At 32.4% G+C, this 57,671-nt stretch carries 48 protein-coding genes and 2 riboswitches (1 of these 50 running past the window's edge); of the genes, 43 read left to right on the top strand and 5 right to left on the bottom strand.

The features are described 5' to 3' along the window. On the bottom strand, positions 1–159 hold the 5' portion of the coding sequence (locus M2651_RS03475) for a DUF2935 domain-containing protein (RefSeq protein ID WP_252130952.1). It extends 768 nt beyond the left edge of the window; 159 of the gene's 927 nt are visible here — the first part of the coding sequence; it begins with the start codon at positions 157–159; its stop codon lies off the left edge, out of view. 175 nt (positions 160–334) lie between these two features. Between M2651_RS03475 and M2651_RS03470 the strand changes: the two genes are divergently transcribed. From M2651_RS03470 to M2651_RS03455, 4 genes are all read left to right on the top strand, one after another. After that, complete coding sequence (locus M2651_RS03470; protein ID WP_286207924.1) at positions 335–2,488, top strand: heavy metal translocating P-type ATPase; 2,154 nt, start codon at positions 335–337, stop codon at positions 2,486–2,488. Between the two features lie 53 nt (positions 2,489–2,541). Further along, a riboswitch (cobalamin riboswitch) is annotated at positions 2,542–2,745 on the top strand. Positions 2,746–2,906: 161 nt separating this feature from the next. Continuing rightward, positions 2,907–3,854 carry an ABC transporter substrate-binding protein gene (locus tag M2651_RS03465; protein WP_252130951.1) on the top strand — a complete coding sequence of 316 codons (948 nt, stop codon included), beginning with the start codon at positions 2,907–2,909 and terminating at the stop codon, positions 3,852–3,854. A gap of 10 nt (positions 3,855–3,864) precedes the next feature. Then, positions 3,865–4,911, top strand: a complete 1,047-nt coding sequence (locus M2651_RS03460) for a FecCD family ABC transporter permease (protein WP_252130950.1) — start codon at positions 3,865–3,867, stop codon at positions 4,909–4,911. Between the two features lie 4 nt (positions 4,912–4,915). Beyond that, positions 4,916–5,689 (top strand): ABC transporter ATP-binding protein, encoded by a 774-nt coding sequence (locus tag M2651_RS03455; protein ID WP_252130949.1) that lies wholly within the window; start codon positions 4,916–4,918, stop codon positions 5,687–5,689. A gap of 85 nt (positions 5,690–5,774) precedes the next feature. On the opposite strand, the gene M2651_RS03450 is transcribed toward M2651_RS03455, so the two are convergent. Continuing rightward, complete coding sequence (locus M2651_RS03450) at positions 5,775–7,289, bottom strand: YARHG domain-containing protein (protein WP_252130948.1); 1,515 nt, start codon at positions 7,287–7,289, stop codon at positions 5,775–5,777. 139 nt (positions 7,290–7,428) lie between these two features. Here M2651_RS03450 and M2651_RS03445 point away from each other — a divergent pair, with 139 nt between their 5' ends. The 31 genes from M2651_RS03445 (at position 7,429) to M2651_RS03295 (ending at position 40,842) form a co-directional block, all read left to right on the top strand. After that, positions 7,429–8,307, top strand: a complete 879-nt coding sequence (locus M2651_RS03445) for an N-acetylmuramoyl-L-alanine amidase family protein (protein ID WP_252130947.1) — start codon at positions 7,429–7,431, stop codon at positions 8,305–8,307. A gap of 15 nt (positions 8,308–8,322) precedes the next feature. Then, entirely contained in the window at positions 8,323–9,231 is a 909-nt protein-coding gene (locus M2651_RS03440; RefSeq protein ID WP_252130946.1) for a zinc ribbon domain-containing protein, read from the top strand. A 253-nt stretch (positions 9,232–9,484) separates the two neighbouring features. Beyond that, a riboswitch (purine riboswitch) is annotated at positions 9,485–9,586 on the top strand. A 112-nt stretch (positions 9,587–9,698) separates the two neighbouring features. Further along, on the top strand, positions 9,699–13,478 hold the full coding sequence (locus tag M2651_RS03435; RefSeq protein WP_252130945.1) for a phosphoribosylformylglycinamidine synthase: 3,780 nt from the start codon (positions 9,699–9,701) through the stop codon (positions 13,476–13,478). Between the two features lie 15 nt (positions 13,479–13,493). Beyond that, complete coding sequence (gene purC / locus M2651_RS03430; RefSeq protein WP_252130944.1) at positions 13,494–14,207, top strand: phosphoribosylaminoimidazolesuccinocarboxamide synthase; 714 nt, start codon at positions 13,494–13,496, stop codon at positions 14,205–14,207. A 33-nt stretch (positions 14,208–14,240) separates the two neighbouring features. Further along, positions 14,241–15,644, top strand: coding sequence for an amidophosphoribosyltransferase (gene purF, locus M2651_RS03425; RefSeq protein ID WP_252130943.1), 1,404 nt, complete (start codon positions 14,241–14,243; stop codon positions 15,642–15,644). An 89-nt stretch (positions 15,645–15,733) separates the two neighbouring features. After that, positions 15,734–16,729 (top strand): phosphoribosylformylglycinamidine cyclo-ligase, encoded by a 996-nt coding sequence (gene purM, locus M2651_RS03420; RefSeq protein ID WP_252130942.1) that lies wholly within the window; start codon positions 15,734–15,736, stop codon positions 16,727–16,729. Beyond that, positions 16,717–17,325 carry a phosphoribosylglycinamide formyltransferase gene (gene purN / locus M2651_RS03415; RefSeq protein ID WP_252130941.1) on the top strand — a complete coding sequence of 203 codons (609 nt, stop codon included), beginning with the start codon at positions 16,717–16,719 and terminating at the stop codon, positions 17,323–17,325. The genes purM and purN overlap by 13 nt, the downstream gene beginning before the upstream one ends. A 64-nt stretch (positions 17,326–17,389) precedes the next feature. Continuing rightward, positions 17,390–18,889 carry a bifunctional phosphoribosylaminoimidazolecarboxamide formyltransferase/IMP cyclohydrolase gene (purH, locus tag M2651_RS03410; RefSeq protein WP_252130940.1) on the top strand — a complete coding sequence of 500 codons (1,500 nt, stop codon included), beginning with the start codon at positions 17,390–17,392 and terminating at the stop codon, positions 18,887–18,889. Positions 18,890–18,957: 68 nt separating this feature from the next. Beyond that, positions 18,958–20,202 carry a phosphoribosylamine--glycine ligase gene (gene purD / locus M2651_RS03405; protein ID WP_252130939.1) on the top strand — a complete coding sequence of 415 codons (1,245 nt, stop codon included), beginning with the start codon at positions 18,958–18,960 and terminating at the stop codon, positions 20,200–20,202. Positions 20,203–20,255: 53 nt separating this feature from the next. After that, the gene (locus tag M2651_RS03400) at positions 20,256–20,411 is read left to right on the top strand and encodes a hypothetical protein (RefSeq protein WP_252130938.1); all 156 of its coding nucleotides are present in this window, start codon (positions 20,256–20,258) and stop codon (positions 20,409–20,411) included. A gap of 204 nt (positions 20,412–20,615) precedes the next feature. Further along, positions 20,616–21,515: an AraC family transcriptional regulator gene (locus M2651_RS03395; RefSeq protein ID WP_252130937.1), complete on the top strand. Its 900-nt coding sequence runs from the start codon at positions 20,616–20,618 to the stop codon at positions 21,513–21,515. A gap of 138 nt (positions 21,516–21,653) precedes the next feature. After that, positions 21,654–23,006, top strand: a complete 1,353-nt coding sequence (locus tag M2651_RS03390) for an MFS transporter (protein ID WP_252130936.1) — start codon at positions 21,654–21,656, stop codon at positions 23,004–23,006. Between the two features lie 17 nt (positions 23,007–23,023). Further along, positions 23,024–23,911, top strand: coding sequence for an alpha/beta hydrolase (locus M2651_RS03385; RefSeq protein WP_252130935.1), 888 nt, complete (start codon positions 23,024–23,026; stop codon positions 23,909–23,911). Between the two features lie 455 nt (positions 23,912–24,366). Further along, positions 24,367–25,290, top strand: a complete 924-nt coding sequence (gene pyrB / locus M2651_RS03380) for an aspartate carbamoyltransferase (RefSeq protein ID WP_252130934.1) — start codon at positions 24,367–24,369, stop codon at positions 25,288–25,290. A 30-nt stretch (positions 25,291–25,320) separates the two neighbouring features. Next, on the top strand, positions 25,321–25,743 hold the full coding sequence (locus M2651_RS03375) for an aspartate carbamoyltransferase regulatory subunit (RefSeq protein ID WP_252130933.1): 423 nt from the start codon (positions 25,321–25,323) through the stop codon (positions 25,741–25,743). A 15-nt stretch (positions 25,744–25,758) separates the two neighbouring features. Beyond that, complete coding sequence (locus M2651_RS03370) at positions 25,759–26,970, top strand: dihydroorotase (protein WP_286207923.1); 1,212 nt, start codon at positions 25,759–25,761, stop codon at positions 26,968–26,970. An 84-nt stretch (positions 26,971–27,054) separates the two neighbouring features. Then, a complete protein-coding gene (gene pyrF, locus M2651_RS03365; RefSeq protein ID WP_252130932.1) occupies positions 27,055–27,927 on the top strand; it encodes an orotidine-5'-phosphate decarboxylase in 873 nt (290 codons plus the stop codon). Next, entirely contained in the window at positions 27,902–28,642 is a 741-nt protein-coding gene (locus M2651_RS03360) for a dihydroorotate dehydrogenase electron transfer subunit (RefSeq protein WP_252130931.1), read from the top strand. The genes pyrF and M2651_RS03360 overlap by 26 nt, the downstream gene beginning before the upstream one ends. Next, complete coding sequence (locus M2651_RS03355) at positions 28,635–29,531, top strand: dihydroorotate dehydrogenase (protein ID WP_252130930.1); 897 nt, start codon at positions 28,635–28,637, stop codon at positions 29,529–29,531. The genes M2651_RS03360 and M2651_RS03355 overlap by 8 nt, the downstream gene beginning before the upstream one ends. 12 nt (positions 29,532–29,543) lie before the next feature. Then, entirely contained in the window at positions 29,544–30,110 is a 567-nt protein-coding gene (gene pyrE / locus M2651_RS03350; RefSeq protein ID WP_252130929.1) for an orotate phosphoribosyltransferase, read from the top strand. Between the two features lie 109 nt (positions 30,111–30,219). Next, on the top strand, positions 30,220–31,713 hold the full coding sequence (malQ, locus tag M2651_RS03345) for a 4-alpha-glucanotransferase (protein ID WP_252130928.1): 1,494 nt from the start codon (positions 30,220–30,222) through the stop codon (positions 31,711–31,713). Between the two features lie 86 nt (positions 31,714–31,799). Then, positions 31,800–32,432 (top strand): alpha-ribazole phosphatase, encoded by a 633-nt coding sequence (gene cobC, locus M2651_RS03340; RefSeq protein WP_252130927.1) that lies wholly within the window; start codon positions 31,800–31,802, stop codon positions 32,430–32,432. Continuing rightward, positions 32,414–32,968, top strand: coding sequence for a bifunctional adenosylcobinamide kinase/adenosylcobinamide-phosphate guanylyltransferase (gene cobU, locus M2651_RS03335; protein ID WP_252130926.1), 555 nt, complete (start codon positions 32,414–32,416; stop codon positions 32,966–32,968). Before cobC ends, cobU begins: the two co-directional genes overlap by 19 nt. Before the next feature lie 27 nt (positions 32,969–32,995). Beyond that, a complete protein-coding gene (gene cobS, locus M2651_RS03330) occupies positions 32,996–33,760 on the top strand; it encodes an adenosylcobinamide-GDP ribazoletransferase (RefSeq protein WP_252130925.1) in 765 nt (254 codons plus the stop codon). A 103-nt stretch (positions 33,761–33,863) separates the two neighbouring features. Then, the gene (locus tag M2651_RS03325; protein WP_252130924.1) at positions 33,864–34,403 is read left to right on the top strand and encodes a cob(I)yrinic acid a,c-diamide adenosyltransferase; all 540 of its coding nucleotides are present in this window, start codon (positions 33,864–33,866) and stop codon (positions 34,401–34,403) included. 24 nt (positions 34,404–34,427) lie between these two features. Beyond that, positions 34,428–34,931, top strand: coding sequence for an ECF transporter S component (locus M2651_RS03320; protein WP_252130923.1), 504 nt, complete (start codon positions 34,428–34,430; stop codon positions 34,929–34,931). Continuing rightward, complete coding sequence (locus tag M2651_RS03315; RefSeq protein ID WP_252130922.1) at positions 34,904–35,662, top strand: AIR synthase related protein; 759 nt, start codon at positions 34,904–34,906, stop codon at positions 35,660–35,662. The genes M2651_RS03320 and M2651_RS03315 overlap by 28 nt, the downstream gene beginning before the upstream one ends. Before the next feature lie 128 nt (positions 35,663–35,790). After that, entirely contained in the window at positions 35,791–36,468 is a 678-nt protein-coding gene (locus tag M2651_RS03310) for a fructose-6-phosphate aldolase (protein WP_252130921.1), read from the top strand. A 33-nt stretch (positions 36,469–36,501) separates the two neighbouring features. Continuing rightward, a complete protein-coding gene (locus M2651_RS03305) occupies positions 36,502–36,696 on the top strand; it encodes a YfgJ family double zinc ribbon protein (RefSeq protein WP_252130920.1) in 195 nt (64 codons plus the stop codon). A gap of 360 nt (positions 36,697–37,056) precedes the next feature. Beyond that, positions 37,057–38,514 carry an MFS transporter gene (locus M2651_RS03300; protein WP_252130919.1) on the top strand — a complete coding sequence of 486 codons (1,458 nt, stop codon included), beginning with the start codon at positions 37,057–37,059 and terminating at the stop codon, positions 38,512–38,514. Positions 38,515–38,538: 24 nt separating this feature from the next. Beyond that, complete coding sequence (locus M2651_RS03295; protein WP_252130918.1) at positions 38,539–40,842, top strand: glycoside hydrolase family 2 protein; 2,304 nt, start codon at positions 38,539–38,541, stop codon at positions 40,840–40,842. A gap of 42 nt (positions 40,843–40,884) precedes the next feature. On the opposite strand, the gene M2651_RS03290 is transcribed toward M2651_RS03295, so the two are convergent. The 3 genes from M2651_RS03290 to M2651_RS03280 form a co-directional block, all read right to left on the bottom strand. Then, entirely contained in the window at positions 40,885–42,126 is a 1,242-nt protein-coding gene (locus tag M2651_RS03290; protein ID WP_252130917.1) for an AraC family transcriptional regulator, read from the bottom strand. Positions 42,127–42,217: 91 nt separating this feature from the next. Then, on the bottom strand, positions 42,218–43,624 hold the full coding sequence (locus M2651_RS03285) for a sodium-dependent transporter (RefSeq protein ID WP_252130916.1): 1,407 nt from the start codon (positions 43,622–43,624) through the stop codon (positions 42,218–42,220). Positions 43,625–43,806: 182 nt separating this feature from the next. Beyond that, positions 43,807–46,251, bottom strand: coding sequence for a glycoside hydrolase family 2 TIM barrel-domain containing protein (locus M2651_RS03280; RefSeq protein ID WP_252130915.1), 2,445 nt, complete (start codon positions 46,249–46,251; stop codon positions 43,807–43,809). Between the two features lie 220 nt (positions 46,252–46,471). On the opposite strand from M2651_RS03280, the gene M2651_RS03275 reads away from it, so the two are divergent. From M2651_RS03275 to M2651_RS03240, 8 genes are all read left to right on the top strand, one after another. Further along, positions 46,472–47,380, top strand: coding sequence for an AraC family transcriptional regulator (locus M2651_RS03275; protein WP_252130914.1), 909 nt, complete (start codon positions 46,472–46,474; stop codon positions 47,378–47,380). Between the two features lie 118 nt (positions 47,381–47,498). Next, positions 47,499–49,229, top strand: coding sequence for a sensor histidine kinase (locus M2651_RS14410; protein ID WP_252130913.1), 1,731 nt, complete (start codon positions 47,499–47,501; stop codon positions 49,227–49,229). Further along, positions 49,204–50,862, top strand: a complete 1,659-nt coding sequence (locus M2651_RS03265) for a response regulator transcription factor (protein WP_252130912.1) — start codon at positions 49,204–49,206, stop codon at positions 50,860–50,862. Before M2651_RS14410 ends, M2651_RS03265 begins: the two co-directional genes overlap by 26 nt. A gap of 120 nt (positions 50,863–50,982) precedes the next feature. Beyond that, positions 50,983–52,494, top strand: a complete 1,512-nt coding sequence (locus M2651_RS03260; protein WP_252130911.1) for an ABC transporter substrate-binding protein — start codon at positions 50,983–50,985, stop codon at positions 52,492–52,494. A 176-nt stretch (positions 52,495–52,670) separates the two neighbouring features. Next, a complete protein-coding gene (locus M2651_RS03255; protein ID WP_252130910.1) occupies positions 52,671–53,621 on the top strand; it encodes an ABC transporter permease in 951 nt (316 codons plus the stop codon). A 14-nt stretch (positions 53,622–53,635) separates the two neighbouring features. After that, complete coding sequence (locus tag M2651_RS03250) at positions 53,636–54,529, top strand: carbohydrate ABC transporter permease (RefSeq protein ID WP_252130909.1); 894 nt, start codon at positions 53,636–53,638, stop codon at positions 54,527–54,529. 72 nt (positions 54,530–54,601) lie between these two features. Beyond that, positions 54,602–56,275 carry a glycoside hydrolase family 43 protein gene (locus tag M2651_RS03245; RefSeq protein ID WP_252130908.1) on the top strand — a complete coding sequence of 558 codons (1,674 nt, stop codon included), beginning with the start codon at positions 54,602–54,604 and terminating at the stop codon, positions 56,273–56,275. Then, entirely contained in the window at positions 56,272–57,540 is a 1,269-nt protein-coding gene (locus M2651_RS03240) for a glycoside hydrolase family 1 protein (RefSeq protein ID WP_252130907.1), read from the top strand. The genes M2651_RS03245 and M2651_RS03240 overlap by 4 nt, the downstream gene beginning before the upstream one ends. The last annotated feature ends 131 nt before the right edge of the window (positions 57,541–57,671 follow it).

The raw sequence follows: 57,671 nt of genomic DNA, 5'->3' as shown, positions 1-57,671 counted from the left end.
CTCTTCATATTTATTTTTTACACCGAAAAGCTGTCTTGATAATGCTGTATCTTTTGGTGGCAGTGAAGCAATTCCAAAGATAGCATGTTCCTTAGATATTCTTAAGAAAAATAAATCAAACTCAAGAGACATTTTCACAAATTGTTCGTTAGTTAACATTTTATCCCCTTTCAGAAATTGTTATGTATTATCTACATTTATCATAATATGTTAGAAATAAAATGTTGTGATTTTATAGTTTTAAATTATAGTTTTATTGACATTTTAATATAAAAAGCATACAATAAATATATGAATAGTTGTTCATATATTTATATTTTCAGGGGGAATAATTATGAGCAGTCCTATAAAAAAAGAATTTATATTAGAGGGACTTGGCTGTGCAAATTGTGCAGCTAAAATGGAAAGAAAGATAAATGAGCTTGATGAAGTTTCAAAGGCTTCAATTAATTTTGCAACTAAAACCTTAACAATGGAGATTGATGAAGAATTTAATAATAATACATTAATAAATAAAATTGTAAATATTGTAAAAGGTATAGAAGCACATGTTACAGTAAAAGAAAAGCATAAGCATAGTTTTAATGAATATTCTCATCATATTCATGAACATGAGCATACTCATGACCACAGTTATAGTATAAAAGGGCAAGAAAAAGAGCTCATAAAGCTAGGTATAGGAGTAGTTTTATATTTAATTGCGGTAATATTTAAAATATCTTTTTGGGCAGAATTTATTCTTTTCATTGCAAGTTATGTTTTTATAGGCGGGGATGTTTTGTTAAGAGCTTTTAAAAATATTGGAAGAGGTCAGATTTTTGATGAAAATTTTTTAATGAGTATAGCAACAATTGGAGCTTTTGCTATTGGGGAATATCCAGAGGCTGTATCAGTTATGCTTTTTTATAAGATTGGGGAGTTTTTTCAGGATATGGCCGTTAATAAGTCAAGAAAATCAATAGAATCACTTATGGATATAAGACCAGATTATGCAAATTTAAAAATTAATGACAAAACTATAAAGGTATCTCCAGAGGAAGTTAAGGCAGGTGATTTAATTATAGTAAAGCCTGGAGAAAAAATCCCCTTAGACGGTAAAGTTGCAGAAGGATTTTCTATGCTTGATACATCTGCACTTACAGGAGAATCCCTTCCAAGAGAAGTAAAGGCAGGAGACAATGTACTAAGTGGATTTATAAATAAAAATGGACTTTTAACAATTGAAGTTACTAAGGAATTTAGTGAGTCTACCGTTTTTAAGATATTGGATTTAGTTCAAAATGCCGGCAGCAGAAAAGCTCAGACAGAAAATTTTATTACTAAATTTGCAAGATATTACACACCTGCTGTAGTTTTTTCGGCATTAGCTCTTGCTTTTATTCCACCTATACTTATACAAGGTGTAGTTTTTTCACAGTGGATATATAGAGCTTTAGTGTTTTTAGTTGTTTCCTGTCCGTGTGCTTTAGTAATATCTATACCCCTTAGTTTTTTTGGAGGAATAGGTGGAGCTTCTAAAAAAGGAATATTAGTAAAAGGCGGAAACTATTTAGAAGCATTAAATAATGTTGAAACTGTTGTATTTGACAAGACTGGTACTTTGACTAAAGGAGTATTTAAGGTTACTGAAATAAATTCAGTAAATGGGGTAAGTAAAGAAGAGCTATTAGAATATGCTGCTTTTGCTGAAAGCTTTTCTAATCATCCTATTGCAGTATCTATATTGAAAGCATATGGTAGAGCAATAGATAGGGCTGTGATTAAAGATTATAATGAAATAGCTGGGTATGGGATAAGTGTAAGAATTAGAGACAGGGAAGTATTAGCTGGAAACAGTAAATTGATGAAAAATAAAAATATAAAATTTAATGAAGCTGTAAGTATTGGAACTGCAGTACATGTAGTAATAGATAACAGGTATGCAGGATATATAATAATTTCAGATGAAATAAAAGAGGATTCTGCTAAAGCTATAAGTCTGCTGAAATCCCTTGGAGTTAAAAAAACTGTTATGCTTACAGGAGACAATAAGGCAGCAGCAGAGAAAGTAGCAGCAGAGCTTAAAATAGATGAGGTTTATTCAGAACTTCTTCCAGACGGCAAGGTTAGAGAAGTTGAAAGACTGCAGGAAGAAAAATCATCTAAAGGAAAGCTTATATTTGCAGGAGATGGAATTAATGATGCTCCCGTGCTTGCAAGAGCAGATATTGGCATAGCCATGGGTGGAATTGGTTCAGATGCAGCAATTGAGGCAGCAGATGTTGTAATAATGACTGACGAGCCTTCCAAAATAGCTGAAGCTGTAAAGATAGCAAAGAAAACAAGAATAATTGTATTACAAAATATAGTTTTTGCTCTGGCAGTAAAAATATTAATATTAATATTTGGAGCTTTTGGTACAGCTTCAATGTGGGAAGCGGTATTTGCTGATGCAGGAGTAGCATTGATTGCGGTATTAAATTCTATGAGATCATTGAAAGTTCATTAAAACTATAACTTGACAAAAATAATAAAAAATACTATTCTTAAATAAGAAATTAAAACTTAATATTAAATTCAGGTGCTTTTTGTATATTAATAATATTTACAATATGCAGAAAGTGAAAAGGGAATACGGTTAAAATCCGTAACAGCCCCCGCTACTGTAATTGATGACGAGTCTTTATTTATCCACTCTATTTATGGGGAAGGAAAAGATGAGGAAGATTCATAAGTCAGGAGACCTGCCTGGATTTACGTTTTTAATATGCTTTCGGAGGGAAGGCCTATTAGAGTAAACAATGACTATTAATATTAATGGGATAAGTCTGTCATTTTTAGTCGTGAGTTAATTCTAGTGGCATTACGTTTAAAGCGTATTGCCATTTTTATTTTATAAAATTTTAAATAACGGGAGGTAGTATTAAATGAAAAAATCAATGAAAAAATTGATAACAGCAGTTATTGCAATAGTAATGATTTTTACTTTTGCAGCATGTAAAAAAAGTAATATGGAAGGAAGCTCAGCTAAGACTCAGAAAGAAACATTAGCAACTAAATATCCTTATACAGCTAAGGATTCAAAAGGAAAAGAAGTTATTATTGAAAAAGAACCAAAGAAAATTATTTCTCTTGCACCAAGTATTACTGAATTAATTTATGCTTTAGGAAAAGGTGATGAACTTGTTGGAAGAACAGATTATTGCGATTTTCCAGAAGAAGCTGCAAAGGTTCAAAGCATTGGATCATTGACAGAACCAAATGTTGAAAAAATAATTGAATTAAAACCGGATATAGTGGTTGCATCAACGCACTTTAAAGATGATGTGGCTAAAAAATTGGAAGATATAGGTATTAAAGTAGTTGTATTATATGATTCTAATGATTTTAATGGAGTTTATGATATAATAAATACGTTAGGACAGATAGTAAATGCTCAGGATAAAGCAAATGAATTAATTTCATCAATGAAGAAAAAAATTGAAGATGTTAAGGAAAAAGTAAAAGGAAAAGAAACTCCAAAGGTTTATTATGTTGTAGGTTTCGGAAAAAGCGGAGATTATACTGCTACTGGAGATACATTTATAGCTCAGATGATTGCTATGGCTGGTGGAGATAACATAGCAAAAGACGGTACTGGATGGACATACAGTCTTGAAAAAATAATAGAAAAAGATCCAGAATACATAATTGTATCAAAGAATTTTGGAATGAAGGATCAATTTATATCATCTGAAGGGTATAAGGAATTATCAGCAGTAAAAAATAATAAAGTTATAGAAATTGATGATAATCTTTTAAACAGACAGGGACCAAGACTTGCTGAAGGAGTTGAAGCTTTAGCAAAAATACTTCATCCAGACTTATTTAAATAAGGTGTAACTGATGAATAAAATTGTTATAAAGAAAAGAAAAATGGTATTTTTACTGTTATCAGTAATTTATGTTTTATTGGCAGTGTGGGCTGTTTCAATAGGAGCAGCAAATATGACTTTCAATAATGTTTTAACTGTAGTATTAAAATCAGTGCCATTAATAGGAAAATATATAGGAGGAAATGTGCCTGAAACACATTTCCTCATAATATTTAAGGTTAGGATGCCGAGAATAGTTATGTCCAGTCTTGTGGGAATGGGGCTTTCTGTAGTTGGTGCTTCTTTTCAGTCCTTATTTAAAAATCCTATGGCAGATCCGTATGTATTAGGAATATCTTCAGGTGCGGCTTTAGGTGCATCAACTGCTATAGTTTTAAAACTTCAAAGTACAGTTATCTCTTTAAGTGCTGTAACTATAGGTGCATTTTTAGGTGCGGTAGCTGCAGCTGTTTTTGTTTATTATATAGCACAGGTTAAAGGAAGGGTAACAACTGTTAATTTACTTTTGTCAGGAAGTGCAGTTAGTTTTTTTGCATCAGCAATGATTTCAATAATAATGGTTTTTAATCAGCAGGAGGTTCATAAAATAGTATTTTGGATGATGGGAAGTTTTAATGCTTCAAGCTGGAAAAATATTTTCATTACAGCTCCTGTGGTTATTTTTGGCATAGTAATTATATATTTTTTTCATAGAGATTTTAATTTAATGCTCATTGGTGAGAATAACGCTAAAGTATTAGGTGTAGAAACAGAGAAACTTAAAAAGATAATAGTAATTGTTTCGTCTATGATAATGGCTGTTTGCGTTTCATTTTCAGGGATAATAGGTTTTGTTGGATTTATAGTACCTCATATAGTTAGAATTTTATTTGGGCCTGATAATAAGATTTTAATTCCATTTTCAGCATTGATAGGTGCTGTATTTTTACTGTCAGCAGATACTGTAGCAAGAACTATAGCTTCTCCAGCAGAGCTGCCTGTAGGAGCAGTAACAGCGTTAATCGGGTCTCCTTATTTTATATATCTGCTTGTAAAAATGAAAAAAAGGAGCGGATAGTGAATTGAACGAATATATAAATGTAATAAATCTCAGTTTTTCCTACGAAGAAAAAGAAATCTTAAAACATATAAACTTAAACTTTAATAAAGGTAGATTTTATTCTGTTATAGGACCTAATGGTTCAGGTAAATCCACTTTCATTAAAAACTTATCTAAAATAATACAACCAAAACATAAAAGTATATTTATAGATAAAAAAGATATTATAAGTTTTAATAATAAAAATCTGGCTAAGATGATTTCGGTAATACCTCAAGATATATCAATAGATTATGAATTTACAGTTTTAGATATAGTAATGATGGGAAGGAGTCCATATAAAAAAAGGTTTGAAGATTTCAATATGGACGATGAAAAAACAGCAGAAAAATATATGAAACTTACAAACACTTGGCAGTTAAAAGATAAACTTATTACACAGTTAAGCGGCGGGGAAGTTCAACGAGTAATAGCTGCAAGAGCTTTAAGTCAGGAAACGGATATAATTTTGCTTGATGAACCTACTTCACATTTAGATATACAATATCAGATAGAATTTTTAAATATATTTAAGAGCTTAAAAAATAACAAAGTAATTATTGCTGTGCTGCATGATCTAAATCTGGCATCAATTTTCAGCGATGAAATAGTGTTAATTAATAAAGGACAGGTAAAAGCTTTTGGAAAACCTTGGGATGTAATAAATAAAGAAAATATTAAAGATGTTTATAACCTTTCAGTAGAAGTATTTGAAAATCCCATTAGTAAATGTCCTTATGTAATTCCTGTAGTTTAGATTTTTCATGCTTATAGAGGTGTTTTAAAAAGAAGCATACATAGATGTGTTTACACAATTCTATGTATGCTTCTTTAAGATGTTGTTAATTACTTTGACTTGTTTGTTTTGAATTTTCCCATTTTTGAATTAGTTTCAAATTTGCTTTTTCGTATTCATTTAGTGAAGACTCACTGCCGTTATAGTTTGGATCAGGAGTATACCAGGTTTTGCTGCCAAAGTATTGTACATATTTATCAGTTTTAAATACAAATCCGTGTCTTGCAAAAATTTCATTTCTTGCAATTTTAAGATCATCTAAAGATAAAATACTGATTTCAGCGTCAGTTAAATATTTTTTATCACTGTCAGGTAATATAAAATCTTTATTTTCTGAGGCATTATTAATTGCAGATGAATCAGTTGGAGCATCAGGTGAATATTTTTCTTCTTTTACTGCAACAGGATTGTTAGCTCCATCATCTTTAAACTTATACCAGGTTGTAATTTTAGGTGCATCAGCGTAAGAATACATGCCATCAGGATCATCAATAATAGTTGAACTTATTTCATATATTTCATCTTTATCAATATCTTCTATTATAGTAGGATAAAATGCATCTACCGTACCTAAATTTACAAGACTATTATTTTTAACTTTAAAAACTTGTCCAATATGATTGTATTTTCCGTAACCTAAACAAAAGAAAAAGCCTTTTTTATTTTTGTCATATGTATAAATTCCGCAATCGTTCAGTGTTTCTGCCACGTCAGTTGTTTCGGTATATACTTTTTCATATTTATCATTTATAACTTTGTAAAGATTTATAGCATATTTGTTATAGAAAAAACCAGAATTTTGTTCTTTTACTTCAATAATCTCATCGAAAGAATCTTCATCAAGATTATCAAAATAAATGGTTTCTTCGTTATATAGAGCTTCTTTAGTATTATAAACTTTAGTGTTAGTAAGTTTAGAGATAATATTCAGCATTATTACTTCATATTTTTCGTTATCTTTCACATTACCTCCATTTTCCTTAAATTTGATTAGACTTGAAAATGCCTCATCAAAATTATTATTTTGTGCTGAATTTAAAGCCTTTTGGTTATAAAGATTTTTATTTATCTCTTTTAAATCCTCAGGTTTTATAAGGTATTGAAATTTTAATATTTCATTTTCAATTTCGGTGTTATTTTGTTTTATAAGATCTGAAGCGGTTGTTTTAAAAGCATTTATAGTGAAATTTGTCTGCCAGTTTTCTAAGGATTCGCAGGCGTAGTCAAATTTTTTTTCTGCATTTTTCTCTATTTTATACATAAAAAAATAATAACTGCTTTTAATCTGTTTAAAAAATATACCAATTAAAGATATTAAAACGATTGTGGAAATTAAGGCAGTTATCTGCCATTTTTTAAAATGAATATTACTGGGATTGTCTACCTTTACAGTATTGATTGGTTCTTTTAAAACATTGTTATTTTCAGTTTTTAATTCAGCTTTTAATTCAGCACAATTATTGTTTAAAGTTTCCTTTGAATTATGTATGAGAGTTCCGCAAATTGTGCAAAATTTTTGATTTTCATTTAATTTTGTTCCGCAATTAGTGCAGTAAAGCATTTTAAAGCCTCCTTTTATATTATAATTATGAGTTTACTATTAAATTATATAAAAAAATTTAATAATTGTGTATAAAGTGTTAAAATTTTATATACAAAAATGTAACAAATTATGATATGATACAGTGGAGGTGAAAATATTGGCAAAAAAATATTTATTTTTTTCAGCACTGTTTTTATTTATAATATTTATTTGCGGCTGTTCAAATAAAAGTTCAGCAGTAAATAATAATTTTGCAGTTTCTTTAAATGAACAAACACAGCAAATAAAAACAGAGAAAAATTCAAATGAAAATGAAAAAGACACAGAAAATGTTACACATATAGATGAAAGCAGTATAAACAACAATGATAAAAATAAACAAGTTATTGATAATAAAAAAGAAAAAAATATAACTATAGTTATTGATCCTGGACATGGAGGAAAAATTACGTCAGAAAAAGAACCTATTGCACCTGGTTCAAAAATAATGAAAGCTAAAAATGTTTCAGGTGCCTTTGGAATTGTAACTAAAACACCAGAATACAGCATTAATTTGAGTGTATCAATGAAACTTAAAGAATATTTAAATAATGCTGGCTATAAAGTTATTATGACTAGAACATCAAATTCCGAGACTATTGGGAATATACAAAGAGCGGAAATAGGTAATAAAAATAATGCAGATTTAGTTATGAGAATTCATGCAGATTCATCTGCTGATAAATCTGTTAAGGGAGCATCTATGCTGGTTCCAGGTAATGTTGGGTATGCTCAAGATATATATAAAATTAGTAAAAAATATGGGGAAACCATATTAAAAAAATTAATAGATGAAGCAGGTATGAAAAGTAGAGGGGTGATAACAAGGACAGATTTAACAGGTTTTAATTGGTCAAAAGTGCCAGTTGTGCTTATTGAAATGGGTTTTTTATCTAATACTGAAGAGGACAAGCTGTTGTCTTCAGATGATTATCAGCAAAAAATAGCTTTAGGTTTATTTAAAGGTATTGAAGAAATTTTTAATAATGAAAAATAAAAGGAGGAATTTTGAATGTATTGTCAAAAATGTGGAACAAAACTAAATGAAAATGATAAGTTTTGCGGTATGTGTGGTAACCCTGTTAATAACACTTCTCCCCAAATACCTGTTAATATAAACTTATCAAAAGAAACTTATCAAAATGTTGTTAACAATTTAAAGGATGTTACTTACAGCAATAATGGTATTATAAATATTTTTAATACATATATCAAAAAACCTATTACAATTTTCGAAGAGTTTAAGGAAAAAGATACATTTAATGCATCAATAGCTATGTTTATATTGTTTCCGATTATTTATGGATTGTTAAGTATATTATATTCAATAGAATTAGTAAATGGAGTTATAAGTTTTATAAAGAATTTGCCTATGAAAATGGCTAAGTTTGGTATAATGAGTTCTATGGAGGCAGCAGAAACTGTTATAGATATACAGACAGATAAAGAATTTTTGACTTTTGCAGCTAAAGCAAAAACTTTTCTTAATAAAGGAGATATTTTTAAATATTCTGCTTTGTCATTTTTCTTATTAATGTTAATTACTTTTATTGTGGTTTTAGTTATAAATACAGTTATGCTGAATAAAAAAATCAATTTTAAATCAATTTTATTTATAGTAGGTATTTCTTATATTCCATTTATATTAGCTTTTGTAGTACAATTAATTATTGGAGTTATAAGTATAAGTTTTTCTAATACAATGCTTGCGGTTAGTTTCTCTTTAACAACAGTAACATTATATAAAGGTATACATGAATATTCTCAGGTAAGCAAAGATAAAGTTTTTCATAGTACTGCTTTAGTGATTTTTGTAACATCTTTAGTAATAATGATAGTTACAGGGAAGGTTGTTAATCAGTATATAGTAAAATTAGTCAGGGAAAATATGTTAAATCAAATAATGAATTTAATATTTTAAGATAAATTAATGTAATTTTTAACAGGTTGGGGCAAAATGCAAATATCTGCTTCAACCTGTTTTAATATTTAAAAAGAATGTTTATTTTTTGCAATATTAAATTGAATTTTCACATACAATTTTAATAAATGAAATTATACGAATATTATACTGTTATTTTACTTAAAAAGTTTGAATAAATACGAACTATATTTAATAAATTCGCATAAATGTATTGAATATTATATTTTCTAGTGATATTATAGATATATAGTAAAACCGAATAAAAACCATCCATATAATCCCGATAATATGGTTCGGGAGTTTCTACGAGAAAACCGTAAATTTTCTGTCTATGGGTGAGTCCAATGAGTGCTTAATTCACATTATATTTTTGTAATGAGAATTATTTGTCATCTTTAAACTTCACCTGGGCTTACCTATGGCTTTAGGTGGAGTTTTTTATTAAGCAAAAAGGAGAGCTAAGCATGAGTAAAAATGTAGTAAGATTATTTGTTGAAAAAAAGGCTGGCTTTAATGTAGAAGCAGATAGTTTGTTTTACGATTTAAAAGATAATCTTGGCATAAGAGGAATTGAAAAACTTAGAATTTTGAATAGATATGATATTAGCGGCATTTCTATAGATGAATATGAAAAAGCAAGAGATTTAATTTTCTCAGAAGTAACTGTAGATAATGTTTATGAAGAACAATTTCCGATAGAAAAAAACAGTAAAATTTTTGCCATAGAATATCTGCCAGGTCAATACGATCAAAGAGCAGATTCAGCCTGTCAATGCATTCAGCTTCTGACACAAGGAGAGGAAGTTGCAGTAAATACAGCAAAGGTGATAGTACTTCAAGGAGATATTAGTGAAGAAGACTTTGATAAAGTAAAAAAATACTGCATAAATCCTGTAGATTCAAGAGAAGCCTGCCTTGAAAAGTCGATTACCCTAAATAAAGAAATGGATATACCTAAAGATATTGCAGTTTTAGAAGGTTTTATAGATTATTCAGAGAAGCAGCTTGAAGTCTTTTTAAAGGAATATGGTTTAGCCATGAGCTTTGAAGATTTGAAGTTTTGCAGAGAGTATTTTAAAAATACTGAAAAAAGAAATCCTACTTTAACTGAGATAAAGGTTATAGATACTTATTGGTCAGATCACTGCAGACATACTACTTTCCTTACAACTATTGAAGAAGTAAGCATAGAGGAAAGTGAATTTTCAAAGCCTGTTATAAAGGCTCATGAGGAATATTTAAAAGCAAGAGACTATGTTTATGAAGGTAAGGATAAGGAAATCTGTCTTATGGACATTGCTGTAATAGGCATGAAGGAGCTTAGAAAGAGAGGATTTTTAGAGGATTTAGATGTATCAGAGGAAATAAATGCCTGCAGCATAGAAATTAATGTGGATGTAAATGGCAAGGATGAAAAATGGCTTTTGATGTTTAAGAATGAAACTCATAATCATCCTACAGAAATAGAGCCTTTTGGAGGAGCTGCTACATGTTTAGGCGGAGCTATAAGAGATCCTTTATCCGGCAGAGCTTACGTTTATCAGGCAATGCGTGTTACAGGCAGCGGAGATCCTAGAACAAGCATAGAAGATACTTTGCAAGGAAAGCTTCCTCAGAGAAAGATAACTTTAGGTGCAGCACAGGGGTACAGTTCTTACGGAAATCAAATAGGGCTTGCTACTGGGCAGGTTGCTGAAGTTTATGATGAAGGCTTTGTTGCAAAGAGAATGGAGCTTGGAGCAGTTATTGCTGCAGCTTTAAAGGAAAATGTAGTAAGAAAAGAGCCAAAACCAAGTGATGTAGTAGTGTTAATCGGGGGAAGAACAGGAAGAGACGGCTGCGGAGGCGCTACAGGTTCTTCCAAAGAGCATGATGAAACTTCAATTTTAAATTGCGGTGCAGAGGTTCAAAAAGGAAATCCAGTAACAGAAAGAAAAATTCAGAGGCTTTTTAGAAATCCTGAAGTGAGCAAAATGATAAAACGCTGCAATGATTTTGGAGCAGGCGGAGTTTCCGTAGCAATTGGTGAGCTTACAGAGAGCTTAGAGATAAATCTGGATTTAGTACCAAAAAAATATGAAGGCTTAGATGGCACAGAGCTTGCAATTTCAGAGTCTCAAGAACGTATGGCTGTTGTAATAGATGAAAAAGATGTATCTAAGCTTATAAGCTTAGCTCATGAAGAAAATCTGGAAGCTACAGTTGTAGCAAAGGTAACAGATGATAAAAGGCTTAAAATGAGCTGGAGAGATAAATATATAGTTAATTTAAGCAGAGAATTTTTAAATACAAATGGAGTTAGACAAAGCACAAAAGCTATTATTACAGCACCATCTGCTGAAGAGAATTACTTTAACAGCATTCCATTAAAAGTTAAGGAAAATTTGATGGATATAAAGAAAGCATGGCTTTCTAACTTGCAGGATTTGAATATATGTTCACAAAAAGGTCTTGTTGAGAGATTTGACAGTACTATAGGAGCCGGCACAGTGCTTATGCCTTTTGGAGGAAAGTATCAAGCTGCTCCTAGTGAGGGTATGGCAGCAAAAATACCTGTTATTAATGGAGAAACCAAGACAGTTTCCTTAATGACTTATGGTTATAATCCTAAAATAGGAAAATGGAGTCCTTTCCATGGAGCAGTTTATTCAATAGTAGAAGCAGCAGCCAAGTTAGTAGCTATGGGAGGAGATTATAAAAATATCAGATTATCCCTTCAAGAGTATTTTGAAAAGTTAGGTAAAGATCCTGTAAGATGGGGTAAGCCTTTAGCAGCACTGCTTGGAGCACTGCATGTTCAAAGAGAACTTTCTATCGCAGCTATTGGAGGAAAGGACAGTATGTCTGGAAGTTTTAAGGACTTAAATGTTCCTCCAACCTTAGTAGCTTTTGCGGTGGGAACTACTGATATTGATAATGTTATATCTATAGAATTTAAAAGTACAAACAGTCAGGTAGTTTTAATACCTTGTGATAGAGATGAACAGGAGCTTCCAAGGTTTGATATTTTAAAGAGAAACTTCAGTAAAATAACAGAACTTATTAAGAAAGGGAAAATACTTTCTGCCTGCTCAGTAAAGGGCGGAGGAATTAGCGAAGCTGTAAGCAAAATGTGTTTTGGCAATATGATAGGCATGAAATTTATTAAAATGCAGCCTGCTGAAAATTTCTTCAAGCCTGATTACGGTTCATTTATAGTTGAATTGTCAAAAGATGAAGAACTAGACTTAATTTTTGAAGATATTAGGTATGAGCTTTTAGGATATACTCAGGAAAATAATGTTATAGAAATAAACAACGAAAAAATATTGCTTGAGGAAGCTTTTGAAAGCTATGAGAGTACTTTGGAGAGTATTTTTAAAACAAAGACAGATAAGATTAACGAGAATATAGAAAATATAAGTTTCAATAATAAAATTACTAAAACTCCAACTATAAAGCTTGCAAAGCCAAGAGTATTCATTCCTGTTTTTCCAGGAACTAATTGTGAATATGATTCACAGCGTGTTTTTGAAAAAGCTGGTGCGGCAGTTGAAACTCTGATATTTAAAAACCTGTCAGCTGGTGATATAGAAAACTCTATAGAAGAAATGGTTAAAAAAATAAATAATTCACAGATTGTAATGCTTCCAGGAGGTTTTAGCGCAGGAGATGAGCCAGATGGTTCAGGAAAATTTATAGCAGCTGTGTTTAGAAATGAAAGAGTAAAGACTGCGGTAATGAACCTTTTAAATAATAGAGACGGACTGATGCTTGGTATATGCAACGGTTTTCAGGCGCTTATTAAGCTTGGTCTGGTGCCTTATGGAGAAATAAGAGCTTTGGATGAAAATTGCCCTACATTAACCTATAACAGCATAGGAAGACACGTTTCCTGCATGGTACAAACTAAAATTACTTCAAAGCTTTCACCTTGGTTTAATAATGTAAACTTAGGAGATATTCATACAATACCTGTTTCACATGGTGAAGGAAGATTTGTATGCAGTGAAGAAGAAATTAAAAGACTAATTGCAAATGGACAGGTGGCTACCCAATATGTAGATTTTGAAGGTAATGCCACTTATGATATAAAGCATAATCCAAATGGTTCCTTCTATGCAGTGGAAGGCATTACAAGTCCAGATGGAAGAGTACTTGGAAAAATGGGTCATAGTGAAAGAGTCGGATATGGTATTGCTAAAAATATTGCAGGTGAAAAGAATCAGAGAATATTTGAAGCGGGAGTAAATTACTTTAAATAAAGGAGAGAAGTTTTTATGGAAAGATTAGATATGATTTACGAAGGTAAAGCTAAAAAAATATATAAAACTGAAGACAGTGATAAAGTAATCATATATTATAAAGATGATGCTACTGCATTTAATGGTGAGAAAAAAGGACAGATAGAAGATAAGGGAGTTTTAAACAATACTATTGCTTGTGCAATTTTTGAGCTTCTTGAAAGCCGTCAGGTTAAAACTCATTTTATAGAAAAGCTGAGCGAAAGAGAACAGCTTTGCAGAAAGGTAGAAATTATACCGCTGGAAGTTATAGTAAGAAATGTTGCTGCAGGAAGCATGGCAAAAAGACTAGGTCTTGAAGAAGGCTCTAAACTTAATACTACAGTTTTTGAGCTAAGCTATAAAGATGATTCTCTTGGAGATCCTCTTATAAATGATTATCATGCTGTAGCTATTGGTGCTGCTACTTTTGATGAGCTTAGAACTATATACAGTATGGCAGCAGAGATTAATAATATACTAAAGGATTTTTTTATAAAGCAAAACATAAGACTTATAGATTTTAAATTAGAATTTGGAAAGACTAAGGATGGAGAAATAGTGCTTGCAGATGAAATATCACCAGATACTTGCAGGTTCTGGGATGCAAATACTAACGAAAAGCTTGATAAAGACAGATTTAGAAGAGATTTAGGAAATGTTAAAGAGGCTTATGTAGAAATATTAAAGAGAATAAGCAATGGAGCATAAAATTTACAGCTGTTTTTGGAGGGTTATGGTTATATGAATTTTGAAAATGATAAGTTTAAAGAGGAATGTGGAGTTTTTGGTATATTTTCAAATGAACCTATAGACGCAGCCACAATAACCTATTATGGTATATATGCACTTCAGCACAGAGGACAGGAAAGTGCAGGAATAGCAGTTTCAAATGGCAAGGAGCTTAATTGTCATAAAAATATGGGCTTAGTTTCAGAGGTGTTTCGTGAAAATACCTTAAGTTCACTAACAGGAAATTCTGCTATAGGGCATGTAAGATATTCAACTACTGGTTCAAGCAATGTTAACAATGCACAGCCTATATTAGGGAAATACAAACTTGGAACAATTGCTATTGCACATAATGGGAATTTAGTAAATGCAGATATTATAAGAGAGCTTCTAGAGGAGGGCGGCTGCATATTTCAAACCTCTAATGACTCAGAAGTTGTTCTAAACCTTATAGCAAGAGGAGCAAACAGAGGAATAGAAAAAGCGGTAGTTGATGCAATTTCTGCTGTTAAAGGTTCCTATGCTGTAGTTATTTTAACTGAAGATAAGCTTATTGGTGTAAGAGATCAAAACGGAATAAGACCACTTTGCATTGGAAAATTAAATGAGAGTTTTATTCTATGCTCTGAAAGCTGTGCATTAGATGCTGTTGGAGCAGAATTTGTAAGAGATGTAAGACCAGGAGAAATAGTTATTATAGATAAGGATGGACTAAAGTCTATAAACTTTAGTGAGAGAGCGAAACATGAGGTTTGTGCTTTTGAGTATATATATTTTGCAAGACCTGACAGCATTATAGATGGAATAAATGTATATGAAGCAAGAGTTAAGGCAGGAGAACAGCTTTTTAAGGAAAGCCCTGTTGAAGCTGATATTGTAATAGGAGTTCCAGATTCAGGTATAGGTGCTGCTATGGGATATTCTAAAGCTTCAGGCATACCATATGAACTTGGCTTTATAAAAAATAAATATGTAGGAAGAACTTTTATAACCCCTTCCCAAGAACTTAGAGAAAAGGCGGTTTCAGTAAAGTTAAATCCTCTTAAGGTAAATGTTGAGGGTAAAAGAGTGGTGCTTATTGACGATTCCATAGTAAGAGGAACTACAAGCAGAAGATTGGTTGAAGCTCTTAAAAGAGCAGGAGCAAAAGAAGTACATTTTAGAGCAGCTTCCCCTGTTGTAAAGTATCCTTGCTATTTTGGTATTGATACTCCTTACAGAAAAGAACTTATAGGTGCACAGCTTGCTGTAGATAGTATAAAGGATGAACTATGTGCAGACAGCCTGGCTTATTTAAGTTTGGAAGGTTTGATTGAATCTTTAGGCGGCACAAATAAATTTTGTTTAGGCTGCTTTAATGGTATATATCCAGTAGCTGCTCCTATGGAAACAGCTAAAAATCATTTGGAGGGTTAAAGGCCTAAATGGCCTTTACGGGTTACATGCAAGTGGTAACGAGTGCGTTTAGATAGCCCCCATTTTCTACTGAAAGGAGAAAAATAATTATGATAACTTATAAAGACTCAGGAGTTAATATAGAAGAAGGTTATAAATCAGTAAATTTAATTAAAGAGCATGCTAAAAGAACTCTTATACCAGGCGTAATGGGAGGCATCGGCAGCTTTGCAGGCATGTTTGAACTTGGAAGTTACAAAAATCCAGTGCTTGTATCTGGCACAGATGGAGTTGGTACTAAGCTTGATATAGCATTTAGAACTAAAAAGTATGATACTGTTGGAATTGACTGCGTTGCTATGTGTGTAAATGATATTTTATGTCATGGAGCAAAGCCTTTGTTCTTTTTAGATTACTTAGCCTGCGGAAAGCTTGAGGCCGAAGTAGCTGAGCAGCTTGTTAAAGGAGTATCTGATGGGTGCATTGATGCAGGCTGTGCTTTAATCGGAGGAGAAACTGCGGAGATGCCAGGTTTTTATAGAGATGGAGAATATGACATAGCAGGTTTTGCAGTAGGTATAGTTGAAAAAGATAAAATAATTGATGGAAGCGGCATAAAAGAAGGAGATGTACTTATAGGCATTGAGTCCTCTGGAATACACAGCAATGGTTATTCTTTAGTAAGAAAGCTTATACCAGATTTGGATATAGAGTTTCATGGCAAGAAGATAGGAGATGTTTTGTTAACCCCAACAAAAATATATGTAAAGCCGGTATTAAAGCTTTTAGAAAGCTTTGAAGTCAAGGGAATGGCTCATATAACAGGAGGAGGCTTTTTTGAAAATATTCCTAGAATGTTTAAAGAGGATTTTACTGCTGTTATAAACAAAAAAAGCTTTGAAGTTCCTGAAATATTTAAATATCTTATGTCCCTTGGTGTTGAAGAAGAACATATGTTTAACACTTTTAACATGGGAATTGGCTTTGTGCTTTGTGTAGATAAAGAGAACAGCTCAAATGTGATAAAGGTTTTAGAGGAATTAGGACAGAAGGCTTACGAAATAGGATATGTACAAGCTGGAGGTGCTGGAGTTTGCTTAAGATAGCAGTGCTAATCTCTGGTGGAGGCAGCAACCTTCAAGCGATTATAGATAAAATTGAGAGCGGGTATTTAAACTGCAGTATAGAGATGGTTATTAGCGATAGAGAGGGAGCCTATGGAATCGAAAGGGCAAGGAAAAAAGGAATAAAAACTTATGTTTTAGATAGAAAAGTTTACGGTGCAGAGCTTTCGAAAAAGATTTTGAGTTTAACAGAAGAAAAAGTAGATTTAATAGTGCTGGCAGGCTTTTTATCTATACTAGATAAAGAATTGATATGTAGTTTCAGAAATAGAATTATAAATATACACCCCTCTCTTATACCTTCATTTTGCGGACCTAGAATGTATGGAATTAAAGTTCATGAAAAAGCTGTAGAATATGGAGTTAAGTATTCTGGCTGCACTGTGCATTTTGTTGACGAAGGTACAGATACTGGCGCAATCATTTCTCAAAGAATAGTGGAAGTTTATCCGGAAGATACAGCTGAAATTCTTCAAAAAAGAGTGCTTGAGGAGGAACACAAATTGCTGCCGGAAGTAATAAGGCTTATAGCTGAAAAAAGAATAAAAGTAGAAGGAAGAAAAGTGTTTATTCTTTAATTTAATAATTTAATATAGTAAAGTAAATATAGAATATTATTAGTTTTAAAGGAGGCTTTACTTTATGTTAAGAAGAGCGTTAATAAGTGTTTATGATAAGACGGGATTGCTTCCGCTAGCACAGTTTTTGCAGAGCAAAGATGTAGAGATTTTATCTACTGGGGGAACTTTTAAGTATTTAAAGGAAAACGGAATAAAGGTTGTTGAAGTTTCAGAGGTTACTGGTTTTGAAGAGATATTGGATGGAAGAGTGAAAACTCTGCATCCGGTTATACATGGTGGCATACTTGCAATTAGAGATAATAAAGAACACATGGAAACTATAAAAAGAAAAGACATTACTCCTATTGATATGGTAGTAGTAAATCTATATCCATTTTTCCAGAAGGTTGAGGAAGATTTGTCTTTTGACGAGAAGGTTGAGTTTATAGATATCGGCGGTCCAACTATGCTTAGAGCTGCTGCAAAAAACTTTAAGGATGTAATTGTACTTTCTGATGTGAAGGATTATGAAAATGTAATAAAACAGTTAAATGATAACGGACAAGTAGATTTCAGCACAAGAAAATATCTTGCAGGAAAAGTATTTAACCTTATGTCTGCTTATGATGCGGCTATAAGCAATTTCCTTTTAGAAGAGGAATATCCAGAGTATTTAACACTATCTTATAAAAAACATTCAGATTTAAGATATGGCGAAAATCCGCATCAAAGTGCAGCTTACTATATATCTGCTGCAGGCAAAGGAGCTATGAAAAACTTCCAGCAGTTAAATGGTAAGGAGCTTTCTTATAACAACATTAAGGATATGGATATAGCATGGAAAGTAGTTTGTGAATTTGAAGAAACAGTATGCTGTGCTGTAAAGCATAATACTCCTTGCGGAGTCGCTTTAGGAAACAGTGTTTATGAAGCTTATGTAAAGGCTTATGAATGTGACCCTATATCTATATTTGGTGGTATAGTAGCATTTAACAAGAAGGTAGATAAGGCTGCTGCAGAAGAACTTACTAAAATATTTTTAGAAATAGTTATTGCTCCGGATTTTGATGAAGATGCTCTAGAAGTTTTAAAGTCTAAGAAAAATTTGAGAGTTATAAAAGGAGAAGCTGCTCCGCAGGATAATTTAGAGTTTGTTTCTGTAGACGGAGGGGTTCTTGTTCAAAATAGAGATAATAAACTTATGGATGAATTGAACTATGTAACAGAGAAAAGACCTACAGAAAAGGAATTGACAGATTTAATTTTTGGAATGAAGGTAGTTAAATATGTTAAATCTAACGCTATTGTAGTAGTTAAAGATGGTATGGCTAAAGGAATAGGCGGAGGACAGACAAATAGAATCTGGTCTGCTGCACAGGCTTTAGACAGAGCTAAGGATGGAGTTGTATTAGCTTCAGATGCCTTCTTCCCATTTAAAGATGTAGTTGAAGAAGCTGCAAAGTATAATATAAAGGCAATGATACAACCTGGTGGTTCTATAAGAGATGAAGAATCAATAGAAGAATGTAATAAGCAGGGAATAGCAATGGTGTTTACAGGTATAAGACACTTTAAACATTAAGAAGCGGCAGGGGGATGTTTATTTTATTTCCTCTAAATGAGTTAAACAGTAAATTGGTGGTGAAAAAAATGAGGATTTTAGTTGTAGGAAACGGCGGCAGAGAACATGCTATAGCTTGGAAACTGTCACAAAGCCCTTTAGTTGATAAAGTATATTGTGTTCCAGGTAATGGCGGAACAAGACTTGAACATAAATGCGAGAATGTAAGTTTGTTAAAAATCGAAGAGATTTTATGTTTTGCTAAGGAAAATAAAATTGATATTACTGTAGTAGGTCCTGAAGCTCCATTGGTTGAAGGAATTACAGATTTATTCAAAGCTGAAGGCTTAAAAATATTTGGTCCTTCTAAGCAAGGGGCAATGCTTGAAGGAAGTAAAGCATTTGCTAAGGATTTTATGAAAAAGTACAATGTAAAAACTGCTGCATATGAAGTTTTTGAAACAGCAGCAGAAGCAATGAGATATTTAACTGAATGCTCCTACCCAGCAGTTATAAAAGCAGATGGACTGGCGGCAGGCAAAGGTGTTGTTATATGCAGCAGTTTTGAAGAAGCAAAGCAGTGCATAGAAAGCTTTATGATAGATGATATATTCAAAGGAGCAGGAAAAAAGATAGTAATAGAAGAATATTTAGAAGGTGTTGAAGCCTCAATTTTAACTGTTACAGATGGAAAAACTATTATTCCGCTGCTTTCTGCAAAAGACCACAAAACTATATATGAAGATAATAAAGGCCCTAATACAGGAGGTATGGGAGTAGTTTCTCCAAATCCTTACTGCAGTGAAGAAGTTTTGGAAGCTTTTAAAAGAGACATAATGATACCGACTATAGAAGGAATATTAAGTGAAGGCATAGATTATACAGGAGTAATTTTTTTCGGAATTATGATAACTAAAAAAGGAGTATATAATCTGGAGTACAACGTACGAATGGGCGACCCAGAAACTCAAGCAGTACTGCCTCTTATGGAAAGTGATTTTATAGAGCTAATTTTGAAAGCTTTAGATAAAAAACTAGATGAGTATAATATTAAATGGAAAAATAAGCATGCTTGTACTGTGGTAGCGGCTTCAGGTGGTTATCCTGCTGATTATAAAACAGGTTTTATCATTAAGGGACTGGATACTGTGCAGGAAAAAGTATTTATTGCCGGGGCAAAGTATGATGGAAATGAGCTTGTAACTTCAGGCGGCAGAGTGCTTGTGGTTACTTCTTTAGGAGATAGTTTACAAGAAGCAAGAGTTAAAGCTTATAATGAAATTAAAAAAATCAGTTTTGAAGGAATATATTACAGAAAGGATATAGGACAGTAGAATAAAACCATCTGACAAGGGAAAACTAACCTTGGAAAGGTGGTTTGGTACATATGGACAAAAGGAAACCTAAAAAGCATAAAGTGGCAATGGAAGATGCTAAGGAAATGCTTGATAAAGGTATAGGCATGGCTGAAATTTCAAATTCAACGGGACTTGATGACAGAAACATAAATAAAGCTAGAAGAAAGCTTGAAGATAAGGATTAAAATACTAAATATAAAGGTCAGTATACTTTAATACAAGTACACTGACCTTTAATGTGCATTTTAACTTTATTTATTTCAGATTCATGTTTTGGTTGAATAAGTTAAACATAATTAATTTTCATATTTACGTAAAATAAATTTTTAGTTATAATTTGATATAAAAATTAAGTATGAAATATAAAGGGAATAGTTGGGGAGTTTCTTATGAGCGAAGTAATTATAAAAAATCAAATTCTTGAATACAATGAAAGAAGACCATTTCACATACATAATGTATTTGGTACGGAACCGATTGATGAAAGTAGTTTGCTTAATCACTGGCATACGGAACTTGAAATCGTATATGTTTTTAAGGGCTGCAGCACACATTATATTGATGGCAACTGTATTAAGGCAGATGCGGAAAAGCTGCTTGTTATTAATTCACAGAGCATTCACAGTATTATTCCAGATCGCAGCTGTTACGGTAGACCAGGATTAATTGCGGTAATCCTTTTAATATCCCGTTCTTATCTTGAAGAGATAATTCCTAATTTTGACAGTATTCGCTTTGTAATACCAGAGAGAAATAGCCGGGAAGATATCTGGGAACTTATGCATGAGATTTCCAAGTATGGAAACCAGCCAAAACAGGAGGGGGGAGTAAATAATGGGGAAGAAAGTTTATCGGACAATCTTCATATAAAAGGGTTAATTTTATTGCTTATTTCTTATCTGTGTAAGTATGGATTAAGACAAAAAAGTTTGATAATGCCTGCAAATTGTCAAAAAAATGTAGAGAGACTTAGGGAAATTCTTTCATATATTCAAATGCATTATTCTGAGCCAATCAGTCAGGTAGATGTAGCTAGAAAATTTTATTTTTCCAGTGAATATTTTTCAAGATTTTTCAGAAAAAATACAGGATATACCTTTGTGGAGTATGTTACAAGATACCGATTACAAAGGGCAGTACAGGATATTCTATACTCGGATAAAAGCATTTTAACAATTGCGCTTAAAAATGGTTTTTCTGATGCAAGGAGATTTATTAATGCATTTAAAAAGCAGTATGGATTTACGCCGCTGCAGTATAGAAAAGAAAAGATGAAGCAGAATGTCTGATTGGTCTTCAGGTCAAAAAATGGTAATTTTATAGTCAAAAACTGTAAAGAATAAAATTATCCTTCCTTTTATAATGATTTTATAAATAGCAGAATTATTGCTAAAATAAAATCTGCATATTGGAAAGGAGTTTTTATTATGAAGAGCGAAACAAAAAGTTTAACCCTAGGTGAAAAGGTTTCTTATGGACTTGGTGATTGCGGCGCCAATGTTATCGTTGCCATGTGTTCTACGTTTCTGACAGCATATTATACGGATACTGTTGGTCTTGCAGCAGCTGCTGTTGGAACTATGATGTTAGTTGCACGTGTTTTTGACGGAATAACAGATATTATTATGGGAGCTATTGTTGATAAAACAAGAACAAAATGGGGAAAAGCCAGACCATGGTTGTTATGGACAGCACCACTTATGGCATTGTCATTTATATTACTTTTTAATGTGCCTAAAGGACTTAGTACGAATGGTAAACTGATTTATGTATACTTAACTTATATTTTTCAGGCGTGTATCGTTTATACAGCTAACAATCTTCCGTATAATGCATTGCTTTCACGTATGACTTTAAATGTACAAGACAGAGCATCAGCAGCTTCTTTACGTTTTGTTATGACGCAGGTAACAACATTAATTATAAATGCTGTAACTGCTGGACTTATAACAACTGTAGGATGGTTTTGGCTGTCTTCTGTATATGGCATTATTGCAATGGTTATGATTTTTATATGCTTCTTTGGTACTAAAGAACATTTAGGAGAAGATGCTCAGACAGGTACTGTTCATGTAAAAAAGATTCCATTGAAAGAGGCTTTGCCAGCATTATTTAAAAACAGATATTTTTATCTTCAAAGCTTATTATTTATGTTCTTATTTATTGGTGCTGTAAGCACAGGTTCCACTACTTATTATTTTTGTAATATTGTACTTGGAAATATTGGCATCATTACATTAGTATCTATGGCAACAACGATACCTGCAATTATTGTTAATTTAATTATGCCAAAATTAGTACAAGCTTTTGGTAAATGGAAAATGATGATGTTAGGATTTTTATTAATGGTAATTGGAAGTTTGGTAATTGGTGCAGGAGGTTCTAGCATTCCAATAGTAATTTCTGGTCTTTTAATTAAAGGTTTTGGAATGGGGCCTATTATGTCAGGAATTTTTGCTATGACTGCCGATGTTGTTGATTATGGTGAATGGAAAACAGGAATTCGTTCGGAAGGCCTTGTAAACAGTTGCACCTCTTTTGGTATGAAAGTAGGTATCGGACTTGGTGCTGCATTATGTACATGGATTATAGCTTATGGAGGATATGATGGAACCGCTGCGGTACAGTCGGAATCTGCTGTTAATATGATTCGATTTGGATTTGGTTATAATGGAGCTATTATAGGTTTAATATGTTTAGTTTTATGTAGTATGATGAATATTGATAAATACATTAAAAAAATTCAGTATGATTTAGAAAATAAAAGTATGAATATTTAAGAAAGCAGGTAATATATATGTCGGTAACTAGTGATATGCTTCGTAAAATGTTCCATGAAGTAGATGAAAAAAGAGATGCAGGTCTTGTAACACCGCAGGATATTATTCGCTATGATGATATCGTATACGGTGAAAATAGAGATTGGCAGGTTTTAGATGTTTATCGTCCCAAAAATGTCTCAGGTGTTCTTCCTGTAATTGTAAGTGTGCATGGAGGCGGCTGGGTATACGGAGATAAAGAGAGATATCAATTTTACTGTATGAGTTTAGCGCAGCGTGGTTTTGCGGTGGTAAATTATACCTATCGTTTAGCACCGGAATACAAATTTCCTGCCTCTTTAGAGGATACAAACCTTGTGTTTCACTGGGTTTTATCAAATGCAAAACAGTATGAATTTGATACAGATTACATATTTGCAGTAGGCGATTCTGCAGGTGCACACATTCTTGGATTATATACAGCAATCTGCACAAATTCAGCTTATGCAGCAAAATATGATTTTTGTACTCCAAAAGGTTTTGTGCCAAAAGCTTTGGCACTTAATTGCGGAGCTTACGAAATTAAATTTAATGAAAACAGTGATGATCTGACTCAGAGTTTAATGGCAGATTATCTGCCGGAAAAAGGTTCATTAAAAGAATTGGAAATGATTAATGTTATTAATCATGTAACAAAGGATTTTCCTCCAACCTTTTTAATGACATCTAACAGGGACTTTTTAAAGGAACAGCCGCCTGTTATGATTCAAAAGCTTATGGAGGTTGATGTTCCATTTGTATTTAGATTTTATGGAGATAAAGAACATGAACTTGCACATGTATTTCATTTGAATCTTAGATCAAAAGAGGGGCAGTTCTGTAATGATGAAGAATGCGAATTTTTTAGAAAATTTGTACTTAAATAGAAATATAAAAAGTCAGGTTATGTACCTGACTTTTTGCTGTCTAATCACATAATTATCCCGTAAAAAGCTTGAGAAACCTTAAAGATATAGAACTTGAACTTCCTCTAAAGTCAATACATGCTCGCCTTACTGAATGTAGAAAAGAAGCAATTGAAGAAATTATTAATATGACCAAGGAACCTCAAATAAGATTCATGCAGTAGATAATTCAACAAATTCTAACCTCTAATGCAAAAAGTCTTTGATTAAGAGTTATAAAATAAAAAGTTTTTCCATTGACTAGACTGAAAATATGTGGTAATCTTATATCAGAACCTTTAAGAATGGTCCTGTGAGGCCAGGAAGGTATGGATACAAGGGATACTTGCGCCTTCCTACAAAGGAAGGCTTTTTTTATAAAAAAATTAAGACCAACTTTAATTTAGCCCAGTGAGGTTAAGAAGGAGGACATTATTATGTTAAAAGGAAGACATTTAATTGACCCAATGGACTTTTCAATAGACGAGTTCGAAGAAATTTTTAATCTTGCAGAAGAAATCATTTCAAATCCAGAGGAGTACATGCATGTTTGTGAGGGAAAACTTCTCGCAACTTTATTCTATGAACCAAGTACAAGAACAAGATTCAGCTTTGAGGCAGCAATGCTTAGACTTGGCGGAAAAGTACTTGGCTTTTCAGAACCAAATTCAAGCTCAGCGGCTAAAGGAGAAAGCGTAGCAGATACAATCAGAACTGTAGCCTGTTATGCTGATATTGCTGTAATGAGACATCCAAAAGAAGGAGCTCCAAAAGTAGCTTCTATGTATTCTACCATTCCTGTTATTAATGCTGGAGACGGCGGTCATCACCATCCAACTCAAACTTTAACGGATCTTCTTACTATTAAATCTATAAAAAAAGGCCTGGGAAATCATACCATAGGCTTATGCGGAGATTTAAAGTTTGGAAGAACGGTTCATTCTCTTATAAAGGCTCTTTCAAGGTATGAGAATAATAAATTTATTCTAATCTCACCACAAGAATTAAAAATTCCAGATTATATTAAAAAAGAAGTTTTGCAAAAGAATAATATAAGTTTCTTAGAAGTTGAAAGAATGGAAGAGGTCATAGATAAACTTGATATACTTTATATGACCAGAGTACAGAGGGAAAGGTTCTTTAACGAAGAAGATTATATAAGACTTAAGGACAGTTATATTTTAGATGAAGCAAAGTTAAAGAAAGCTAAAGAGGATATGATAGTTCTTCATCCACTTCCTAGAGTAAATGAAATAGCTTATGAGATTGATAAAGATTCAAGAGCTAGGTATTTTGACCAGGCCAAGTATGGAATGTATGTGAGAATGGCGTTAATTGCCAAACTGTTAGGGGTTAAGTAAAGAGGTCGTTAAATACAGGAGGGGATTAGGATGTTAACTATAAATAGTATTAAAAATGGAGTTGTTATAGACCACATAAAAGCAGGACTTGGTGTAAAGATATTTAACTATTTAGGACTTGATAAAGCAAATTTCGCAGTTGCTCTTATTATGAATGCTGAAAGTAAAAAGCTTGGAAGAAAAGATATTATAAAAATAGAAAATGAGATTAATATAGATGTTACTGCGCTAGGGCTTATCTGTCCTAATGTTACTATAAACGTAATCGAAGATGAAGTTATAAAAGAAAAACATAATCTTATGCTTCCTAAGAAAGTTCAAGGAGTGATAAGATGTAAAAATCCAAGATGCATTACCTCCATTGAAAGTAATGTTCCACACAGTTTTTATCTGGTAGATTCGCAAAAAGGCGAATATAGGTGCGAATACTGTGATGAAGTTCATATAGCATAAGGAGAGGCTTAGATTATGGAATTACTTATTAAAAATGCCAGAATAATTGATTCATCTCAAGATTTTAAGGGAGATGTTTATATAAAAAATGGAATAATATATGAGCTTGGAACTTATTTAGATAAGAACTGCGAGGTTTTAGATGCTGAAGGCTTAGTTATTATGCCAGCTTTTATAGACTTGCATACTCACTTCAGAGATCCAGGACAAACTTATAAGGAAGATATTTTATCAGGAAGCCTTGCAGCTGCAGCGGGGGGCTACACAGCAGTAAATCTAATGGCAAATACTGTGCCTGCCTGCAGCAGCATGGAAACTGTAAAATATGTGCTTGATAAATCAAAGGAAATAAATCTTATAGATATACATCAGGCTGTGTCAATAACTAGGGATTTGAAAGGTGAGGATGTAAGCCACTTAGAAAGTTTAGATTATAAAGTAAAGGCAATTTCAGACGACGGAAGAGGAGTTGCAAACAGTAAGGTAATGCTTGATGCAATGGTTAAAGCTAAGGAAAAAGGACTTATGGTTATTAGTCATGCTGAAAGTGAGGAACTTACAGCAGTTGATACCAGACTTGCTGAAAATACTATGACTTGGAGAGACATAACTCTTGCCAAGTTTACAGGCTGTCATCTGCATGTGGCGCATGTAAGCACAAAAGAAGCTATGAAGAGCGTAATAGAAGCTAAACAGGAAGGCATTAAAGTAACCTGTGAGGTAGCACCTCATCATCTGGCATTGACCAGTAAGACAGCTTATAAAGTTAATCCTCCTTTAAGAGAAGAGGAAGATGTAGAGTATCTGATAAAAGCTATAAAGGAAGGTTATGTAGATGCTATAGCTACAGACCATGCACCTCATACTGCTGAAGATAAGCTCAAGGGTGCTAATGGAATATCAGGAATAGAAATAGCTTTTTCAGTATGTTTTACAAAGCTTGTGGATGAAGGATATATAAGCCTTAACAAGCTGTCAGAGCTTATGTCTAAAAATCCTGCAAAGCTTATGAAATTTAATAAAGGTGAAGTAAAAATTGGTTATGAGGCAGATTTAGTGCTTGTAGATATAAATAATAAATTTACAGTTAATTCAGCAGACTTTAAGTCAAAAGGTAAGAACACTCCCTTTGATGGAAAAGAACTTAAAGGAGTAATACTTAAGACAATTAAGAGCGGAAGAGTTATTTATGATAAACAAAATGAAGATGGGAGGCATAAGGATTGATAATCCTTATGTGCTACAAAGGAATACAGGAGGCATAAAGATTAATAATCTTTATGTGCTTTAAAGGAATACAGGAGGGTGAGTATGATTATTGATAGATTATTTGAAAATGTAGAAAAGAAAGGGCCTGTTTGCGTAGGGCTTGATACAGCAGTGGAGTATATTCCGAAAGAATTTTTAAATAAATATACTTCTTTAGAAGAGGCAGTTTTTAGGTTTAATCAAAAGATAATCGACGCTACCTTTGATACAGCAGCTTGTTATAAACCGCAGATAGCTTATTATGAGGCGTTAGGAATTATGGGGCTTCAGGTTTATAAAAAAACTCTTGAGTATATAAAAAGCTTAGGCGGCATTTCAATAGGAGATATTAAAAGAGGAGATATTGCAAAAACCGCTGAAATGTATGCAAAAGCTCATTTTTCAGGGGATTTTGAATGTGATGCAGTAACTTTGAATCCTTACATGGGAATGGACAGTATAGAGCCTTATTTAAAATATGTAAAGACTTGTGAAAAAGGACTGTTCGTTCTTTTGAGAACATCAAATCCTGGAGCAGCAGATATAGAGTATATCGAAGGTGCTGATGGAAAAAGAGTTTATGAAACAGTAGGAGATAAAATAGGGCAGATTGGTAAAGACTATATAGGAAAACATGGATACAGCAGTATAGGAGCAGTAGTTGGCTGCACACATGTAGATGAAGCTAAAAAGCTTAGAGAAAAATTCAGTAATATGTTCTTTTTAATTCCAGGTTACGGAGCACAGGGAGGAACTGCTGAAGATGTAGCACTATATATGAGAAATGGAAATGGAGGCATAGTTAATTCTTCAAGAGGAATTCTCTTAGCATACAAAAACTTTGAAGGAAGAGAAATGGAATTTGACCTTTGCGCAAGAGAGGAAGCTTTAAAAATAAGGAGAGAGATAGATGCAGTTAAACTATGTAACTTGTAAAGTACTCAGTAATGTTGAGGTTATAGAGGGTATATATAAGCTTCATGTAGAAGGAAAGTTTGATGTAAAACCTGGACAGTTTTATATGTTAAATGCCTGGAAAGAGCAAGTGCTTCTTCCTAGGCCTATAAGCATACATGATGTTGATGAAAATGGTATATATTTTTTATACCAGACAAAAGGAAAAGGGACAAATATCTTAAGTAAGCTGACTTCTAAAGACGAAATAAGTATTTTAGGTCCGCTTGGAAATGGCTTTGATATAGAGAAAATAAAAGGAAAGGTTGCTGTTGTAGCTGGAGGAATAGGTATTGCCCCTTTGAATTATGTTATTAAGAAATTAGAAAGCTGTGAAATTGATTTATACTGCGGCTTTAGAGATGAGGTTTACGGAATAGACAGTATAGAAGAAAAGATTAATAAAAAATATATATCTACAGATACCGGAAGGGTTGGGCATAAAGGCTTTGTTACAGACCTTTTTCAGCCAGGTAAATATGATGTAGTGCTTTGCTGCGGTCCAGAGATAATGATGAGCAAGGTTGCAGCTAAATGCAGAGAAGCTAATGTGCCAGTTTATGTATCTATGGAAAAGTTTATGGCTTGCGGCTTAGGAGCCTGCCTTGTATGTACCTGCAAAACTATAAGAGGAAACAAAAGAACTTGTGCAGATGGACCAGTTTTTTTAGGAGAGGAATTGATTTTAGATGCTTAACGTAAACTTTTGCGGAATAGATTTTAAAAACCCTGTAATCGCTGCTTCTGGAACTTTTGGCTTTGGAGAAGAATTTAACAGACTTTATGATGTAGGAATGCTTGGAGGTATAAGTTCAAAGGGTTTAACTCTTAATAAAAGAGAAGGAAACAGCGGAATAAGAGTATATGAAACAAGCTCAGGAATGCTAAACAGCGTAGGACTTCAAAATCCTGGAATAGACAGCTTTATTAAAAATGAACTTCCTAAAATGAAGAAACTAAATACAAAGATAATTGCAAATGTAGGTGGAGCTACTTTAGAGGAATATATTGAAGCTATTTTAAAGCTTAACTGTTCAGATATAGATATGATAGAGCTTAACATATCTTGTCCCAATGTTAAGTGCGGAGGCATGGCTTTTGGAATTAAATCATCAACAGCTTTTGAAGTTGTTAAAGAAATAAAATCTGTCTGTAAAAAGCCTCTTATGGTAAAGCTTTCACCAAATGCGGAAGATATTGTAGACATGGCATATAAATGTACTGAAGCAGGAGCGGATGCTCTGTCTCTTATAAATACACTAAAAGGAATGGCAATAGATATAAATAAAAAGAGGGCTGTATTTGATAATACCTTTGCAGGACTTTCAGGTCCAGCAGTAAAACCTATTGCACTTAGAATGGTGTATGAAGTCTGCAAGGCAGTAGACATTCCTGTAGTTGGTATCGGCGGCATTATGAGTGCAGAAGATGCAATAGAGTTTATAATGGCTGGTGCTTATGCAGTGCAGATAGGAACAGCAAATTTTATAAAACCTGATATAGCCCTAGACATAATTAGAGGACTAGAAAAATTTATGGAAAAAGAAAATATCAAAAAATTAAGCGAGATTAGAGGAATTATATAGGAGGAATTTTAAATGGAAAACAAAGTTTTAAATATATTAAGTGAAGTTGGAGCATTACTTGAGGGACACTTTCTTTTATCTTCTGGAAAGCACAGTAACAGATACTGCCAATGTGCAAAGCTTCTAATGTATCCAGACAAGGCTGAAGAAGTTCTAAAGGTAGTTGCAGACAAGATAAAAGATTTAGACATCGATGTTATTGTTGGACCAGCTATGGGAGGAATAATTGTAGCTTATGAGCTTGGAAGACAGCTTGGTAAGCCTGCTATATTTACTGAAAGAGTTGATGGAACTATGACTTTAAGAAGAGGCTTTGAAATATTGCCTGGGCAAAAGGTGCTTATATCAGAAGACGTTGTTACAACAGCAAAGTCTTCAATGGAAGTTGCAGAAGTATTAAAAGCAGCTGGAGCAGAGATTGTTGGAATAGCCTCCATAGTAGATAGAAGCAGTACTGAAATTCTATATCCACTGTATAGTGCAGTTAAGCTTAAGATAGAAACTTTCGATAAGGAAGAATGCCCGCTTTGTAAGGAAGGTCTTCCTTGTGTAAAGCCTGGCAGCAGGAATATAAAATAACTTGAAGATAACAATTTTATATCTCTGGCATATAATAAAAGGGAGAACCATTCATTTAAGAAAGGGACTTCCTTTTTAATTATGTAAAAATTGTTTAGGAGAAGATGGTATGGAAAAAAAGAGAGAGTGTGGAATTCTACTATCTATTGCCAGTCTGCCTTCAAGGTTTGGAATAGGAGCTTTTTCAAAAAGTGCATATCATTTTGTAGATCAATTAAAAAAAGCAGGACAAAAATATTGGCAGATACTGCCTTTAGGTCCTACTGGCTATGGAGATTCGCCATATCAATCCTTTTCTACCTTTGCAGGTAATCCTTACTTTATTGATTTGGAAGAATTAATCAAAGAAGGTTATATTACTGAAGAAGAATGTAATTCTTATGACTTTGGAAAAAATGAGCGTTATATAGATTATGAAAAAATATATTTGTCTAGATTTAAAGTGCTGAAAACTGCTTATGAAAGAAGCAATATTACTAAAACAGAGGAATTTTACTCATTTGTTAATGAAAACGCATATTGGCTTGAGGATTATGCCTTATATATGGCAGTTAAAAATAGTTTTTCTGGTGTAAGCTGGAGTGAGTGGGAGGAGGACATAAGGCTAAGAAGGCCTTCAGCATTAAAAAAGTATAAAAACAAACTTGCAGATGAGATTGATTTTTATAAGTTTCAGCAATTTGTTTTTGCTAAACAGTGGTTTAAATTAAAAGCCTATGCTAATAAATGCGGCATTAAAATAATAGGAGATATTCCCATTTATGTTGCTTTAGACAGTGCAGACAGCTGGTCTCATCCAGAGTTATTTCAATTTGATGAAAAAAAGAAACCAATTGCTGTAGCAGGATGTCCTCCAGATGCCTTTTCACCAACAGGTCAGTTATGGGGTAATCCTCTTTATAACTGGGAGTATCATAAAAAAACTTCTTATGCCTGGTGGATACAAAGAATTGCTTATTCTTTCAAGCTTTTTGATGTTGTTCGTATAGACCATTTCAGAGGTTTTGACGAATATTATTCTATACCATACGGATTTCCTACAGCAGAAAAGGGCAAATGGGAAAAAGGACCTGGCTATGACTTTTTCGAAAAATTATGTAAGCAGCTTGGAAGGTTAGATATAATTGCGGAAGACTTGGGGTTTCTTACAGACAGTGTTTTAGAACTTGTTAAGAAAACCGGCTATCCAGGTATGAAGGTGTTGGAGTTTGCTTTTGATTCAAGGGAAGAGAGTGATTATCTGCCTCATAATTATACTAATAATTGTGTAGTTTATACCGGCACTCATGATAATGAAACTATTGCGGGCTGGTATAAAAATCTTAACGCTAAGGACAAACAACTTGCAATAGATTATTTAGATATTGGTACTGAGGATGAAGAGCAAATATATTGGAAGTTTATACGATTAGCTCTTTCAAGTGTGGCAAGGTTAGCTGTTATACCTATTCAGGATTATTTAGGGCTTGGAAATGAAGCTAGAATTAATAAGCCTTCAACTGTAGGTAACAATTGGAAGTGGCGGTTGCTTGAAAATGAAATTACTGATGAATTATTAGAAAAAATAAGAAAAATTACAAAAATATATGGAAGATCAAGTTAGGGTATTTAAAGAGGAACCTTTACTAAGGGGTTCCTTTTTAACTATATATTATGTTAAAATTTATAAAAAAACATCAGGAGAAAAATATGAATATTTATTTGTTAAGACATGGAGAAACTGAAGGAAATAAAAATAAATTTTACTATGGAAAGCTTAATATGAGTTTAAATGAAAATGGAAAGACTCAAGCTAAAAACGCAGGAATTTTACTAAAAAATATTAATTTCAAAAATATATACATAAGCGAAAGAAAAAGAACTAGAGAAACTGCAGAAATTGTCTTGGGGAGAACTGAAGGATTTATTATAGATAGTAGGATAAATGAAATAAATTTTGGTGAGTTTGAAGGCAGAAGCTATGAGGAGATTCAAAAAAAATTTCCAATAGAGTATGAAAAGTGGAGTAGCAATTGGAAAGAGTTTGTGCCTCCTGGTGGAGAAAGCTATATACAATTTTACAGCAGAGTCAGGAATTTTATGAAGGAACTTCTTGAGACGGGAGAAGAAGACGTACTGGTTGTAACCCATGGAGGCGTTATAAGGGCTGTTTATTGTTATGTATTAGATAATAATCTGGATTTTTATTGGAAATTCAGTTCTGAAAATGGAGATTTAAGCATTATAAAATATGAATATGGCAATCTTTTTATAGACAGCATAACTCATGCTGGGAAGCTTAAGGAATATATGGAGGGTCAGGTATGGAGGATAGAAAAATAGTTCTAGTAACAGGAGGCTGCAGAAGCGGAAAAAGCAGGTTTGCAGAAAAACTTTTAAAGGACAAAAATGATGTATTGTACATAGCAACAGCTATAGTTACAGATGAGGAGATGGAAAACAGAATAAAAAAACATATTGATAGCAGAAATAAAAATTGGACAACTTATGAAGGATATAAAGATTTGGACATGGTTATAGAAAAAAGTTCTTTAGATTATATTTTGCTTGACTGTGTAACTATTATGATAACAAATCTTATGTTTTTCAAAGAAAGAGATTTTGATAATATGTCTGAGGAAGAAATAGATGAATTGCTTTATGAAATAAAAGAAGAATTTAGAAAACTTATTTTAAAGGTAAAAAAGTTAGATAAAACTATGATAATGGTTACTAATGAAGTCGGTTATGGATTAGTTCCTGAATATAAGCTTGGGAGAATTTTCAGAGACATAGCAGGATTTATTAATCAATTCATAGCTGAATATTGCGATGAAGTTTATCTTTTGGCCTGCGGACTGCCTTTGAAATTAAAGTAGGGTTGAAGGAAAGGAATTGTATAAAATATGTATAAATACACAAATGATTTTTTGCTTATGCTTCAGTTTCTTACTAGAATACCTATAAATATAAATTTAAACTGTGAGAAGGACAATTTTAGAAAAGGAGCTGTATTTCTTCCCATAGTGGGTTTTATTGTTGGCGGACTTCAATGGATTATATATTATCTTTTAAATAAAGTTTTGCCAAATAACATAATAGCTGTAATAATGGTTATAACAGCTGTAATGGTTACTGGAGCACTTCATATAGATGGTTTAGGAGATACCTGTGATGGTTTCTTTGCTTTTAAAGGAAAAGATAGAATTATAGAAATAATGAAAGACAGCAGGATAGGAAGCTTTGGTGCTATTGCTGTATCAGCAGATTTACTTATGAAAGTTATGGCAATTTCCTATATACTTGATAGCAGTTTTGCTGCTGCTGTAATTGCTGCAGCAGTAATGGGAAGATTTTCTATAATATTTATATCTTATATTTCAAAACCTGCAAAGAGCAATGGTTCTGGTAATCTTTTTATTGGAAACATGAACAGAATAATAGTGCTTATTTCAGGTTTACTATCTTTTGGGATAAATATTGTTCTATTAGGATTAAAGATATCACTTATAATTTTTTCAGCAGTTGTAATTTTAACCTTTTTATTTAAAAAATACTGTGAAAATAAAATTGGGGGAGCAACAGGAGATATTTTAGGAGCAAATAATGAATTAGTTGAGATTTTAACTCTTATTATAGTTGTTTCAACAATTCGACATAATTTGTTTTAAGGAGTAAAATAAAATATTTATTATAAAGTACAGAAAATCCAATGAAAAACTTTTAAGTATTTTAAAAGATATTAAAATATAAAAATTAGGAGGAATTACGGATATGACTGCATTTAAAAAAGGCTGCGTTCAGATTTACACAGGAAACGGAAAAGGAAAAACCACCGCAGCAGTAGGTCTGGCGGTAAGAGCAGCAGGAAATGGTTTAAAGGTATACATGGTTCAGTTTTTAAAGTCAGATTTTACAGGAGAAGTAGAAAGTGCAAAAAAATTAGAGCCAAATTTTAAAATATTCAGATTTGAAAAAAGAAGAGGTTTTTTCTGGACTTTAAATGAGGAAGAAAAAAAAGAGTTAAAGGAAGAAATACAGGAAGCTTACAGATTCTGTTTTAAAGTACTTAAAGAAAGACAGTGTGATATTTTAATCATGGATGAAATAATGGGAGCTTTATCTAATGAGCTTGTATCAAAGGAGCAAATGCTGGAATTAATAGATGTTAGACCAGAGGATATGGAATTAATACTAACAGGCAGAAATGTTCCGGAAGAAATATTAGAGAAAGCTGATTTAATAACTGAAATGAAGGATATTAAACATTATTTCAGTGAAGGTATTAAAGCAAGGGAAGGTATAGAATATTAATATGAAAGGATTGTGGATGAAATTATGAAAACAAGAAAATTATCTATAACAGCGCTTTTTATAGCTTTAAGTTTGATTGGAGCAAATATAAAAATAGCAGGCAGTATTGCTTTTGACTCTATGCCGGGGTTTTTAGGAGCCTTGACATTAGGACCAGTGTTTGGAGCTTTAATAGGAGCTATAGGACACTTATTAACTGCTGCAACTAGTGGATTTCCATTATCGCTGCCAGTTCACTTGATTGTTATGATAAATATGGCACTTACCATGTATATGTTTGGGGTAATCTATAAAGTTTTATCTAAAGTAAATAAATATGCTGCTCTTATAGTTTCTAATCTTGTTGGGGTAGTAATAAATGGACCGGTTTCACTGTTTATGATTATTCCTATATTAGGAAGCGGAGTGATGACTATGCTGCCAATTTTAACTTTAATTGCTTTTTTGAATATATTAATTGCGGATATAGTATATAAACTACTGCCAGAGAGTGTGAAACTATGGAAATCAGAAAAATCAGAGATTTAAGCTTAATAAAATTAGATGATGAAAAAACTATGGTCATAGCTTGTGACAGCTGTGGAGGTATAGGGGAAAAAGAGGCTGATACCTTTAAAGTTCCTCCTTTTTATGTTGGAAAGCTGACTGCTAGAGTATCTTTAATAGAAGTAATTTGTTCAGGAGCAGAAATTATAACTGTTGCTGATGCAGTCTGTAATGAAATGGAACCTACAGGAAGTGAGATTATAAGGGGGATAAAAGAAGAGTTAAAAGCAGCAGGCATTAAGGATATAGTTTTAACGGGAAGTACAGAAGAAAACATGATAACTAATGCAACGGGACTAGGGGTAACTACTATAGGTATTGTAAATACAAAAGATTTAAAGGTAAATAGAGTAATTGAAGAAGCAATTATTATATGTGTTGGATATCCTAAGGTAGGCTCAGAGATAAACTTTGTTTATGATAAAGAAATGGTTGACTATGCTGATATTTATAAGCTTTTAAATAGTCCCTTTGTTTATGAAATAGTTCCAGTAGGTTCTAAAGGCATAGTTTATGAAGCACAGCAGCTTGCTTTAAATAATAAGTTAAAGCTGCAGTTTAGTGAGAAAATCTTTATAGATATAAATAAATCAGGCGGCCCAGCTACTTGTGTTATAGCGGCAATAAAGCCGGAAGGGTTAGAAGAAATTTCAAAGCTTATTGAAAATGTAAATGTTATAGGGAGTTTAAAAGGGATTACGCATAAAGATTAAATGGAGAGGAATAGTCCTCTCTTTAATTATTTCAATTAATTGACATTTAATTATCAAAAGAAGTATAATTTAGTAAAAGTGATAATGTTTTAAGGAAATTGCCGATTTCATGAGAAGGAGTGTTATTTATGCAGTATATTTTAGATACCGCAGATGTGGATTTTATCAGAAAGGCTGTAGATTTATATCCAATAGCAGGTGTTACCACAAATCCAACTATCGTTGCTAAAGAAAAGAAAAATTTTAAAGAAATAATTCGAGGTATTAGAGAAGCTATCGGAGAAGATTTAATGATTCATGTTCAATGCTTAAGCTTAAAAGCAGAGGATATTGTTAAGGAAGCTTTATATATAAAGGAACTTGCCAAAGGAAATGTATTTGTAAAAATACCTGTAATTCCTGAAGGAATAAAGGCTATAAAGCTATTAAAAGAAAGGAATATTAAAATAACGGCAACAGCTATATTTACTCCACAGCAAGCATTAATAGCTGCTATGGCTGGAGCAGATTATGTAGCTCCATACGTAGACAGGCTTGATAACATTTCTGCAGATGGAGTAAAGGTAGTAGCTGAGATTGTAGAATTATTAAAGATAAATAACCTAGAAACAAAAGTTCTTGCAGCAAGTTTTAAAAACGTAGAACAAGTACATAAGGTTTGTCTTACAGGTGTTCAGTCTGTAACTGTAAATAAAGACTTATTTGAAAAATTAATTTATCATCCTCTTACAGAATGGAGTGTTAACACCTTTATAAGCGATTGGGAAAATCAATATGGAAAAAATAAAACTACTTTAGACTGTTAATTTATTTAGAATTGGAAATAGAGCTAGGAAGGAATGAAGATAAAAATGAATGATGTATTTTATTGTCCAGACTGCAGCAGCAAACTAGAGGTAATTTCAGGTTGCGGCTCTACAAGCTATTTTTGCAACAAATGTAAAAAACTTATTTCTAAAACAAAGATAGTACCTCATGAACAATTGGTAACGAAGATAGATGAAAAGGCAGTTAAGAAGCTTAGTAGTGAATAATAAAAAAGAGGTTACAGCATAAGTGTAAAACTTCTGCTGTAACCTCTTTTTTAAATTTGTCAACTACTATTTTTTATAAAGCATCATAGGTCTTTTAGTAAATATTTAACTTTTATGCAATAAATTTATACATTAAGTCAAAATAATTAAAGTTAAATTTTCAGAAAAATTATAAATTATTTATATAGTTTTAAAAGGATTTCAGAGTGTACTAATTTGATATTAGCTGACTTAGAAACAAACACAGAAAAGAAAACGTTTGAAGGGGGTGAAATGTGAGATTGTAGAAAAATAATAAACTTTTAAATGTTTTACTAATTTATTCTTAATTTAAAAAAATAATTTAAGGGGGAAAAAATAATGATTAATACAGAAATGACAAAGACAAAAGTTTCAAATAAATCAGAGTATAATAGAGCAAAAATCTGGCAGATAGGTTTTTTTGCTCTTAATAATACTGCAACTAATGCAGCAATGTTTGTTATGATGTATTATGCATTTTTTACACAAAACATTCTCCGCCTTGCGGCAGTAGTTGTAGGTTCAATAGCTATGAGTATGCGTATATGGGATGCAGTAACAGATCCAATTGTAGGATATTTAATGGATAAAACAAATGGAAGATTTGGGAAGTTCAGACCTTACATGTTAATAGGTAATATAATATTATTTGTAAGTGTTGTTATGATATTCAGAACGCCGGCAGGGTGGAGTATAAGTCAAAAATACTGGTACACAACTATAACATATGTAATATATGTTATAGGATATACATTTCAATGTACTGTAACAAAAGGTGCTCAGGCAGCTTTAACAAATGATCCGAGGCAGCGTCCTGTGTTTACAATGTTTGATGCATTATATAACACTATTTTATTCAGCGGAGGTACATTTTTAATAACAACAGTTATGGCACCAAAGTATCCTAAAACTATGATAGATCCTCAGCTTTGGAAGGATGTTTCATTAATTTTCATGACGTTATCTTTTGTGTTTACTATTTTAGCTATAATAGGAATATGGCAGAAGGATAGAACGGAATTCTTCGGTTTAGGTGAAAATGGAGTACAGGTAAAATTTAAGGATTATTGGGATATTTTAAAAAATAATAGACCAATACAAATGCTTGTTATTGCAGCTTCAACAGATAAATTAGCATCAACAGCTTTAAGGGGAGCACAAGTGTACTTTTTCTCTAATATTTTATTAAATTCTGCATTACAGGGAAAATTTTCTCTTGCAAGCGCTGTGCCTGTTATGATAATTACAGCTTTAGGTGTAAACTGGTCAAGAAATACAGGTATTAAAAAAGCCTTTGTTGGCGCAACCTGGGTAAGTATGCTAATGCTGTTATTAAATCTTGCTGTAACACCAATCCTCACAAAATCTTATACAGGCATAATAATACTTCTTATTTTAATGACATTGCAAGGTGGTATAATGAATATATCTGGTAATATAGTTATACCTATGATAGCAGACTGTTCAGATTATGAAACTTCAAGAAGCGGAAGATTTATACCAGGAATGATGGGAACTTTATTTTCCTTTGTTGATAAAATGATTTCATCTTTGTCGTCATTTATAATTGGAATAGTTATTGCATGGGCTGGTTATGGAACTACTGTAATAAAACCTAATACTCCTGTAAATACAAAATTTTATATAGGTATATTATTTTGCGTATATGGGCTTCCAATACTTGGACATATAGCTTCAATTATAGCAATGAAATGGTATCATCTTGATGCTGTTGAAATGGAGAAGATAAAGAAGGATATAGCACTTAGAAAAGCATCAGTAAGTAACAACGTCTAAATAAGTGTACTGGAGGATAATAAAATGAGAAAGTTAATTAATATTAACAATTCATGGAAGTTTATAAAACAAGATGAAGTAAAAGCAATAGAGAAAAATTATAATGATGAAAACTGGGAAGTTGTAAATATTCCTCATACCTGGAATGCTATTGATGGAGCAAATGGCTTTAATTATTATAAGGGTGCCTGCTGGTATAGAAAAAAGTTTATCGTTGATAATTTGTCAAAACGGAATAAAATATTTATAGAGTTTAATGGAGCTAACAGTATTACAGATGTATATGTAAATGGCAGTTATGTTGGACAGCATAGAGGAGGTTATTCTGCATTTAGATTTGACATTACTGATTTTGTTGAATTTGGAAGTGAAAATATTCTATCCGTAAAAGTAGATAATACAGTAGTAAACGATGTATATCCTCAAATGGCGGATTTTACATTTTATGGTGGAATTTATAGAGATGTAAATATTGTAGTTACTAACAATGTGCATTTTGATTTAATGGATTATGGCTCAAAAGGAATATATATAATTCAAGAAGAAGTAAGTCATGAAAAAGCTTTATTGAAAATTAAAGCTAAATTAGTAAATGATAATGAAGAAGATAAGAAAGTAAGATTTTGGGCAGATATATTTGATGCAGAAGGTAATGCTGTAACTTATGCTGCTAAAGAAGTAGTAATAGCAAAAGGCGAAATAAAAGAAACAGAAGTTTTGGTTGTTATAGAAAACCCGACACTTTGGAATGGCAGAAAAAATCCTTATATGTATAAAGCTAAACTATCTTTAGTTAGTTTTAATGATACTATAGATGAACTTACCATTCCTTTTGGAGTTAGATTTTTTAAAGTTGATGCTGAAAAAGGATTTTTCTTAAATGGTGAACATCTTCAGTTAAAGGGTGTTTCAAGACATCAGGACAGAAAAGATTTGGGATGGGCAATTACTGAAAAAGAACAAAAAGAAGATATGGAGTTAATTAAAGAAATAGGTGCAACTTCAATAAGACTTGCTCATTATCAGCATAGTCAATATTTCTATGATTTGTGTGACAAGGAAGGTATGGTTGTGTGGGCTGAAATACCATTTATTTCTGTTATGTCAAAAACAGAATTTGAGGGTATTAATGCAAAGCAGCAGATGATTGAACTTATACGACAAAACTTTAATCATCCGTCAATTATGTTCTGGGGAATTCAGAATGAAATACAAATAGGCGGAGATAAACCAGAGGCTAGAAGACTTGTTAAGGAATTAAATGAATTAACAAAAAAAGAAGATGCTACTAGATTAACTACAATGGCAAATCTTGCAGTTGTTGATGATAAGGATGAATATAACTATATAACGGATGTAGTTGGATATAACAAATATTATGGCTGGTATCAAGGTAAAGTAGAAGATATTGAAAAGTGGCTTGATGGTTTTCATGAAGTTAATCCCCATGTACCATTATGCGTATCTGAATATGGTGCAGAAGGTATAATTCAGTATCACTCTAATAACCCGAAGGTAAAAGATTATACTGAAGAATATCATGCTTTATATCATGAAAAGTCATGGAAAATTTTAGAGAAAAAACATTTCCTTTGGGGAACTTATGTATGGAATATGTTTGATTTTGGTGCAAATATAAGAGATGAAGGCGGAGTGAAAGGAAGAAATAATAAGGGATTAGTTACTTATGACAGAAAGATTAAAAAAGATGCATTTTACATGTATAAAGCGCACTGGTCAGATGAAAAATTTGTCCATATAACAAGCAAGAGGTTTGTAGACAGAGCAGAAGAAAAAATAAATGTTAAAGTTTATTCTAACTGTGATAATATAACTCTTTATGTAAATGGAAAAGAAATTCAAACTAAGACAGGTAATGATAAAATATTTATTTTTGAAAATATTGAATTGAAAGATGGAATAAATGAAATTAAAGCTGTATCTAATTGTAATAATGTTATATTAAAAGATACTGCTTTATTTAACAAAGTATATGAACCTAATATAAGCTACGAAGCTCCAGAAAAAGATAAAGGTGGACTAGTAGCAAACTGGTTTACAATGCCGGAACTTGGTGATGTGCAAATAGAGGAAATTAAAATCACTGATGATGTATATTCTACACGTTGTACAATTGCTGAAATTATGAAAAATGATGAAGCTAAGGCAGTTCTTAAAAAGTATTTAGGAAATTTTGAGGAAAAGCCTATGTTTGGAATGATGGAGTTCATGAAGATAGATATGATAGCTTCTATGGCAGAAGATTTGTTTAATGAAAAAATTATGTATATACTTAATAAAGAGCTGACAAAAATTAAAAAAGTCTAAATAAAAAATAAGAGGCTGTAATTTGTACCTTTATACAGCCTCTTATTTTTTATTACCTATTTTATTTACATATTCTCTAGGAGTTAAGGAAGTAACTTGCTTAAAAACAGTACAGAAATAATTGTGATTTTCAAAGCCAACCATTAGAGCTATGTCTGTTATTTTTGTATCGTTTTTTTCAAGGATAAATTTAGCTTCATCGATTCTTTTTCTGTTAATGAACTCAGTAATAGTCATTTTTGTTTCTTTTTTAAATTGCCTTGAAAGGTGAGAAGGATTTACATGAATATTTTCAGCTATAATATTTAAAGAAATTGGCTTATGAAAATTCAAATTAATATAATTAACAGCTTTTTTTATAACTGGACTGAAGCCTGCTGTAGACATTTTTTTTACTAAATCGCAGTATTCACAAATCATTTTTATTTTAAAGTTTTCTATTTCAGAAATGGTGGATAATCTTTCTATTAAAATAGCAAACTTATCAGATAAGTTATGAACGTATATGGGAGAAACACCGCCTTTTTCTGCTGCTATTCTTAGCATAGTATTAAAGCTATAAGTATAATTTTTTATAGCTCTTAAAGGATCATTAGGAACTCTGTGAACAGGGTTAAATTGAAAAAAATTAGCTTGTTTTAAAGCATCTACTTTGTCACCTTTTTCAACAGCTTTTAGTAGGGCTTTTTCTATTTTATATCTTATTTCTATTTCCGAAAATGTTTTTTCGATTTCCATAGATAAATTGTTATCTTCATTGATATCAAAATTTTTATTGTTTGAAAATAAAAGATTACAATCAACAAATGGATTTTTTAATATATTAATCATCATATGTCCTATATTTTTACAGTAATTTATATCCAATATGTTTAACCTGTTATAATATTCCTGAAGCTGCATTTTATAACTTAGAGGAAATCGGTTTTTTTCTATTATATTAGATATAAAATAAGTATCAGGAATGTTAGATAAAAAAGGGCCGGCAATTATAGTACCCTTATAAATGCCGCATTCAAATAAGCCTGAAGCTATATAATTAAGCCCTAAATTGTCAGTATGATAAAGACAGTCAGTGCTTAATTTGTTTTGTAAAAATTTATGAATAAAGGTAATGTTTTCTTTTTTTACAGATTGCATAAAATACAGCATTTTTGAATTCAATATTTGAAAGGAAGATTTTTCATTACAGCTTATAAATTCAACATCAAGTTTTGTTAAGTTGTTAATTAAAGCACAAATGGTGTAAAGGCTTGGGTTTATATCTTCATGTATATTGTTCATGATTTTATCTCCTGATTTTAATTTTTGTTTATAATATAGCAAATGCCTATACATCACATAAATTGTGTATAGGCAGTTTCTTAAGGCATTTTTACTTTAGTTTTATAATACCTATAGAACTTAGAAATACAATTATTAATAATATTGGAGTAACAAATTTTACAACAAAGTGATAAATATTAATCAGCGATTTATTTTTTATTATACCATTATTTGATAATTCTTTGCAAAGCTCACTTTTAGAAACAAAGTATCCAGCGAATACGGAAATAAGTAATCCGCCAACAGGTAATAGAATATTAGATGAAATATAATCAAATAAATCAAAGAATCCTTTACCTAATAAGGTAACCCCTCCAAATATACTTTCAGGGTGAACTGTTACTGCACCTATAATAAATACAACAGAAGAAATTAACAATACAGCATTAGTTCTACCCATGCCTTTTTCTTCCGTTAAAATTGCTATAGGTACTTCTAACATTGAAATCATTGCTGTTGTTGCTGCAATTGCAGCTAATAAAAAGAAAGCAATTAAAAGTAAATTACCTAAAGGCATTCTGGAAAATGCAAGAGGTATTGTCTGAAACAATAGTCCAGGTCCTCCTCCTGGTTTCATTCCAAATTCAAACACTACCGGAAAGATAGCTATTCCAGAAAGCAATGATACTATTGTATCTGAAACTGCAACTCTGGCTGATGTAGTCATCAGGTTGCTTTCTTCAGTAAAATAACTTCCGTAAGTTATCATTGTTCCCATTCCAAGGGATAGCTTAAAGAAAGCCAGACCTAAAGCTGTTAAAATGACAGGAGCATTAATTTTTGAAAAATCTACGTTAAATAGAAATTGCAGTCCTTGAGATGCTTTTGGTAAAGTAATGGCTCTTATATCACAAATTATAATTAATAAAAATAATAAAGGCATTAGTGTTTTTGTTACTCTTTCAATACCTTTTTGAACACCAGCAATAAGTATTGCAGAAACCACTGCTATTACAATAAACTGCCATAAGACAGGAGAGTATGTTCCACCTACAGTTAAACTAAATTCCTCACCTGCAGTCTTTACTGCCTCTTCAACTGGTTTTTTGGCTAGTGCTCCGAATTTGCCGGTTAATGCTTTGAATACATATGAATATACCCATCCTGCTACAGAACTGTAAAAAAACATAATAAACAGTGAAGCAGCTGCTCCCATATACCCGATTATTTTCCAGAAGGGACTTGCCTTAAGTGCGGTAAATGCACCAACTGCATTTTTTCTTGTTTTTCGGCCTATATAAAATTCAGCAACCATAACAGGTATACCAACAAGGAGAATACATATCAAATAAGTAAATACAAAAGCACCGCCGCCGCTATTACCAGTAAGATAAGGAAATTTCCATATATTACCTAGACCTACTGCTGATCCTAGCGTTGCGAAAAAAACTGCTAAGCCTGTTGAGAAGGTTTCTCTTTTCTTTTTTTCTGTCTTTTGATTAGAATTTAAGGTCATACAATTACCTCCAAAATAAGAGTTTATTTTATTGCGAAGAAATTCTTAGTCCTTTAGTAATTTAACATATTTTTTAGTATTCCACAATATAAGCAGTAAAATTATGAGAAGTTAGATAAAAAGAAAAAATCAATCCAGTAAAAGGCTTTACAGCTTACTCTACGGGATTGATTTTTTAATGTTTACTTTATAATAATTTCAGTAGTTGAACATCCTAGTCCTTCTATACTTATTTTTAATATTGCGGTACCTGACTCAGTACCAGCACGAAGGATTGCCAGTAGTCTGCCTTTGAAGGAAGTAAATTCACCTTTAGTGTAATTTTCTGTTGTTTTAGGATTTCCTGTACCAAATGCAGCAAGTGTTGCAGCTCCCTCTACTTTGGCAGTTGCTTTTATTTCAGCATTAGGAACAAGATTTCCTTCTGAATCTATAATTTCAACTACTGCAAAGCATAATGATTGTCCGTCAGCTATAAGTTCTTTTGTTTCCGGAATGATGCGAATAGCTGAAGGGTTACCAGCAGTCTTAAGTAGATTGGAGGATATTTTTTTGCCGCCAGTAAAACTTACAGCTTCTAAAGTTCCTGGTTCATAAGTTATATTAAATTTTGCGGTATAATTGTTTTCTTTGCCAGCTGGATGTTTGCCCATACTTTTTCCGTTCAGGATAAGTTCCACTTCTTCAGCTGCTGAGTAAACATCTACCTTCACAGGCTTACCTTCATAACCGTGCCAGCTCCAGGAATTATCGCATTTTGGCCAGCCCCATTTTGATACAACTTCCTTTTTGCCGTAGTTTTTTGGATTATGAGAGGCTATAAAGGTTTCGTCAGAGCCCCATACTATTTTGCGGTAAGCAAGCTGAGGACGAGGAAAGCCGCAGAGGTCGAAATCAGCACAATTTGCTAATCGCCATGGATATTCAGAATTAAATTGTGACATTATAGCTACAGTTTCATCAGGTTCAACATATTTTACTTTTCCAATACCTGCCTCTCCAATATAATCGTAGCTGGTCCATATAAAATCACCAATTACATTAGGAAAGCGTTCAACGGCATCCCAGTATTCAGCTGTATTTAATGCCATGCTTTCAGTACAACAGATGATACGGTTAGGATAAGTTTTTGAATCCTTTTCGTAACGATAAGCCAGGTAATTATATCCTGCTACATCTAACGGTGCAAGGAATGCTTCTGTAAGGTCAGCCCAGATTTTTTTGCTATATTCCGAATCTAAATTAATAATTGCTCCATTCTTTTGATATTGTTCTAACATTTCCTGGTAACATTTTGCATTATTATCATCATCAAGACCGTTAAAGAAGCTGCAGACTGAATTAATGACAGGACGGGTTGAATCAAGCTCTCGTACCCACGCTGCTAATTTGGAAGACCAATTATAGCCATCTGAAAGCCCACCGCGTTCAGTAATCTCATTTCCTGTTGACCACATAATTATGCAGGGATGATTTCTGTCACGAAGCATAAATAACTCTATATCTGATTTCCAGTTATTTTCAAAGTAAAGACTATAATCATTTGGCGTTTTATTCATAGTCCAGGAATCAAAGGCTTCGTCAATGACTAGTAATCCCAGGCGGTCACATGCATCCAGCATATCTCTAGATGGAGGATTATGAGCACAACGGATAGCATTATAACCATTTTCCTTATGTAGTTTCATCTTTCTATACTCACTGTCTTTAAATGAAGCAGCGCCAAGAATTCCATTATCATGATGAACACAGCCTCCTTTTAACTTAATTGTACGTCCGTTCAGCATAAAACCATTTTCTGTATCAACTGAAATAGTTCTTATTCCGAAGGTAGTGCTGTCACTGTCAAGAATAACAGTTTTGTCTGACAATTGAGCAGTAATTTTATAAAGGTTAGGAGAATCTATATCCCATAGGTCAGCATTTTTAACAGCTACCTTTACCTGTGCTACAGTCTTTTCACCAGCTGGTACATGTACCATTATTCTTCCAGTACCGGCTTTTAAGCCATCAGAATCTTTCTCTATGTTAATATCAATCCATAAGTTTCTATTTTCTGATGTATGATTTTCTATGGTTGTTTCCACATTAATAAAGGCTGTGCCATTAACAATGTGTAAAGTGTAAGCATAAATTCCCCAAGGTGCTATATGTATCTTAGGTGCGTATAATAGGTCTACGTGTCGGTATATGCCTGAACCCGAATACCAGCGTGAATTTGGCTGGGCTGAATTGTTGACTGTTACAGTAAGACGATTAGGTTTACCTGGTTTAATATATGGAGTCAGGTCTACATGAAATGGAGTGTAACCATAATGGTGCTTAGTTAATGTATGTCCATTTAAACCAACAGTTGTATTCATATATGCTCCGTCAAATTCTACAAGTACACGTTTTCCTATATATTCCTCAGGAATGTCAAGTGTTTTAGTGTAGGTTCCAATTCCTCCACCGTAATAACCGGTGTTTCGAGCAGCTGGTGCTTCTTTATAAGTATCTGTTTCAATAGTAAAATCATGGGGAAGATTTACTAGTCTGCCTGGTTTTTCAAACATTGCAGAAAGAACCATTCCTGATGGTTGTCCATGGCTAAAGAGCCAAGAATTATCAATGTTTTTCCTTATCATAAGCTTATGCCTCCTTTATTTATTTTTATATTGTGTAAGAAAAGTTTTTCAATGTAAATTAATTATAAGCTTTGAAAATGAAAAAAGTAATTTAAAATATTGTGATGAATGATATAATATATTGTTATATAGCTATAGATAGTAATTTATATTAATTATTATTTTAATAAATGGTATTTAAAAAAACAGAAAATTAATATATAAATGGGGGTAATCTAAGATGCTTGAAAATTCTAATTTAGAGCATGTTTCAGAGCAGTTAAAGCATAAAAGTAAATATAAAAAAGTCTCATATTATACTCCGGAAAGCATTTTAGAGAGAGAATCTAAGGATATAATATTGTCAAATATTCTATTGACATGGGCAGGCTGTTACATTAAAGCTAAAGGTCATATTGTAAATAACAGGCTGCTTAAGGATTATGTGATTGTATATTGCATCGATGGGCAGGGGTGGTTGGAATTAGAACATAAGCGTTATTCAATAAAAAGTGGTGATCTATTTGTATGTCCTCCAGGTATTATTCATTCTTATGGTGCAGATGAGAAAGAACCATGGACAAAGTATTGGATTCACTTTCGCGGTAATAATGCAGATGCATTTGCTTCTTTACTTGGCGTTACGGCTGCTTCACCCGTGATATATATTGGTGAAAATATGAAACTTCAATCTTTTTTTCAAGATGTACTTCATGTTTTGAAAGCGGGTTATACCAACAGTAATTTGATACTTGCAACTGCTTACCTTATAAGCATTTGTAGCTATATTAATCATCAGAGGATTAATAACAGGTTGACTAAGAAGAACGATATAAATATAGATAAGGTTATTAATTATATGATTGATAATTTAAATACTAATTTAAATTTAGAACAGTTATCAAAGTATACAAATATGTCAAGATACCATTTTTCTAAACTTTTTAAAGAAAAGACAGGATATAGTCCTATTGATTATTATATTCGTTTGAAGATGCAAAAGGCATGTGAGCTGTTAGAATTATCAAGCATAAAAATAGTTAATATCAGTGAAGCACTGGGTTACAATAACCAATATTATTTCTCGAATACGTTTAAACGGATTATTGGTAAATCTCCGCAAGATTATAGAAAGTTGCATTTGAAATAAAGGGAATAAGATTTATTGAAGAAAATGGACTGGTATTAGACTAATTATAAATGATATTATGAAGATAATTGAAACAGATATTTAATAGCAAATAATCTAAAGAAGCAGGTGAATACAAGTGAAAAAGTTTAATTTACACATACCTCATAATTCTATACGGTTTAAACTGATTAGCGGAGTTATAATTGTAATGATACCTTTAATTACTTTGCTTATATATAATAATTTTTATGCTATAGATGTTATTCACAATCAGGTAGCTGAGTCTAATAAAAATATGATGTCTTTATATATGGGACAGATTGATGCAGGGCTTGATAATATAGACAGTTATTTAAACAGACTTTTAGTTTCTGATCAGAATCTGCAGATTCTGCAATATACAACTGATGAAAATCAGTATAATATTGCAGAATATTCTTTAAGTGAAAGGATTTCGAAAGATGTAACACTTAGTAAAAATATTGATACCATATTTGTATACCCAACAGCAAAACAAATTTTGGTTCAGAGTTATAATAGCGGAACAACTGATTATGAACGCAGCAGTGTGAGTGATTATCTAAGTAATCTGTTTATAAGAAATAAAGACTCTGTAGAAATTTATAATAAAGGGTGGTATGTTGAGAAGATTAATGAACAATATTATTTATTCAGGATTATGAAATATGATGATATTTATGTAGGTGCCTGGGTAAGTATGAAAAAGCTTTTAATTCCTCTAAGACTTATTAATCTTGGTGAAAATGGTGCTTCACTATTGGTTAATAGTGATGGACAAGTTATGTTAAGCTCAAATAAAATAGAAGATAAGAATATAGAGTTAAACAAAAGTTTAGAAAATTATTATCTTACAGGTACAAATAATCAGTATATGGTAATTGGAGAAAAGTCGTCAAAAGGAGATTTTAGTTTAGTTGCAGTTGTGCCTAACGAAAAGATACTTGAAAAGCTTCCCCTTCTTCAGAAAATAGTTACTTATATTGCTATTACGTCGGTGCTTTTAGTACCATTATGTCTATTATTTGTAAGAAAAAATGTATTAATTCCCTTAAATAAGCTTCTTAAAGCTATGAAAAGGATAAAAAATGGTGATATAGACACACGGATAAATCCAGAAAAAACTTCAGTAGAATTTTTAACAGTAAATGAAACCTTCAATAAAATGATGGATGAAATTAAACATTTAAGGATAAGTGTATATGAAGAAAGAATAAACAAACAGAAAATAGAGCTTGAACAATTGAAGCTTCAGATTAATCCACATTTTTTTATGAATTCTCTTAATATAATTTATAATCTTGCAAAAATGAAGGATTTTAAGCTTATTCAGGAAATGACTGTCTGCCTTGTAAATTATTTTCGTTATATATTTAATACAAATTCGATGCTTGTACCTATAAAGGATGAGCTGGAACATATTCGTAATTATCTAAGAATTCAGGAAATGAGGTTTCCAAATCAGTTTACTTATAAAATTAACGTACCTTATAATCTGCTGTATATTTTTATACCTCAACTTATGATACAGACCTTTGTTGAAAATACAATTAAATATGCATTTTCCATGGAGTCAGCTATTGAATTATTAATAAATATAGATTTAATTGAAAAAGAATCAGATAAGTATATTAAAATTATTGTTAAAGATACAGGTAAAGGATTTTCACAGGAAATTTTAAAAGTGCTTAATAGCGGCAATATGGTTATAGATGATAATGGAAAACACATTGGAATTTGGAATATTAAGCGCAGGCTTGAGCTTTTATATTCTGGAGGGGCAAAAATTAAATTTTATAATGCAGATTCTCAGGGAGCAGTTGTTGAAATTATTTTGCCAAAGCTTTAGAAAGGAACTGGTAAATATGATTAATTTAATGATAGTAGATGATGAAATTATTGCTGTAAAAGGTATTGAATATGATATCAATAAGGACAAGCTTGGAATTTCAGAGCTTTTTACAGCTTTTAATATTAATCAGGCAAAAGACGTTTTAAAGAAAAATAAAGTTCATATAATACTTTGCGATATAGAAATGCCTCAAGGCAGCGGTTTAGAGCTTATAGAATGGGTAAGGGAGCATTATCCTCATATAGAATGTATTTTTCTTACCTGCCATGCTCGGTTTGATTATGCAAGACAGGCTGTTGAGCTGGGAAGTTTTGATTATCTTTTAAAGCCTGTTACGTCTTTTAAGTTAGAATCCGTACTTTTAAAGGCAATTGATAAAATAAATAAGAGCAGTGAACTTGAAAAGTACAGCAGGCTTGGAAAAAATTTGTCAAAGTATCAGCCTTTGCTTGTAGAACGTTTTTGGCTGGATATTTTAAATTGTGATATTCCTTCAAAAGAAAAGTTTATTAAAGAAGCTGCCATAGAGAGAAATATTTCTTACAATGAAAAATGGAAGTATATTCCTATATTAATACAGGTTCAGAAGTGGAACAAAGAACTTAGTACAGAAGATGAGAGGCTTATGGAATTTGCACTGAAAAAAACTGGTGAAGAGATGCTTATAAAAGATGGTATCAGCGGCTCATTAGTGCAGCTAAGCAATGAAACTTTAGTAGCAATACTTACAGGTGAGGATAATGAAATTTTGGAATATGAGCTTATTAAACATGATTGTGAAGCTTACATTTCAGTCTGCAATGAGTATTTTAAGTGTGATTTGTGCTGCTATATTGGCAGTAAAGTCTATGCTTGTGACATTATAAAAGTATTTGCTTCACTCTATGAAATGGATAAAAACAATGTAACTTTAATGAATAAAGTATTTATATTAGGCAGAAATGCGGAAGCTTCAAATACAGCTGTATTACCAGATATGACGGTATTAACAGTTATTCTTAGCGAAGGCTCAAAAGCAAAGTTACTTGCAGAGATAAGTAATTATTTTCGTAATATGGAAGAAAAAAAGCAGCTCTCTGCAAGTGTACTTTTGCAATTTCAACAGGATTTTCTGCAAATGATTCATTCATTATTAAAGCAAAAAGGAATACATGCTCATCAGCTTCTAAATGACAGCCTTTATTATCAATTATCTTCAAAGGCTCCACGTTCTGTTGAAAATCTTTTAAGGTGGGTTGATTATATTTCTTCTAAGGTAATGAGTAATAAAACATCTAAAGAAGAGTCTGAATCTGTGGTTGAAAAGGCAAAAAAGTTTATAAGAATGAATATTTGTGAAGAATTATCACGGGAAGAAGTAGCAAATCATGTTTTTCTAAACCCTGATTATTTAAATAGAATATTTAAGAAAGAAACAGGAATGTCAATATCTGAATTTATGATGCAGGAAAAATTTAAGATTTCAAAGGAGCTTCTTTTAAAGACAGATATGCCAGTTAGTGCTATTGCTGCAAAGGTTGGTTATAGTAATTTTTCTCACTTTGCAAAAATGTTTAAAAAATATGCAGATATGAACCCGGCTGATTTCAGACAAAAGCATCTTGCAGAGGAATTATATAAAAATCAGTAAAAGTCGTAAAATCGTCATCTAAAAGTCGTAACTTGAGCAGTAAACGTTACAGTTTACTTATATAATTAAACCATCTTAAGCGTTTACACTTAAGAAAATATGTTTTTTAGGGGGATAAATATGAATAAAAAGAAACTTGGTTTGTTAGCATTAACCATGTCTGTAATGATGTCCTTTGCAGCCTGCAGTTCTAAAACTGCTGCACCAAAATCAACTGAAAATTCAGGCAAAACCTCAGAAGCAACTTATGAAGCAACTATGGCTTATATTCAATTTGGTAATACACCAGCTGATTTGCAGCTTGTACAGGATGAGGTTAACAAAATTACAGTACCGAAAATAAATGTTAAAGTTAAATTAATGCCTATAAGTATGACACAGTATACTCAGCAGTTAAACCTTATGCTTTCAGGAAGCGAAAAGCTTGATTTAGTATCAGTATTTAATGATTTTTATTCAGGTCTTATAGCTAAGGGACAATTACTGCCATTAGATGATTTATTGAATAAATATGGTTCTGGTATAAAATCAGTTATATCAGCTGATTACTTAAAAGCTACGACGTTCAATGGAAAGATATATGGTGTTACAAGTTCGTATGATATTTCCAAACCAATTGGAATTGTTCTTAAAAAAGATCTTGTAGATAAGTATAATATTGATATGACTAAGGTTAAAACAATGCAGGACTTAGAAACTGTGCTCCAGACAATTCACGAAAAAGAGCCAAATACACCTCTATTATCAAAACCACTTGCTGGTACTTATGGAGCATTAGGGTTTTACACTGACTATGTAGATCCTCTAACAGACGGAAATACTGGAGTACTTATGTCTAAAGATAATTTAAAGGTTGTAAATTATTATGAAACAGAAGAATACGCTAATTTAGTAAAACTTATGAGAAAATGGTATCAGGCAGGATACATTAAAAAGGATATAGCAACAAGCAAGGATGAAGGCTGGGCTGATATGAAAGCAGGAAAAGCAAGCGGAATGCTTTCTACAGTTAATGTATATGGTGAATATACAGATTCCATTTCTCATGGAGTGCAGGTAGTTGAGCAGGCAATTTCTCCAGCTTATCTTACTACTACAAGCATCAGCGGACATATGTGGTCTATTGCACGTAATTCTGAAAAACCAGAGAAGGCTATGCAGCTTTTGGATTTATTATATACAAATGCAGAGCTTAACAACCTTCTTATTTACGGAATTGAAGGAAAGCACTATGTTAAAACTTCAGAAGCTAACGTTATAGATTATCCACAAGGGGTTACTGCTACGACAGTCGGTTACAGCGGTTTAAACTGGCAGTTCCAAAATATGTCTATTGCTTATATTCAAAAGGGAACACCTGCAGATTACTGGACTAAGGTTAAAGAGGCAAATGCTAAAATGATAAAATCACCAGCTCTTGGTTTTGCTTTTGATCCTGCTCCTGTTAAGACAGAAGTTGCAGCGGTTACAAATGTAATAAACCAGTATAAAGTTCCGCTAGAATCTGGTACTGTTGATCCAGAAAAGGTATTACCAGAGTTTATTTCAAAGCTTAAAGCTGCAGGTATGGATAAAATCATAGCTGAAAAGCAAAAACAGCTTGATACTTGGGCACAAGCTAACAAAAAATAAATTACAGAAATTTTAGACTCAATCGGCTATGCTGGTTGAGTCATTTACTATGTGATTTAAACAAGTCGGAAAATCATCATTAGCATGTCGTAAACTGGGCAGAGGATAAAGTTAAAATTAACTATACTAAAAATATAGTGAGAAAGATAAAAATAAATCTGTATAGGAGGAGAAACATGTTACAAACAGCAGCTAAAACGAAAGTAAAAAAAGATACTAAATTAAGAAGCATTAAACGTTATATTCCCCTTTTTATAATGATGATTCCAGGACTTATATATTTAATTATTAATAATTATCTGCCTATGTTTGGATTGATTATTGCCTTTAAAAATATCGATTACAGCAAGGGGATTTTAGGAAGTGAATGGGCTGGGCTTAAAAACTTCGAGTATCTGTTTAAAAGTACAGATGCATGGATAATTACAAGAAACACAGTGCTTTATAATGCAGCATTTATAATTATTGGTACTATATCAGCAATTATGGTAGCTATAATATTAAATGAAATTAAAAGCAAGTTTCTATCTAGACTTTATCAGACAGTAATTTTACTGCCGTTTTTGATGTCTATGGTTATAGTAAGCTATCTGGTTTATGCAGCTTTAAGTACAGATACAGGATTTATTAATAAAACAATACTGCCTATGCTTAAAATAGAGCCTATATCCTGGTATAGTGAAGCAAAATACTGGCCTGTAATTTTAACAGTTGTTCATTTATGGAAAAATATCGGGTTTTCTTGCATTATATATCTGGCTTCTATTGTTGGTATAGATGGTGAGTATTATGAGGCGGCAACTCTTGATGGTGCTACTAAATGGCAGCAGATAATTCATATAACTATACCGCTTATTAAGCCGGTAATAATAATGACTGTTATACTCGCAATCGGAAGAATTTTCAACTCAGACTTTGGTCTATTTTATCAGGTTCCTATGGACTCAGGAGCTATATATGAAACAACAAACACAATAGATACTTATGTATATAGAGGGCTTTTAAAGATGGGTGATGTTGGTATGTCCTCTGCAGCAAACCTGTATCAGTCTGTAGTAGGATTTATACTTGTTATTCTATCTAACGCTGTAATAAGAAAAGTCAGCAGAGAAGACGCAATGTTCTAGGAGGAAGGATAGTTATGGTAATTACTAAGGAAACAAAAAGGGCTCAGGTTATATTAAATATTATTATGATTTTTATAGGCTTAGCTGCAGTTATTCCATTTATACTGCTTATCGTATCATCCTTTACAGATGATATTACCATATTACAAAATGGTTATTCCTTTTTTCCGAAAAAAACAAGCCTTAAGGCTTATAAGTATCTGATAGATAATTCTTCAATGATTACTCATGCTTATGGAATAACGATATTAGTAACATTTGTTGGTACTGTTTTTAGTTTAATTATAACTTCACTTCTGGCATATCCGATATCACGTAAGGATTTGCCATATAGAAAGTTCTTTACTGTTATTGTTGTAATAACTCTTTTATTTAACGGAGGATTAGTTCCTACTTATTTAATTTACACTGAAATCTTTCATATTAAAAACACCATTTGGGCATTACTGGTACCTAGTCTTTTAATGAACGGTTTCAATATTATGCTGGTAAGAACTTATTATATTACAAGCATTCCTGATGCACTTATTGAATCAGCCAAAATTGATGGTGCAGGAGAATTTACAATTTTTTATAAAATAGTTCTTCCGCTTTCATTACCAATACTTGCAACAATAGGGTTAATGACAGGGATTATGTATTGGAATGACTGGAACAACGGATTAATTTATATTAATAAGGACAGCTTATTCAGCATACAGCTTTTATTAAATCGTATGATTGGAGATATTCAATATTTAGCAACAAATGCAAACAAGCTTGGCGGTGTAGTTGATACATCAAATCTTCCTACAGAAACAATAAGAATGGCTATAGCTGTTATCGGTATACTTCCAATACTTGCTGCATATCCTTTTTTCCAGAAATATTTTGTAAAAGGAATTACACTTGGGGCAGTTAAAGGTTAATAAGGATTATTTTAAAAACATTAAATGGGGCAGGCAGTAATGTCTGTCCTATTGCTGAATAGGAGTGAAAACATGAGTTTAATAAACAAAGAAAAGCAAACGTTTAGTAATCCAATTCTCCCTGGTTTTTATCCAGATCCTTCAATATGCAGAGTTAACGAGGACTACTATATGGTTACCTCATCTTTTGCATATTTTCCAGGAGTGCCTATATTTCACAGTAAAGATCTTGTAAACTGGGAGCAGATAGGTCATGTTCTAGACAGACAATCTCAATTGGATTTAGATGGTGCAGGCATATCAGGTGGAATATTTGCACCAACTATTCGCTATTACAAAAGAACATTTTATCTAATTACTACAAATATAACAAATGGTGGAAACTTTATAGTAACATCTGAAAATCCGGCAGGTCCATGGTCAGAGCCATACTGGCTTAAGAATGCTCCAGGAATTGATCCATCACTATTCTTTGACGAAGATGGCAGAGTTTACTATACAGGAACAAGACCAGCTGAAGATGCAAAGTATTTTGGTGATCATGAAATATGGTGTCAGGAATTAGACTTAAAAACAATGACTTTGATTGGAGAAAGACATGGTCTTTGGAGAGGTGCACTTAAAAATGCACATTGCCCAGAAGGCCCTCACTTGTATAAAATTAATGGTTATTATTATCTGTTGATTGCAGAAGGAGGTACAGAACACTACCATGCTGTAACTATTGCAAGAAGTAAGAATGTTTTCGGGCCTTATGAAGGTAATCCAGGAAATCCTATTCTAACTCACAGGCATCTTGGCAAAAAACATCCAATTTCAAATCCAGGACATGGGGATTTGGTAGAAACCCAAAATGGAGAGTGGTGGATGGTAGCTCTTGCTTCTCGCCCATATGGAGGATACTTTAAAAACCTTGGAAGAGAAACTTTTTTAATACCAGTAGAGTGGGAAGATGGATGGCCAATAGTAAGTCCTGGGACTGGAAAAGTTGAGAGCAGTTATAAAGTTCCTGATTTACCGGTTTTTTCAGTAAAGAAAGCTGAAATACGTGATGATTTTGATAAAGAAATTTTAAGTTATATATGGAATGGAATTCGTACACCAAGGGAAGAATTCTACAGCCTTACAGAAAGACCTGGTTTTTTAAGATTAAAGTTAAGGCCTCAAACTTTAGTTGATACGCTTAAGATGCCATCTTTTGACTTTCAATATGTAGAAAAAGAAAATTTTATCATAGACTGTCCTAGCTTTATCGGGAGGCGTCAGCAGCACATGAATTTTATAGCTTGTGTTAAGATGGAATTTAATCCACAGAAAGATTATGAGACTGCAGGACTTGTTTTAATTCAGAATAATAACTTTCAGTATAGATTTGAATATTCCATTGTAGATGGTCAGAAAGTTATAAGATTAATAAAGTGTATTTCAAAAACTGATATTAACTTTGCGTTAAAAACCTTTAATTCAGAAAATATTGAAAGGAAGCTTGCTCAAGCAGCTTTTGATTCTGAAGTAATATACTTAAAGGTAAGCGCAGATGGACAGGATTACAATTTCTACTATGGGGATTCATTAGAAAATATGAAACTTCTTATAGGCAATGTGGATGGAAGAATATTAAGTCCAGATATGGCTGGAGGTTTTGTAGGAACATATATCGGCATGTTTGCCAGCAGCAATGGAAAGTTTAGCAGTAATTATGCTGATTTTGATTGGTTTGAATATAAAGGAGGAATAGTAAAATGAAAAGATTTCCAGAAAATTTTTTATGGGGAACTGCAACGTCAGCTCATCAGGTAGAGGGTAATAATATAAATTCAGATGTATGGGCGGAGGAATATTCAGATGGGTCGCCTTATGCAGACAAATCAGGAGATGCAGTTGATCATTACAGACTCTACCGTGAAGATATTAAGCTTATGGCTGAACTTGGTTTAAAGGTATACAGGTTTTCAATAGAGTGGGCAAGAATAGAGCCAGAAGCAGGTTATTATTCAAAGTCAGAAATAGAGCATTATAAAGATGTTTTGAAGGTTTGTTATGACAACGGAATAATTCCAATGGTAACAATGCATCACTTTACATCACCACGATGGCTTATGAGATTTGGAGGCTGGTCAAATCCACAAACAGCTGACAGGTTTGCAAAATATTGTGAAGTTGTTTTTAAGGAACTTGGAAGTCTCATTCCTTATGCTTTGACTATGAATGAAGTAAATCTTCCTGTTATGCTTCATGAGCTATTTGTTAATTTTAATTTTAAACCTCCTGTAGGTATAGAAGCAAAGACTTGGACTGCTCCAGAATGGAGACAGTCTGCTGCCAGAAGCTGCGGTGCTGCTATAGATAAGTATTTTACTTTCCACATGGCATCAGATGAAGCAGCAATAAATATTATAAAAGATGCACATCGTAAGGCAAAAGAAGTAATTAAAAGAATCAGTCCTGATACAAAGGTTGGATTAACTTTGGCACTTCCAGATGTACAGTCTATTGAAGGCGGAGAAGCGCTGGCTGATAAAGTATGGCTAAAATATTTCAGGCAATATTTAGATGCAATTAAAGAAGATGATTTTATTGGTATACAGAATTATACAAGAGAAGTATATGGACCAAATGGACAGGTTCCCCTTGCTGAAGAAACAGAAGTAACAGAATGCGGTTATGAATATTATCCAGAAGGACTTGCTGGTGTAATAAGGAAGGTAGCAGGAGAACTAAATATACCAATAATAGTAACTGAAAACGGAATTGCAACACAAAATGATGAAAGACGAGTTGAGTTTATTAAAAGGGCTGTGGAAGGAGTTTATTTCTGTATTGCTGATGGAATTGATGTTCAAGGTTATCTGTACTGGAGTACATTTGATAATTTTGAGTGGACTTTTGGATATAATATGCACTTTGGAGTTATAGGAGTAGACCGTTTAACTCAAAAAAGAATTGTAAAGGATAGTGCACGGTTTCTCGGAAACCTTGCGCAAAATAATGGACTACAAGATTATAATTAAAAAAGCAGTAAATTTTAAAATAGTTAGGAGAATAACTTGAAAATGAAAACCATAAATGAAGGCACACAAATAAGACCCATTCCTTTTGTTCGAAAAAAAGAGGATCTCTTATAGGATCTATACAAAATAGC

Source organism: Clostridium caldaquaticum (assembly GCF_023806125.1).
Taxonomy (GTDB): domain Bacteria; phylum Bacillota; class Clostridia; order Clostridiales; family Clostridiaceae; genus Clostridium_AT; species Clostridium_AT caldaquaticum.
The sequence above is the reverse complement of the archived record's forward strand: the minus strand, read 5'-3'. Positions and strand labels throughout refer to the sequence as shown.

Excerpts from the sequence above, each read along its gene's own strand:
- M2651_RS03470 (WP_286207924.1), top strand. The coding sequence starts at position 335 with ATGAGCAGTCCTATAAAAAAAGAATTTATATTAGAGGGACTTGGCTGT.
- M2651_RS03465 (WP_252130951.1), top strand. The coding sequence starts at position 2,907 with ATGAAAAAATCAATGAAAAAATTGATAACAGCAGTTATTGCAATAGTA.
- M2651_RS03460 (WP_252130950.1), top strand. The coding sequence starts at position 3,865 with ATGAATAAAATTGTTATAAAGAAAAGAAAAATGGTATTTTTACTGTTA.
- M2651_RS03450 (WP_252130948.1), bottom strand. The coding sequence starts at position 7,289 with ATGCTTTACTGCACTAATTGCGGAACAAAATTAAATGAAAATCAAAAA.
- M2651_RS03440 (WP_252130946.1), top strand. The coding sequence starts at position 8,323 with ATGTATTGTCAAAAATGTGGAACAAAACTAAATGAAAATGATAAGTTT.
- M2651_RS03435 (WP_252130945.1), top strand. The coding sequence starts at position 9,699 with ATGAGTAAAAATGTAGTAAGATTATTTGTTGAAAAAAAGGCTGGCTTT.
- purC (WP_252130944.1), top strand. The coding sequence starts at position 13,494 with ATGGAAAGATTAGATATGATTTACGAAGGTAAAGCTAAAAAAATATAT.
- purF (WP_252130943.1), top strand. The coding sequence starts at position 14,241 with ATGAATTTTGAAAATGATAAGTTTAAAGAGGAATGTGGAGTTTTTGGT.
- purM (WP_252130942.1), top strand. The coding sequence starts at position 15,734 with ATGATAACTTATAAAGACTCAGGAGTTAATATAGAAGAAGGTTATAAA.
- purH (WP_252130940.1), top strand. The coding sequence starts at position 17,390 with ATGTTAAGAAGAGCGTTAATAAGTGTTTATGATAAGACGGGATTGCTT.
- purD (WP_252130939.1), top strand. The coding sequence starts at position 18,958 with ATGAGGATTTTAGTTGTAGGAAACGGCGGCAGAGAACATGCTATAGCT.
- M2651_RS03400 (WP_252130938.1), top strand. The coding sequence starts at position 20,256 with ATGGACAAAAGGAAACCTAAAAAGCATAAAGTGGCAATGGAAGATGCT.
- M2651_RS03395 (WP_252130937.1), top strand. The coding sequence starts at position 20,616 with ATGAGCGAAGTAATTATAAAAAATCAAATTCTTGAATACAATGAAAGA.
- M2651_RS03390 (WP_252130936.1), top strand. The coding sequence starts at position 21,654 with ATGAAGAGCGAAACAAAAAGTTTAACCCTAGGTGAAAAGGTTTCTTAT.
- M2651_RS03385 (WP_252130935.1), top strand. The coding sequence starts at position 23,024 with ATGTCGGTAACTAGTGATATGCTTCGTAAAATGTTCCATGAAGTAGAT.
- pyrB (WP_252130934.1), top strand. The coding sequence starts at position 24,367 with ATGTTAAAAGGAAGACATTTAATTGACCCAATGGACTTTTCAATAGAC.
- M2651_RS03375 (WP_252130933.1), top strand. The coding sequence starts at position 25,321 with ATGTTAACTATAAATAGTATTAAAAATGGAGTTGTTATAGACCACATA.
- M2651_RS03370 (WP_286207923.1), top strand. The coding sequence starts at position 25,759 with ATGGAATTACTTATTAAAAATGCCAGAATAATTGATTCATCTCAAGAT.
- pyrF (WP_252130932.1), top strand. The coding sequence starts at position 27,055 with ATGATTATTGATAGATTATTTGAAAATGTAGAAAAGAAAGGGCCTGTT.
- M2651_RS03360 (WP_252130931.1), top strand. The coding sequence starts at position 27,902 with ATGCAGTTAAACTATGTAACTTGTAAAGTACTCAGTAATGTTGAGGTT.
- M2651_RS03355 (WP_252130930.1), top strand. The coding sequence starts at position 28,635 with ATGCTTAACGTAAACTTTTGCGGAATAGATTTTAAAAACCCTGTAATC.
- pyrE (WP_252130929.1), top strand. The coding sequence starts at position 29,544 with ATGGAAAACAAAGTTTTAAATATATTAAGTGAAGTTGGAGCATTACTT.
- malQ (WP_252130928.1), top strand. The coding sequence starts at position 30,220 with ATGGAAAAAAAGAGAGAGTGTGGAATTCTACTATCTATTGCCAGTCTG.
- cobC (WP_252130927.1), top strand. The coding sequence starts at position 31,800 with ATGAATATTTATTTGTTAAGACATGGAGAAACTGAAGGAAATAAAAAT.
- cobU (WP_252130926.1), top strand. The coding sequence starts at position 32,414 with ATGGAGGATAGAAAAATAGTTCTAGTAACAGGAGGCTGCAGAAGCGGA.
- cobS (WP_252130925.1), top strand. The coding sequence starts at position 32,996 with ATGTATAAATACACAAATGATTTTTTGCTTATGCTTCAGTTTCTTACT.
- M2651_RS03325 (WP_252130924.1), top strand. The coding sequence starts at position 33,864 with ATGACTGCATTTAAAAAAGGCTGCGTTCAGATTTACACAGGAAACGGA.
- M2651_RS03320 (WP_252130923.1), top strand. The coding sequence starts at position 34,428 with ATGAAAACAAGAAAATTATCTATAACAGCGCTTTTTATAGCTTTAAGT.
- M2651_RS03315 (WP_252130922.1), top strand. The coding sequence starts at position 34,904 with ATGGAAATCAGAAAAATCAGAGATTTAAGCTTAATAAAATTAGATGAT.
- M2651_RS03310 (WP_252130921.1), top strand. The coding sequence starts at position 35,791 with ATGCAGTATATTTTAGATACCGCAGATGTGGATTTTATCAGAAAGGCT.
- M2651_RS03305 (WP_252130920.1), top strand. The coding sequence starts at position 36,502 with ATGAAGATAAAAATGAATGATGTATTTTATTGTCCAGACTGCAGCAGC.
- M2651_RS03300 (WP_252130919.1), top strand. The coding sequence starts at position 37,057 with ATGATTAATACAGAAATGACAAAGACAAAAGTTTCAAATAAATCAGAG.
- M2651_RS03295 (WP_252130918.1), top strand. The coding sequence starts at position 38,539 with ATGAGAAAGTTAATTAATATTAACAATTCATGGAAGTTTATAAAACAA.
- M2651_RS03290 (WP_252130917.1), bottom strand. The coding sequence starts at position 42,126 with ATGAACAATATACATGAAGATATAAACCCAAGCCTTTACACCATTTGT.
- M2651_RS03285 (WP_252130916.1), bottom strand. The coding sequence starts at position 43,624 with ATGACCTTAAATTCTAATCAAAAGACAGAAAAAAAGAAAAGAGAAACC.
- M2651_RS03280 (WP_252130915.1), bottom strand. The coding sequence starts at position 46,251 with ATGATAAGGAAAAACATTGATAATTCTTGGCTCTTTAGCCATGGACAA.
- M2651_RS03275 (WP_252130914.1), top strand. The coding sequence starts at position 46,472 with ATGCTTGAAAATTCTAATTTAGAGCATGTTTCAGAGCAGTTAAAGCAT.
- M2651_RS03260 (WP_252130911.1), top strand. The coding sequence starts at position 50,983 with ATGAATAAAAAGAAACTTGGTTTGTTAGCATTAACCATGTCTGTAATG.
- M2651_RS03255 (WP_252130910.1), top strand. The coding sequence starts at position 52,671 with ATGTTACAAACAGCAGCTAAAACGAAAGTAAAAAAAGATACTAAATTA.
- M2651_RS03250 (WP_252130909.1), top strand. The coding sequence starts at position 53,636 with ATGGTAATTACTAAGGAAACAAAAAGGGCTCAGGTTATATTAAATATT.
- M2651_RS03245 (WP_252130908.1), top strand. The coding sequence starts at position 54,602 with ATGAGTTTAATAAACAAAGAAAAGCAAACGTTTAGTAATCCAATTCTC.
- M2651_RS03240 (WP_252130907.1), top strand. The coding sequence starts at position 56,272 with ATGAAAAGATTTCCAGAAAATTTTTTATGGGGAACTGCAACGTCAGCT.